At 46.9% G+C, this 57,671-nt stretch carries 49 protein-coding genes and 1 tRNA gene (2 of these 50 cut by a window edge); 26 read left to right on the top strand and 24 right to left on the bottom strand.

Annotated features, from left to right (window positions below):
• Together AYK67_RS05930 and AYK67_RS05925 are read left to right on the top strand one after the other, a co-directional pair.
• On the top strand, nucleotides 1-315 hold the 3' portion of the coding sequence (locus tag AYK67_RS05930) for a VOC family protein (protein WP_068083673.1). Its footprint begins 228 nt before the window's first position; 315 of the gene's 543 nt are visible here — the last part of the coding sequence; its start codon lies beyond the left edge, outside the window; it ends in the stop codon at nucleotides 313-315.
• A gap of 367 nt (nucleotides 316-682) precedes the next feature.
• Nucleotides 683-1,366, top strand: coding sequence for a GntR family transcriptional regulator (locus AYK67_RS05925; RefSeq protein ID WP_068083670.1), 684 nt, complete (start codon nucleotides 683-685; stop codon nucleotides 1,364-1,366).
• Nucleotides 1,367-1,427: 61 nt separating this feature from the next.
• Here the strand turns inward: AYK67_RS05925 and ubiV are convergent, their stop codons facing one another.
• From ubiV to ubiT, 3 genes are all read right to left on the bottom strand, one after another.
• On the bottom strand, nucleotides 1,428-2,324 hold the full coding sequence (ubiV, locus tag AYK67_RS05920; protein ID WP_068083668.1) for a ubiquinone anaerobic biosynthesis protein UbiV: 897 nt from the start codon (nucleotides 2,322-2,324) through the stop codon (nucleotides 1,428-1,430).
• 2 nt (nucleotides 2,325-2,326) lie between these two features.
• Nucleotides 2,327-3,313: a ubiquinone anaerobic biosynthesis protein UbiU gene (gene ubiU / locus AYK67_RS05915; protein ID WP_173645104.1), complete on the bottom strand. Its 987-nt coding sequence runs from the start codon at nucleotides 3,311-3,313 to the stop codon at nucleotides 2,327-2,329.
• Between the two features lie 78 nt (nucleotides 3,314-3,391).
• Complete coding sequence (gene ubiT, locus AYK67_RS05910) at nucleotides 3,392-3,925, bottom strand: ubiquinone anaerobic biosynthesis accessory factor UbiT (protein WP_068083804.1); 534 nt, start codon at nucleotides 3,923-3,925, stop codon at nucleotides 3,392-3,394.
• Between the two features lie 204 nt (nucleotides 3,926-4,129).
• Here ubiT and AYK67_RS05905 point away from each other — a divergent pair, with 204 nt between their 5' ends.
• Complete coding sequence (locus AYK67_RS05905) at nucleotides 4,130-5,629, top strand: UbiD family decarboxylase (RefSeq protein ID WP_068083663.1); 1,500 nt, start codon at nucleotides 4,130-4,132, stop codon at nucleotides 5,627-5,629.
• A 76-nt stretch (nucleotides 5,630-5,705) separates the two neighbouring features.
• On the opposite strand, the gene AYK67_RS05900 is transcribed toward AYK67_RS05905, so the two are convergent.
• Together AYK67_RS05900 and AYK67_RS05895 are read right to left on the bottom strand one after the other, a co-directional pair.
• The gene (locus tag AYK67_RS05900) at nucleotides 5,706-7,349 is read right to left on the bottom strand and encodes a DUF6119 family protein (protein WP_068083660.1); all 1,644 of its coding nucleotides are present in this window, start codon (nucleotides 7,347-7,349) and stop codon (nucleotides 5,706-5,708) included.
• Nucleotides 7,350-7,441: 92 nt separating this feature from the next.
• Entirely contained in the window at nucleotides 7,442-8,218 is a 777-nt protein-coding gene (locus AYK67_RS05895; RefSeq protein ID WP_082735664.1) for a DUF4344 domain-containing metallopeptidase, read from the bottom strand.
• 216 nt (nucleotides 8,219-8,434) lie between these two features.
• Here AYK67_RS05895 and AYK67_RS05890 point away from each other — a divergent pair, with 216 nt between their 5' ends.
• Entirely contained in the window at nucleotides 8,435-9,103 is a 669-nt protein-coding gene (locus AYK67_RS05890; protein ID WP_082735663.1) for a UbiX family flavin prenyltransferase, read from the top strand.
• A 94-nt stretch (nucleotides 9,104-9,197) separates the two neighbouring features.
• A complete protein-coding gene (gene ggt / locus AYK67_RS05885) occupies nucleotides 9,198-10,961 on the top strand; it encodes a gamma-glutamyltransferase (RefSeq protein ID WP_206597503.1) in 1,764 nt (587 codons plus the stop codon).
• 108 nt (nucleotides 10,962-11,069) lie between these two features.
• Here ggt and AYK67_RS17215 read toward each other — a convergent pair whose 3' ends face one another.
• The 3 genes from AYK67_RS17215 to AYK67_RS05870 all read right to left on the bottom strand — a co-directional run bounded on the left by AYK67_RS17215 (nucleotide 11,070) and on the right by AYK67_RS05870 (nucleotide 13,435).
• Nucleotides 11,070-11,312: a hypothetical protein gene (locus tag AYK67_RS17215; protein ID WP_162265084.1), complete on the bottom strand. Its 243-nt coding sequence runs from the start codon at nucleotides 11,310-11,312 to the stop codon at nucleotides 11,070-11,072.
• Between the two features lie 157 nt (nucleotides 11,313-11,469).
• The gene (locus AYK67_RS05875) at nucleotides 11,470-11,985 is read right to left on the bottom strand and encodes a glycine cleavage system transcriptional repressor (RefSeq protein ID WP_068083650.1); all 516 of its coding nucleotides are present in this window, start codon (nucleotides 11,983-11,985) and stop codon (nucleotides 11,470-11,472) included.
• Between the two features lie 169 nt (nucleotides 11,986-12,154).
• Entirely contained in the window at nucleotides 12,155-13,435 is a 1,281-nt protein-coding gene (locus AYK67_RS05870; RefSeq protein WP_068083648.1) for an Nramp family divalent metal transporter, read from the bottom strand.
• Nucleotides 13,436-13,833: 398 nt separating this feature from the next.
• Between AYK67_RS05870 and AYK67_RS05865 the strand changes: the two genes are divergently transcribed.
• Genes AYK67_RS05865 through cobM form a run of 7 tightly spaced genes read left to right on the top strand, consistent with a single transcriptional unit; the run spans nucleotide 13,834 to nucleotide 20,488 of the window.
• Nucleotides 13,834-14,085, top strand: a complete 252-nt coding sequence (locus AYK67_RS05865; RefSeq protein WP_068083646.1) for a DUF6732 family protein — start codon at nucleotides 13,834-13,836, stop codon at nucleotides 14,083-14,085.
• On the top strand, nucleotides 14,085-15,272 hold the full coding sequence (locus tag AYK67_RS05860) for a sirohydrochlorin chelatase (protein ID WP_068083641.1): 1,188 nt from the start codon (nucleotides 14,085-14,087) through the stop codon (nucleotides 15,270-15,272). The genes AYK67_RS05865 and AYK67_RS05860 overlap by 1 nt, the downstream gene beginning before the upstream one ends.
• Nucleotides 15,273-15,274: 2 nt before the next feature.
• Nucleotides 15,275-15,928, top strand: a complete 654-nt coding sequence (locus tag AYK67_RS05855; RefSeq protein WP_208976227.1) for a precorrin-8X methylmutase — start codon at nucleotides 15,275-15,277, stop codon at nucleotides 15,926-15,928.
• A 6-nt stretch (nucleotides 15,929-15,934) separates the two neighbouring features.
• Complete coding sequence (locus AYK67_RS05850; protein WP_068083636.1) at nucleotides 15,935-17,152, top strand: bifunctional cobalt-precorrin-7 (C(5))-methyltransferase/cobalt-precorrin-6B (C(15))-methyltransferase; 1,218 nt, start codon at nucleotides 15,935-15,937, stop codon at nucleotides 17,150-17,152.
• Nucleotides 17,149-17,874 carry a precorrin-2 C(20)-methyltransferase gene (gene cobI / locus AYK67_RS05845; RefSeq protein ID WP_173645102.1) on the top strand — a complete coding sequence of 242 codons (726 nt, stop codon included), beginning with the start codon at nucleotides 17,149-17,151 and terminating at the stop codon, nucleotides 17,872-17,874. Before AYK67_RS05850 ends, cobI begins: the two co-directional genes overlap by 4 nt.
• Complete coding sequence (gene cobJ / locus AYK67_RS05840) at nucleotides 17,844-19,721, top strand: precorrin-3B C(17)-methyltransferase (RefSeq protein ID WP_068083628.1); 1,878 nt, start codon at nucleotides 17,844-17,846, stop codon at nucleotides 19,719-19,721. The genes cobI and cobJ overlap by 31 nt, the downstream gene beginning before the upstream one ends.
• Nucleotides 19,721-20,488, top strand: a complete 768-nt coding sequence (gene cobM / locus AYK67_RS05835; RefSeq protein WP_068083622.1) for a precorrin-4 C(11)-methyltransferase — start codon at nucleotides 19,721-19,723, stop codon at nucleotides 20,486-20,488. The genes cobJ and cobM overlap by 1 nt, the downstream gene beginning before the upstream one ends.
• A 38-nt stretch (nucleotides 20,489-20,526) precedes the next feature.
• On the opposite strand, the gene AYK67_RS05830 is transcribed toward cobM, so the two are convergent.
• Together AYK67_RS05830 and cobA are read right to left on the bottom strand one after the other, a co-directional pair.
• Nucleotides 20,527-21,870 carry a cobyrinic acid a,c-diamide synthase CobB gene (locus AYK67_RS05830; protein ID WP_068083621.1) on the bottom strand — a complete coding sequence of 448 codons (1,344 nt, stop codon included), beginning with the start codon at nucleotides 21,868-21,870 and terminating at the stop codon, nucleotides 20,527-20,529.
• On the bottom strand, nucleotides 21,870-22,727 hold the full coding sequence (cobA, locus tag AYK67_RS05825) for a uroporphyrinogen-III C-methyltransferase (protein ID WP_068083619.1): 858 nt from the start codon (nucleotides 22,725-22,727) through the stop codon (nucleotides 21,870-21,872). The genes AYK67_RS05830 and cobA overlap by 1 nt, the downstream gene beginning before the upstream one ends.
• 137 nt (nucleotides 22,728-22,864) lie before the next feature.
• On the opposite strand from cobA, the gene AYK67_RS05820 reads away from it, so the two are divergent.
• On the top strand, nucleotides 22,865-24,016 hold the full coding sequence (locus tag AYK67_RS05820) for a cobalt-precorrin-5B (C(1))-methyltransferase (RefSeq protein ID WP_068083799.1): 1,152 nt from the start codon (nucleotides 22,865-22,867) through the stop codon (nucleotides 24,014-24,016).
• A complete protein-coding gene (locus AYK67_RS05815) occupies nucleotides 24,013-24,792 on the top strand; it encodes a cobalt-precorrin-6A reductase (RefSeq protein WP_068083617.1) in 780 nt (259 codons plus the stop codon). Before AYK67_RS05820 ends, AYK67_RS05815 begins: the two co-directional genes overlap by 4 nt.
• 36 nt (nucleotides 24,793-24,828) lie before the next feature.
• On the opposite strand, the gene AYK67_RS05810 is transcribed toward AYK67_RS05815, so the two are convergent.
• Complete coding sequence (locus tag AYK67_RS05810) at nucleotides 24,829-25,365, bottom strand: cytochrome b (protein ID WP_068083614.1); 537 nt, start codon at nucleotides 25,363-25,365, stop codon at nucleotides 24,829-24,831.
• A 145-nt stretch (nucleotides 25,366-25,510) separates the two neighbouring features.
• Here AYK67_RS05810 and AYK67_RS05805 point away from each other — a divergent pair, with 145 nt between their 5' ends.
• Nucleotides 25,511-26,314 (top strand): RibD family protein, encoded by an 804-nt coding sequence (locus AYK67_RS05805; protein WP_206597501.1) that lies wholly within the window; start codon nucleotides 25,511-25,513, stop codon nucleotides 26,312-26,314.
• Nucleotides 26,315-26,333: 19 nt separating this feature from the next.
• Here the strand turns inward: AYK67_RS05805 and AYK67_RS05800 are convergent, their stop codons facing one another.
• The 4 genes from AYK67_RS05800 to AYK67_RS05785 are packed head-to-tail and all read right to left on the bottom strand — an operon-like array spanning nucleotide 26,334 to nucleotide 29,756.
• On the bottom strand, nucleotides 26,334-27,152 hold the full coding sequence (locus AYK67_RS05800) for a hypothetical protein (RefSeq protein ID WP_068083610.1): 819 nt from the start codon (nucleotides 27,150-27,152) through the stop codon (nucleotides 26,334-26,336).
• Nucleotides 27,149-28,336: a glycosyltransferase family 4 protein gene (locus AYK67_RS05795; protein ID WP_206597499.1), complete on the bottom strand. Its 1,188-nt coding sequence runs from the start codon at nucleotides 28,334-28,336 to the stop codon at nucleotides 27,149-27,151. The genes AYK67_RS05800 and AYK67_RS05795 overlap by 4 nt, the downstream gene beginning before the upstream one ends.
• A gap of 12 nt (nucleotides 28,337-28,348) precedes the next feature.
• Nucleotides 28,349-28,753, bottom strand: a complete 405-nt coding sequence (locus tag AYK67_RS05790) for a 6-pyruvoyl trahydropterin synthase family protein (protein WP_068083605.1) — start codon at nucleotides 28,751-28,753, stop codon at nucleotides 28,349-28,351.
• 25 nt (nucleotides 28,754-28,778) lie between these two features.
• Complete coding sequence (locus tag AYK67_RS05785) at nucleotides 28,779-29,756, bottom strand: zinc-dependent alcohol dehydrogenase (protein ID WP_068083601.1); 978 nt, start codon at nucleotides 29,754-29,756, stop codon at nucleotides 28,779-28,781.
• A gap of 105 nt (nucleotides 29,757-29,861) precedes the next feature.
• On the opposite strand from AYK67_RS05785, the gene mdoH reads away from it, so the two are divergent.
• Entirely contained in the window at nucleotides 29,862-31,838 is a 1,977-nt protein-coding gene (gene mdoH / locus AYK67_RS05780) for a glucans biosynthesis glucosyltransferase MdoH (protein WP_068083599.1), read from the top strand.
• A 23-nt stretch (nucleotides 31,839-31,861) separates the two neighbouring features.
• Here the strand turns inward: mdoH and AYK67_RS05775 are convergent, their stop codons facing one another.
• From AYK67_RS05775 to AYK67_RS05765, 3 genes are all read right to left on the bottom strand, one after another.
• On the bottom strand, nucleotides 31,862-33,028 hold the full coding sequence (locus AYK67_RS05775; protein ID WP_068083597.1) for an OpgC family protein: 1,167 nt from the start codon (nucleotides 33,026-33,028) through the stop codon (nucleotides 31,862-31,864).
• Nucleotides 33,025-34,476 (bottom strand): tetratricopeptide repeat protein, encoded by a 1,452-nt coding sequence (locus AYK67_RS05770; RefSeq protein WP_068083594.1) that lies wholly within the window; start codon nucleotides 34,474-34,476, stop codon nucleotides 33,025-33,027. The genes AYK67_RS05775 and AYK67_RS05770 overlap by 4 nt, the downstream gene beginning before the upstream one ends.
• Before the next feature lie 180 nt (nucleotides 34,477-34,656).
• Nucleotides 34,657-35,451 carry a potassium channel family protein gene (locus AYK67_RS05765; RefSeq protein ID WP_068083591.1) on the bottom strand — a complete coding sequence of 265 codons (795 nt, stop codon included), beginning with the start codon at nucleotides 35,449-35,451 and terminating at the stop codon, nucleotides 34,657-34,659.
• 98 nt (nucleotides 35,452-35,549) lie between these two features.
• Between AYK67_RS05765 and AYK67_RS05760 the strand changes: the two genes are divergently transcribed.
• The 5 genes from AYK67_RS05760 to AYK67_RS05740 all read left to right on the top strand — a co-directional run bounded on the left by AYK67_RS05760 (nucleotide 35,550) and on the right by AYK67_RS05740 (nucleotide 45,107).
• A complete protein-coding gene (locus AYK67_RS05760; RefSeq protein ID WP_068083589.1) occupies nucleotides 35,550-36,185 on the top strand; it encodes a DapH/DapD/GlmU-related protein in 636 nt (211 codons plus the stop codon).
• A 213-nt stretch (nucleotides 36,186-36,398) separates the two neighbouring features.
• Nucleotides 36,399-37,550: an efflux RND transporter periplasmic adaptor subunit gene (locus tag AYK67_RS05755; RefSeq protein ID WP_068083588.1), complete on the top strand. Its 1,152-nt coding sequence runs from the start codon at nucleotides 36,399-36,401 to the stop codon at nucleotides 37,548-37,550.
• 3 nt (nucleotides 37,551-37,553) lie between these two features.
• The gene (locus tag AYK67_RS05750; RefSeq protein WP_068083586.1) at nucleotides 37,554-40,691 is read left to right on the top strand and encodes an efflux RND transporter permease subunit; all 3,138 of its coding nucleotides are present in this window, start codon (nucleotides 37,554-37,556) and stop codon (nucleotides 40,689-40,691) included.
• Nucleotides 40,692-40,909: 218 nt separating this feature from the next.
• Nucleotides 40,910-41,908: a hypothetical protein gene (locus tag AYK67_RS05745; RefSeq protein ID WP_068083583.1), complete on the top strand. Its 999-nt coding sequence runs from the start codon at nucleotides 40,910-40,912 to the stop codon at nucleotides 41,906-41,908.
• Nucleotides 41,909-42,230: 322 nt separating this feature from the next.
• Nucleotides 42,231-45,107 (top strand): EAL domain-containing protein, encoded by a 2,877-nt coding sequence (locus AYK67_RS05740; protein ID WP_068083581.1) that lies wholly within the window; start codon nucleotides 42,231-42,233, stop codon nucleotides 45,105-45,107.
• A 47-nt stretch (nucleotides 45,108-45,154) separates the two neighbouring features.
• Here AYK67_RS05740 and AYK67_RS05735 read toward each other — a convergent pair whose 3' ends face one another.
• Nucleotides 45,155-46,126, bottom strand: a complete 972-nt coding sequence (locus AYK67_RS05735) for a 2Fe-2S iron-sulfur cluster-binding protein (protein WP_068083579.1) — start codon at nucleotides 46,124-46,126, stop codon at nucleotides 45,155-45,157.
• 234 nt (nucleotides 46,127-46,360) lie between these two features.
• Nucleotides 46,361-47,581 carry a mannonate dehydratase gene (gene uxuA / locus AYK67_RS05730; protein ID WP_068083577.1) on the bottom strand — a complete coding sequence of 407 codons (1,221 nt, stop codon included), beginning with the start codon at nucleotides 47,579-47,581 and terminating at the stop codon, nucleotides 46,361-46,363.
• Between the two features lie 183 nt (nucleotides 47,582-47,764).
• Here uxuA and AYK67_RS05725 point away from each other — a divergent pair, with 183 nt between their 5' ends.
• Nucleotides 47,765-48,475: a GntR family transcriptional regulator gene (locus AYK67_RS05725; protein ID WP_206597498.1), complete on the top strand. Its 711-nt coding sequence runs from the start codon at nucleotides 47,765-47,767 to the stop codon at nucleotides 48,473-48,475.
• Nucleotides 48,476-48,585: 110 nt separating this feature from the next.
• On the opposite strand, the gene AYK67_RS05720 is transcribed toward AYK67_RS05725, so the two are convergent.
• Nucleotides 48,586-49,401: a class I SAM-dependent methyltransferase gene (locus AYK67_RS05720; protein WP_068083571.1), complete on the bottom strand. Its 816-nt coding sequence runs from the start codon at nucleotides 49,399-49,401 to the stop codon at nucleotides 48,586-48,588.
• A 164-nt stretch (nucleotides 49,402-49,565) separates the two neighbouring features.
• Nucleotides 49,566-50,084, bottom strand: a complete 519-nt coding sequence (locus AYK67_RS05715; protein ID WP_068083569.1) for a hypothetical protein — start codon at nucleotides 50,082-50,084, stop codon at nucleotides 49,566-49,568.
• Nucleotides 50,085-50,404: 320 nt separating this feature from the next.
• Between AYK67_RS05715 and AYK67_RS05710 the strand changes: the two genes are divergently transcribed.
• A complete protein-coding gene (locus tag AYK67_RS05710) occupies nucleotides 50,405-52,408 on the top strand; it encodes a bifunctional metallophosphatase/5'-nucleotidase (RefSeq protein ID WP_156453063.1) in 2,004 nt (667 codons plus the stop codon).
• Between the two features lie 86 nt (nucleotides 52,409-52,494).
• Here the strand turns inward: AYK67_RS05710 and AYK67_RS05705 are convergent, their stop codons facing one another.
• Together AYK67_RS05705 and AYK67_RS05700 are read right to left on the bottom strand one after the other, a co-directional pair.
• A complete protein-coding gene (locus AYK67_RS05705) occupies nucleotides 52,495-54,177 on the bottom strand; it encodes a methyl-accepting chemotaxis protein (RefSeq protein WP_068083563.1) in 1,683 nt (560 codons plus the stop codon).
• A gap of 683 nt (nucleotides 54,178-54,860) precedes the next feature.
• Nucleotides 54,861-54,950 (bottom strand) — tRNA-Ser (locus AYK67_RS05700).
• 290 nt (nucleotides 54,951-55,240) lie between these two features.
• On the opposite strand from AYK67_RS05700, the gene AYK67_RS05695 reads away from it, so the two are divergent.
• From AYK67_RS05695 to pabB, 3 genes are all read left to right on the top strand, one after another.
• A complete protein-coding gene (locus AYK67_RS05695; protein WP_208976223.1) occupies nucleotides 55,241-55,558 on the top strand; it encodes a hypothetical protein in 318 nt (105 codons plus the stop codon).
• A gap of 429 nt (nucleotides 55,559-55,987) precedes the next feature.
• Nucleotides 55,988-56,464: a MarR family winged helix-turn-helix transcriptional regulator gene (locus tag AYK67_RS05690; RefSeq protein WP_068083560.1), complete on the top strand. Its 477-nt coding sequence runs from the start codon at nucleotides 55,988-55,990 to the stop codon at nucleotides 56,462-56,464.
• Nucleotides 56,465-56,652: 188 nt separating this feature from the next.
• Nucleotides 56,653-57,671, top strand: partial view of an aminodeoxychorismate synthase component I gene (gene pabB / locus AYK67_RS05685; RefSeq protein ID WP_068083559.1) — the 5' portion only. The gene runs 781 nt beyond the window's last position; the window shows 1,019 of its 1,800 coding nt (coding positions 1-1,019); its start codon is at nucleotides 56,653-56,655; its stop codon lies off the right edge, out of view.

Genomic DNA, 57,671 nt, shown 5'->3' with positions numbered 1-57,671 from the left:
CCCAACACGCCAGTATGGGTACAACATATCGCCTTCAAGGTGAAAGACCGTGCCACGCTGGTTGCCTTCAAAGAGCAGCTGGAAGCAAACGGCATTGATGTACTCGGTGTGACCGACCATTCAATCTTCCACTCGATCTATTTCTTTGATCCGAATGGACACCGTATCGAGCTAGCATGCCCTGATCCTGCTGAAGAGGAAAAGTTGCAACGTCTGGACGCTGTGAAATGGGATATGCTGGAAGAATGGAGCCGCACGAAAAAAGCGCCCAAGCATGCGGACTGGTTGCACGCCAAGGAGTTTGGTAACAGCTAGTTTCCTTCACCTTGCGGTTGGTTATGTAAAGTAACCGGAAATTTTCGCGGCAATTACGATAATATGAATTATCTATTATTGCCGCGATTACCATTAACATGTTTATTAGTATTTTTAAGTTTATCTAAAAATGAATATTCCTATAAGAACTTGTAGTATTTTGTAATAAAAGGTAATTGCTTAAAATGCAGTTGACCCTAGGGCATGTTACGAAGTACTTAAATTTCCCAGCTGTTTCAGTTAGTTAAGATTATCTCAAGGTATTCGCCAGCTCAATGATTGGCAATATATGCAAACTCGACTCATAGCTTCAGATGAGATAGATTAAACGTATTACTTTATTTCTAGTCCCGATAAAGCTGAAAAAATGAATAAGAGTGACAGATCTAACACTGCGATAGCCTATCGTCGCCTTAAAGAAGCAATACAAAACAACCAGATGCGCCCCGGAACACAGCTGTTGGAGCGTGAAGCTGCCGAAACATTAAACATGAGCCGTACCCCCGTACGGGAAGCCATGCTTTTGTTGCAACGTGATGGGTTGGTCAGGGTGCGGCCGCGCCAGGGTATGCTGGTACTGCCGATTACCACAAAAGATATTATTGATATCTACGAAATATTGCAGTCCCTGGAGCCGATTGCTCTTAAAGGAATTCTGGCAAGAGGATTACAAGAAGAAGAGGTATCACGTCTACAAGAACTCATGGACCTTATGGATGTGGCAATTGAAATGAACCGGATGACGGTTTGGGCCGGCGCCGACAGAAGCTTTCATGAGTACTTATTAACATTGAGCGAAAATAAACAACTGTATGGCTGTTTAATTAGGCTGTGGGATCAAAGCCATCGGGCCCGTCTATTACAAGCGCAAGAATGTGGCAAATCGCCAGAAGATAACCTAATACATCGAAAAGTGTTGGCAGCAGTGCTCGAAGGCAATGAGCCCAAGGCAATGGAGTTGTACCAACAAAAACACCAAAAAGCCCGTGATACGCTATTGGAGTTTGTTTCGGCCCGTAAACTGGAATTTCCTGAGGGCCTTGAAAACTAGTTATAAGCCGCAGTCGCTCAGCATTTGATTGCATGCAGTTAACAACTGCGGCTTGTGCTTATTAGTCCGCGGCCCACACATGCCCCGGCTTACCGGCAATGTAACCATTGGCCAGTGCGCCGGGTAGAGGCATCGCTTTCAACCGTGCTTCCAATTCACTACTGTCAATCTCGCCGTCGAGCAAAGCGCGGTAATCACGCGCCACCTGCACCATATCAATATCATGCGGTGAAAGCCGTAGGCGGCCAATGCCTTGCGCGTGCCATTCTTCGGCCGAAAGGGTCAGGGCCTGCACACTGTGCGAGAGTGTTTGAATGCCATTGGCGGCGAGGAATTGCTGGTTGTCCAGTGTATCCACGTCCATGCCATCCAAGTCCTTGTCGCAAACGAACTGGCAACTGTCCTTGTGCAGCTTATGGGCGCGGGCATGGTAACAACGGCCGGAAACCGCCAGCGGCAAGCGACCAAAGGCAAACATCTCCATTGTTAAATCAGGGCAGGCCTTGGCAATGGTAGCAACGGATGCCAAGGGCAGCTCCACGGGTGGGCACAGGGTTTCCATACCGCGTTCGATTAGGGCTTGTGCCGCGCCTTCATTGTAAACGTTGAAGAACGGGCCAACAGCAAACGGTTTGCCAGCCCGCTGGGCGAGGGCGGCCATGTCGTTCACTTCCACCAGCATATCCAGCTCGCACAAATCGTGGATAGAAACGCGGTCGCGTTTGGTCACGGGCAGGGCAATGGTCGAAAACACCACCTGCTTGCCGCCGCGCTCAAGGCGTTCAATCACCTGCGGCCAAGCCTTGTCGTTAAACGGCATGCGTTTGCCGCAAATCACCTCGCCAATATATACCCGCTCAACAGGGGCTTCATCGGCAATACGGGCGTAAAAATCGTGCAAATAGTCTACCGACCAGTTGAAGAACGAAGGGCCGAGTGCCAGCTCAATTTTTTGCATTATTATCTCCAGATCTTCTTGTAGGCACCGGTGGTTTCGCGCCCGCCCTCGGTCATGGCGTTCAGCATAGCCGAAACTTCGGCTTCGGCATTACCGCCCGCGTCCAGCACATCCACCGCCTGACGAAATGCTTTGACGACCTGCGAGATATAGGCCTTGCCCCGTTGGCGGCCTTCAATCTTCAAGGCAGTCACACCGGCAGCGCGCAGCCGTGGCAGCAGGGCGGCAGCGTTCAGGCTCACCGGATCTTCAAAGAGATAGGAAGTTTCGTCATTGGCATTAAAGCGGCCCTTACACAGGGTCGGGTAACCGGCATTCTCGCCCGCCTCAAAACCATCAATGGTAAAACCGCCCAAGCGGGCATACAGCTTGTCGCCTTCTTCATCGTAGGAAACATCGCCGGGGGGCGAGCACACGCCGGTCAGGTTGGGGGATTTACCGGTGGCATAGGATGAAAGCGCACAGCGCCCTTCGGTCATCACACAAAGACCGCCGAATACGAACACCTCGGTTTCAACCGAGATTTCCTTGTTGAGCTTTTCAATCTCTTCAACCGACATCACACGGGGCAGCACCACGCGCTGCACACCAAAGGTTTGCGCGTAAAAGTTGATCGCCTCGGGGGTGGCCGCCGCTGCCTGAACCGACAGATGCAAGCGCACTTGCGGGTGGTTCTTGTGGGCGTAATCCAGTACGGCAAGGTCGGCGGCAATAATCGCATCAGCCCCGCAGGCGGCAATATCGTCTACCGCTTTGGTCCAGATACCCACATCACCGGCTCTGGCAAAGGTGTTGACGGCAACCAGCACATTGGTGCCCCGCTGGTGGGCATAGCGCACGCCATCGCGCAGTTCTTTGACCGAAAAGTTCAGGCCGGGGAAGTTGCGGGCATTGGTTTCATTGCGAAACCCGCAATAGACCGAGTGGGCCCCGGCATCCACGGCAGCTTTTAAGGCGGCAGGTGTTCCCGCCGGGCAAACAAGCTCCATCGATTGCGGGATATTGGTTAAATTGGAAGCCATGATACGTCCATTAGTTGGGAACTAAACTTTGAATAAGCGCGCAAACTATCCCGCTTGCGGGGCGTCCAGCACCTTTCGCAAATTGGCAAGGGTGCTATTGGCGCAGCGGTCCACCACATCGCGCAGCTGGCCGTTAAGGCCAATCAGTTCGGCGGGGGTTAAATCTGCTTCTTCCATGGTGTTGCGCAGGGCCAGCACGGCGTCTGTATCGCCCTCGATCACCAAATCGCGCGAGAAGAACATGGCATCGCCATCATAAGTGCCATCAATCAACCCCAGCAGCACAATCAGAGGGCCGGTTATTTTGGCATCCCCCTGCGGGGCCTTGGCCTTTGGCAGCATTTCAACAAAGGCATGTTCGCCATTGGGCACCAGCTTGAAAACATAGGGAAGGTCAACCGGGTCAACAATAAACTGGGCGCGTTTGTAAGCGCCGAGCCGCTCGAACAAGTCCGGGCGCTGGGTTGAAAGTCGACGTACCGCATGGGTTAAGAACATGCCAAGGGGAGGTGGCGGCAAAAAACGCATTGCAGTTTGTAAAACTGGCGGAAACTGCCCTCGTTCCGGTTTAAGTGCCATTTCTTGTGCCTCCTTCGCTTCGTAACTACTGGTGTTAGCAGCAGTTGCAATGACAACATTGATGAATATCAACGACGCGGCCGCAATCACCCGTCAATGAAAAGAAAATGAACAACGCAATTGTTTTTGCTCTATGCGCTGTTCATAAATAAAACCGCTGTCGTCGTTAGGTTAGCCTCTAATGCAAAAGTAGAAAGGCACGTTATGTTTGCCCGTTCCCAGCCGCGCTTTCCAACGCTTGCTGCTTTCACGCAGCATCTGGCACAACGCGATATGCTGCAAAGTGTTGCGGCGCCGGTATCCACCCATTTAGAGGCGACAGAAATTCACCGACAGGTTATTGCCCGCCAAGGCCCGGCACTACTCTTTGAAAATCCGCAGAACCAAGGGGGGATGAGCGCCTCTATGCCGCTGCTGACCAATGTTTTTGGCAGTAAAGAGCGTGTGGCGCTGGGCATGGGCTGCAAACCGGAAGACTTTAAAAAGCTGGGCGAGTTGATGGCGTTTTTACGCTCTCCCAAACCACCCAAGGGCCTGCGCGGAGTTATTGAGGCATGGCCGCTGGCAAAAGCGGCGCTGGCATCGCGTCCACGCGTTGCCGCTAAAAACACCTTGCAGCACTGGCCGCTTGATCTTTCACAGCTACCCATTCAAACTTGCTGGCCGGGCGATGTTGCCCCGCTCATTACATGGGGCATTGTTATCACCCGCCCGCCGGGGCCGGATGACCCGCGCAACTACAACCTCGGCATTTACCGTTTGCAGGTTACCGGTAAGGACACCGCTATTTTGCGTTGGCTTTCCATGCGCGGCGGCGCGGCCCATCACCGCCTTTGGGCGCAAAGGGGCGAGCGCATGCCGGTTGCAGTGGTGATAGGGGCCGATCCCGCGACCATTTTGTCCGCCGTTATTCCCACCCCCTCCGATGTTAGCGAGCTGATGATCGCTGGTATTTTGGGTGGCACCCGCCCGCGGCTCATGCCTTGCCAGACCTTGCCGCTAAAAGTGCCCGCAAGCGCGGAAATTGTGCTGGAAGGTTACGCCGAACCGCATGAAACCGCCGAGGAAGGCCCTTACGGCGACCACACCGGTTACTATAACGGTATCGAGCCGTATCCCGTGTGCCGCCTGACCCGTATTACAGCCAAGAAGGACCCCGTTTACATGAGCACGTTTACCGGCCGCGCCCCAGATGAACCCGCTGTCCTTTCTGAATCCATGAACGATGTTTTCCTGCCCCTGCTCAAGCAGCAAGTGCCGGAGGTGGAAGACTTGTGGTTGCCGCCAGAGGCGTGCTCCTACCGCATTGCCGTCTTGAAAATTAAAAAAAGCTATGCGGGGCAGGCCCGCCGCGCCATGCTGGCCATGTGGTCGCTGCTGCCACAATTCACCATGACCAAGCTGATTATTACGGTTGATGAAGATATCGATTGCCGCTCGTGGTCGGATGTTATGTGGGCGGTGGCCACCCGCATGGACCCCGCCCGCGATATGGTGATACTGGAAAAAACCAGTGTCGATAGCCTCGATTTTTCATCTCCGGTAGAGGGGCTGGGTGGCAAGCTGGGCATGGATGCCACGAAGAAGATAGGGGCAGAAACAACCCGCGACTGGCCCGAGGTGCTGCGCATGCCCGAAGAGCTGGTGAAATCGGTGGAAGGCCGCTGGGACGAACTCTTCCCCCACGGGCTTAAGGGCGGTTAGGGCACTAATGATTTTGTGATGAGTTGATACACCAATGAGCGGCCAACTTGGGTTGTTCATTGGTGGAGCAGTAATTTCAGGCAACAAGTTCAAGCTGGCTGATTGGGGCAGTTATTGTGTTGATATACCCGAACTCACACTTATATCCCATGCTTGTAATGCTAGTTGCGGCGTCCTTGAAACTGACTTTGCTAAAAAAAGGAATATCTTCATTTTGAGTTTTTCCGAGAATTAAAGCAAAAGTGACTATGAAGTTTTGAGGGTTGTAATTATCTAGAAAGCTAACGTTTATAGAATCTTCATTCAGGTAGCCTTGGAATTTTTTTCGTTCTACTGGTTCGGTTTGTATTATTTGGGCACTGAAAGCACCCTGCCTCATGAGATGGCTGATTGCCGAAGAGCTTTTTCCCGGTTTTACATGGATGAAACGCTTGTTATTTGAATCAAATATATCGCAAATTTCGTTCCCAGCACTAGTTATTGTTTTGTGTTTAGCCTTGGGATGCCCAAGGTCAAATAGATGATAGCAGTCTGAGTTAGTACATGCGGTAAAATTATAGTTTGCTTCTCTGTCATAATTTTGACTAGCGTCAGGAAGATTAATATCACTATTTACGTGTGACTGGAAAAAACTAGTTATTTCGTCATAAAACGTTTGATTAACCTGATACCATTCTCCATCAGAAAGGATATATTTCTTTCCGTTCATGATTGTCTCCCATGCTATACAGCGCGAAAGAGGCCAACCAAACCGGTCATCCCCGTCTTCGTTACGGAGGTAAACTTTACATTTTTTTCTCAGCTGTTCCTGATCCATAATGTCAATAAAGGCTTTTCCAAAGTCAGAATAGAAATCTGGCATTTCAGGAAACGGGTAAGCAATTTTATTTCTCTTTTTATTACCTTTAAAAACGAAACCTTCATAAGAAAATATGTTGCTGACGAATTCTGGGGTTGAGAAATACATGTGATCGAAGTTCTCTGACTTAATTGATTTTAGTAATTCGTCAAATAAGCTATCGATTATCATTGGATCACTAGTGATTGACATGTTGTCGATCCAAGGGAACTTCTCTTTATAATCTTCTTTTTTTGAGTACTCTAAAAGGTCAGTACACAAAGCTTTTAGCTCAATAAGTGTCTCGACATTCTTGGTAGGACGGACACTATCTTTTCCTTCTACTCTCTTCCCGAGAGAGTGATTGTTGGGTAGATCTCCTGCTAGCCCTCTAAGGATGTCTTTGTGTTGGTTAATTCCCATTTCGTTGGGGGTGGATTTTTTTGGTGCCTGTTTAAGAGTCTTTTGTGAAGAGGCTTCAGGGGTTGTGAGGTTTATTTGCTTTAAGTCGTTTTGCGGAATGCAGTTAATTGCGACCTTTAACCCGAAGTTATATTCTATTTTTGTTGTGTCAATCAGGTGTGACCCCATGCCAAATGGGATTGCAAAAAAACGATCATTAGTCTTAATCACGATTACAGCATATGAAGAAGAGTTGAATATTCTAAGTGTATCAACCACGAACTCCGCTTGAATAAAAGGCAGCCATTTTGGGGGTCTTTTGGCGCTGTCTTTATAGAATAGCGCGCCGTTGATTTCTGTGTCGTCCTTGGTGTCTATGTGCTGGGTTTGAAGTTTGTCCGGATTCTTAAAAATATCTTTTAAATCTGATACGTGTTCTTTGATTAGGTAGACAGTAGGTTTAATAGTGCTTTTGGACATCGCTACCTCAAAAAGTAGAAATTTAATTTAATACTAAATAGTAATTGGTAGTAGTCAATTATTATTAAGTTGATATGATGTTAAAAGATAACCTACCTTAGTTCCTCAGCTTGCCTGTTAAAACGTTCAACGTAATTATCGCAAAGTAATATGCGGCGCTCCTGTCGGTTCCAACTCGCGCCCTTATCGCAATGGTCAAAGTTTATGGTTACTTTTTCGGGCCAGTTAAACTGCCGTACTACATCGGCAAACCACGCAATAAGCTGGGTTTTCTGCATAGCGCTTTTGTAAGGGCCTTCACCAAAAATCACTTCCACATTGGGCGATTTATCGTCATCTTGCAAAAGCGTCAGTGGCAAAAGCTGTTGCCAGCCTGCTATCTGGTCGCGGGCTGTGTCAGCGCATGCCGCCAAATCATGCTTGGAGAAGCCGAACTCTTCAATGTATTGCTGCCACTCGGCAGAGTCCGCGCCATAAAACAGGCAGGCGGTTTGGTAGGCCCGCCGAATATCCACCATGTGTTCCCCTTTAAAGTCATAGGGTTTGGTGCCGCGTTGGCGGTCCTCCAACATCCACGAATGCACCCGCGCAACTATTATTTGCGGTGCTTCATCGCGCATATTTTGGGTAATATAGGTGGTGGCAAAGCTGTCGGCCATCGCCTCTTCATTGGCCGTTTTGGGGAGGTTAAACTCACGCATCACAGCATGCCCCAGCTCGTGCAGTAGCACATGCTTCAAAACATTTTGGGTAAATGGGCGGATTGTCATTTCTTTTGCAGCTGCAGAACTGACGAAAATGCCCATAACCCAAAGCAGGCTTAAGCCAATCCGATGGCCCCTATTAAGAAAGCGTATAAAAAACATCATGTTAACACCTAATCAAAAGAAATTAGCGCAAAAACGTATAACAATGCATAATCTAAACATTATTTTATTAAATCTTTAAATAATACTTTAGAGTAATCCAAAATTTATTGCCACTCAAATCATTACTTGCATCTTGGGCGCACGAAAAATTTTGCATCTCTTTTTCATAGTTACATAGTATAAAGCGCTAAGGTTGATACTCAAGGAGCGCGGTTCATGGCAAAAAACAACAATCAAAGCGGGCAACAAGGCGCAGCCTCATCAAACGAGCTGCAACAATCGGGAAATTTGCCGGCCACACGCCCGCTCTATGCGCCGCCACTGCCGGTACTGGTGGGGGTTACCGGCGCATCGGGTGCCTGCCTTGCGCTAAAAACGCTGGAAATCCTTTCCGAACTGCGGGTTGAGGCCCACTTGGTGCTCTCCTCCGGTGCCCATGCCAGCGTCACCCACGAGCTGGGCACCCATGGGGTGGCTATGCTTTCCGAGCTGGCAAGCCACACCTACGAGGGGCAGGATATGCTCGCCCCCATTGCCTCCGGTTCTTTCCAAACCAGCGGCATGATTGTGACCCCCTGTTCCATGCGCTCGCTCTCGGCCATTGCCTATTCCTTATCCGATAACCTGCTCACTCGCGCGGCAGATGTGACACTGAAAGAGCGCCGCAAGCTGGTGATTGCCCCGCGCGAGGCACCACTACACGAAGGTCATATCGAGGCCATGCTGAAAGTCACCCGCATGGGTGGTATTGTTTGTCCGCCGGTGCCACCTTTTTATGCGGGCCTTGCCAATCTTGATCAAATGATCACCGAGGTCGCCGCTCGGGGCATCAACTCCTTGGGTATTGACCCCAAACATACCCTAACCCGCTGGCAAGGAGGGTAACTGTTGGCGGGTTGATCCTAATTACCTAGCGTTAATAGCTTGTGCCCTAGGTAAAATCACGTCATGCTTTGCTCCAGATGTGAAGGGGGATGGCATGAGCATGAGAAAAACCAGCAAAATCCTGCTGGCACTGACATTATCAGCCCTGTTTTGTACTGCTGTCAGTGCACAGCAAAAAACCGATTCTATCGCACCAGAGGCCGCAACAGCACGCGCCACTGCCAAACTGGTAACTGCTAAAAACTATATGGTTGCTGCCGCCAACCCGCTTGCAGCCAAGGCAGGCTATGACATGCTGGCCAAAGGCGGGAATGCGATAGACGCCATGGTGGCAGTACAAACCGTATTGGGTTTGGTCGAGCCGCAATCCTCCGGTTTGGGCGGTGGTGCGTTCCTTGTTTACTTTGATGCTGGAAAACAAAAACTCAGCACCTATGATGGCCGCGAAACCGCGCCAATGGCTGCCACACCGCAACTGTTTCAAGATGCAAACGGCAAACCGCTAAAGTTTTACGATGCCGTTGTTGGTGGCCGTTCGGTTGGCACGCCGGGTACGCCGCGCCTCCTCTATGATACCCATGCCAAAAAGGGTAAGCTCCCATGGGCAGAGGTTTTGGCTCCGGCCATCAAACTGGCAACTGAAGGTTTTAAAGTCTCAAACCGCCTGCATATGCTGATTGAAAAAGATCAAGAGCGCCTCTCGCGCTTTAAAGCAACGGCCGACTACTTCTTGCCAAATGGTACGCCACTACAAGTCGGTGCCACCCTTAAAAATCCGGCATATGCCCATGTGTTGACCCGTCTTGCCGCAGAAGGCCCCAGTGCATTCTATCGGGGCGAAATTGCCAGTGACATTGTCAAAACCGTACAAACCGCAGCAGGGAACCCCGGCGTGTTGGCGCTGGAAGATTTGCAAGGCTACACCATCAAACAGCGCCCTGCCGTTTGTACTGCCTACCGCGCCTATGAAATTTGCGGCATGGGGCCACCATCATCGGGTGCGCTGACAGTGGGGCAAATACTTGGTCAGCTAGAACCCTATGACTTGGCCGCTTTAGGCCCGCAAAACCCCGAGAGCTGGCGGCTGATTGGCGATGCCTCCCGCCTTGCCTTTGCCGATCGGGGCCGCTACATGGCCGATAGCGATTTCGTGCCCATGCCCACCAAAGGCTTGGTCAACAAAGACTATTTGCAACAACGTGCCAAATTGCTTACAGGTCCCAAGGCATTGGATAGCGCACAGGTTACCGCAGGTACGCCGCCATGGGATCATGCATCCTTACAAGCGGATGACGAGAGCATTGAGTTGCCATCCACCAGCCATTTCTCGATAGTGGACACCCAAGGCAACGCCGTTTCCATGACCACCACCATTGAAAACGGTTTTGGCTCGCGGCTGATGACCAACGGGTTTTTGCTCAATAACGAGCTGACCGACTTTTCGTTCCGCACGCACAAAAATGGTGTGCCCATTGCCAACCGGGTCGAGCCGAGCAAACGGCCACGTTCTTCCATGGCACCTACAATCGTTTTGCAAAATGGCAAGCCGGTAATTGTTGTTGGTTCGCCCGGTGGTAGCCGCATCATTGGGTATGTGGCGCAAAGCCTGATTGCCATGATCGATTGGCAAATGGATGTGCAAGCAGCCATCAACATGCCGCATGCGGTCAATCGCTTTGGTACTTATGATCTGGAAAAAGGCACAGATGCAGAGAAGCTGCAAGCGCCGCTCGAGGCTATGGGCTTCAAGGTCAACCTGCGCGATCTCAATTCAGGGCTGCATGGTATCGTCATTGGCAATGATGGCCTGCAAGGCGGGGCAGACCCGCGCCGCGAAGGTGTTGTGGTAGGTAATTGAAAGCAAAACGCAATAATATAGGGGCCAATTGTAGGGGCCAAAAAATAAAGAGGGAAGGCGCACACCTTCCCTGTTAAGTAGCATAGTCACAACTCAGCCCTAAGCCAATTACCAGGTAATCAACGCTAACCCTGTTAGTGTGCCACCCAGAGATTTTGTCGGCAATCTGGTGTCCTGTGGTAACTGCCCCTTTGTTCTTGATGCAGCAACAGCCTGCCTCACAGATGCGCTGCAAAATCTTTTAGAATTGAAAGCGGCGAGTATCAGCACCACAAAACAAGCGATTAACGCCAGCATGATACTACAGCGATTGGACAGCCCTTGGCATGAGGGGCGCTTATTGTTACGCATCACAACTCCATAATTGCGATAGATTATTATTCCTCTCAACCATTAGTTAAAATTATCGATTTCCGCAACATGAAATTACCGAATATCGATAACTAATTTACGTATCTCGTGATATATAAATAATGATGCGTAATAAGAGTAACTTGCGTGGTTACTCTTATTTCTGTGTTTCAATTTCAATCATCAAATCGCCGGTAATCACTTCAAGGGCTTCAATCAACTGCTCGCTCGTTAAGCCATGTGGCAATATGATGTCGGCTTTGGCCTTGAACATCAGTTCTCCGCTCATCGAGCCCGGTTCAACCAATGTATCCAAGCTGTCAATACTAACCCGAAGAGCGCCTAAAATGGCCGAAACTCGTGAAATCATACCCGGTTGGTCTTGGCCAATGAGAGAGAGCTTTGCCATTGTGCCACTTGGGGCAACATTGGCACCATTTATATGTAGGCCAACCGAAATGCCTTTTGCTTCCAGATCAAGCAATGCATCACAAAGTTTACGCTCGTTTTCAGCCGAAACAGAAATACGCACCACACCAGCAAACTGTCCGCCCAACCGTGTCATGGCACTGTCAATCCAGTTGCCATTATGGGCTGCAACCACAGCCGAGAGTTCGCCAACAAGGCCCGGACGGTCTTCTGAAACAGCAGTTAATACGATTTCTTTTTTCATGGCTTTCTCCCTGCTGCTATTACATATGTGTAGGTATAGTAAGTAAGCTACTACAATGTATCGGTTCCCATTAAATGTGAAGTGAATAAAGTGCCATAATAGCTTTTATCTTATCAAAATGCTTTGGCTGCTATGATTAGGGGTGTGTTAACGCATCGTCTTCTTTTATTTAAAGTAAACCAATAGGCATATCCAAAAACTGTAAAACCAAAACAAGGTTCAAACCAACAACAGTAATGGTCCCTAGCTCCGCCAAGACCGCCCAATATGATTTTAAGGCAAACATACCCATAATGTCGTGGCGACGGGATAAAACAATGAGCGCCAGCATGGGTACAGGCAGTGCGATGGATAGGAAAACCTGCGATAAAACCAGTGCATCGGTGGCATTATAACCAGCTAGAATAACAATGAAGGCTGGTATCATCGTGACCAGTCTTCGTACCCAGATAGGGATATGAAACCGCAGGAAACCTTGTAAAATCATTTGTCCAGCCATGGTTCCAACGACTGAAGACGATATTCCGGAGGTGATAAGCGAAACCAGAAATACCGAAGCTGCAGCACCACCTAAAAGCGGTGTTAGCAAGTGGTAGGCGCTTTCTATTTCAGCTACTTCACTGTAGCCTTTATTAAAGGCAGAAGCAGCCATCATGACCATTGCCATATTAACTAGGCCTGCAATGGCCAGCGCAACAATGACTTCAATATTCGAAAACTTGAGCACTTTACGGCACTCACCTTCATTTTGGATAGGTGCCCGGTTTTGTGTTAGGCCAGAATGCAAATATAAAGCATGTGGCATTACAGTTGCCCCAATAATGCCAACTGCAATTGTTAATGCTGCGGTGTCTGCAATCCTTGGAGATGTAATCTGGTTGGCAGCGCTTTGCCAATCAATTGGCGCAATAAAGGTTTCTATTAAATAACAACAACTAATGATGGCAATCATAGCGCCAATAATCAATTCCATCGGGCGGAACCCCCTGCGCTCGAAAAGCAAAATTCCATAGGTAATGATGGCGGTAATCACCATACCCCACAACAAGGGAAGCCCGAGTAAGAGTGCAAGGCCAATTGCTCCACCCAAAAACTCGGCTAAATCCGTGGCCATTGCAGCAATTTCGCTAATCACCCACATAACCAATACAGTGGGAAGCGAAAAGTGATCCCGTGCTAATTCGGCGAGATTCTTCCCCGTCACAATGCCCAATCGGGCAGAAAGGGCCTGAAACAGCATGGCGATGAGATTGGCGAGCAATACAACCCATAGCAGGCTATACCCGTATCCTGCACCGGCTTGGATGTTTGTTGCATAATTTCCGGGGTCGACATAAGCAATTGAGGCAATAACTGCTGGCCCAACAAAGAGTAACTTGCTGGTAAATCCACGGCGTTGCCCTGCAAGCACTGCACCTATTTCACGCCGGGTACTTTCAGTTGAGATCATTATTGCTTACCAATTGCTTTCGTATCAGCCTGTGGCTAGAGGCGGGATATCATCATAGGAAATACGCGTTACGTATGCTAGCAGCATATGGCAATTTATGCAATTGAGAATTAGTTGCATTTAAATCTCAAAATATATAACAGGTGAAAACAATTTGTGTTTTACAACTTGCTATCCGTCTTGGTGTGCACTAGCGTGCCCCCATTATTCGACGGCGTCCCGTGATGGACTGAAAGTAATTCTGAAGGCGGTTGACCCAAATCGGGAACTAATGTCAGAGCTGTCCCCAAAGGGTAAAGCAAAATGCTGTTTTCCCGGCGGCCTTTCTAAATATCACCCAAGGCGTCTCTAATAGCCAATCTCTGTCATTTAAGTACAGGGCAGCAACTGGAGATGAAATGAAAAATTTAAGCAGGTACTTTTTAGCCTCACTGTCTACACTACTGATTTCTACAAGTGCCCATGCCCATGGCGGCCACTTAGGCGAGCTGGCCGGTCACAGCCACTGGGTTGCAGCTGCCGCTGTTACTGCCGCAGCTGTTGTTGCTGCACTGGTCATTCGTGATAAAAAGAAACAAAAATCACAGGAAACAACGGTTGAAGATGAAACCGAAACAGCATCCGCTGAAGGCGAGGCAGAGGCTGTATAATGATTCCTTCACATACTGATAAAAACGAAAAAATCGGCATCATGGTGTGCGGTCATGGCAGCCGTAACAAAGGGGCAGTGGGCGAATTTGCGCGCCTTTCCGAAGGTATGCGCGCCCGTTACCCGCATTTGCCGGTAGACTATGGCTATCTGGAATTCGCCAATCCGGTCATTCACTCGGGGCTGGATAATTTGATCGCCCAAGGATGCACACGTATTCTCGCCGTGCCGGGCATGTTGTTTGCAGCAGGTCACGCTAAAAACGATATCCCTTCGGTGTTGAACACCTATCAGGCCAAACACCCTGAAGTGACAATCGAATATGGCCGCGAGCTGGCTGTTGATACCCGCATGGTGCGTGCCGCCAGCGAGCGCATTCAACAAGCTATTGATGCCGCGCCGGGCAAAGTTGCGAATGAAGAAACGTTGCTGATGGTGGTGGGGCGCGGCGCTTCCGACCCGGACGCCAACTCTAACGTTGCTAAAATTACCCGTCTTATTTGGGAGGGTATGGGTTTTGGTTGGGCCGAAACCTCCTATTCGGGTGTCACTTTCCCGCTTGTGAAACCGGGCTTAGAGCACGCCAGCAAGCTGGGTTACAAACGCATTATTGTCTTCCCGTACTTCCTGTTTACCGGTGTACTGGTGCAGCGGATTTACAATTTCGCTGACGAAGTTGCTGCTGCCAATCCTGACATCGAGTTCTTAAAGGCAGGCTACCTCAACGATCACCCCTTGGTGCTTGATACCATGGCCGAGCGCTTGGAAGAAATCCTCGGTGGTGCGAACAACATGAACTGCCAGCTGTGCAAATACCGCGAGCAGGTTTTGGGTTTTGAGGCAGAAATCGGCGCGTCCCAAGAAAGCCACCACCACCATGTGGAGGGGCTGGGCGATGAAGCCGAGTGCAAACTGTGCGATACCACCTGCACCGGCGCTTGTGATAAAGCGGCACTGGGAGAGGATGTCAGCGGCCACCACCACGATCATCACCACCACGATCATCACCACCATGGCCATAGCCATGACCACAGCCATGCGCATGCGCATGAGCACCACCACCACAATCACGGCCATTCGCACGATCATAGTCATGACCACGGGCACGATCACGGGCATCACCATGCCCCGTACCCGCATGCCGATCACCCGTTAGGGCCGCGCTCTATGGTGAAGGAAGGTAAGTGAGTTTGAACCCCACAACCTATGACTACATTCGTGATCCGAAAAAGATCTACGAAAGGTCATTTGAAATTGTGCGCAGCGAGGCGAAGCTGGATCATCTCCCGGCTGCGCTGCATCCTGTTGCCATTCGCCTCATCCATGCATGTGGTATGGTTGACTTGCCACAGGATCTGGATGCCAGCGAAGGTGTGGTCGAAAAAGCCCATGCTGCCTTGCAAAATGGTGCGCCCATCCTGACCGATGTGGAGATGGTCGCCCATGGCATCATCAAGCGCTATTTACCGGCACAAAATGAGGTGATTTGCACCCTAAATGAACCGGAAGTGATACGTTTTTCGCACGATTTAGGTAACACCCGTTCAGCTGCGGCCATAACCCTTTGGAAACCTTATCTTAATGGCGCTGTTGTCGCTATTGGTAACGCGCCAACCGCGCTGTTCTATTTGCTCGAGTGTATTGCCGCCGGGTGGGGATTACCGGCTGCGGTACTCGGTTTTCCCGTTGGCTTTGTTGGTGCGGCAGAATCCAAGCAGGCATTGAGTGAAAACGATCTGGGCATTCCTTATCTAACTGTTCATGGGCGGCGTGGCGGCTCGGCTCTTGCGGCGGCGGCTGTTAATGCGGTTGCAGCCGGTTTGCCAGAAGAAACAAAAGGATAGCCGGTCATGACCACACAGAAAAATGTGCCATGGCTCACCATTATCGGTATGGGCGAAGATGGCCCCAAGGGTTTATCCCCGCTGGCGCAAGAGGCCATAGCTTCTGCCAAGCATATCATGGCAGGCAAGCGCCATTTAGAGCTCTTGGGCGAAACCCATGCACAAACCATGGTTTGGCCAAAGCCGTTTTCTCAAGGAATAGAGCAACTTAAGCAGCTGCGCAGTCAAGAGTGCGTCGTCATTGCCAGCGGCGATCCCTACTGGTTCGGGGTTGGTGCCACTTTGGCCGATCACTTTGAAAAGGGTGAGGTTACGTGCCTACCGCACCCTTCTTCCTTTTCGCTTGCGGCGGCGCAGATGCACTGGAAAATCCAAGAAGTTCAATGCATTAGCTTGCATGGCCGACCTTTGGACCAGTTGCGTGCCTGCCTTTTCCATCAAGCGCGCCTTTTGCTGCTCACCTCTAACGGTGATAGCCCTACTGAAATTGCCGATATCCTCACTGATGAAGGATATGGTGCCTCAACCCTAACGGTTCTGGAGCATTTGGGCGGGGATAAACAGGCGGTGCATAGCTCGACGGCGGAGACTTATCAGGGGCCGGCCCGCGCTCTCAATGTGGTGGCGGTTGAAGCCATTGCCAATAGTTATACCCCCCACTACGGGCGGTTGCCGGGGCTTCCGGATAGCGCTTTTCATCATGATGGTAAGCTGACCAAGCAAGAGGTGCGGGCGGTAACATTAGCGCAATTACGCCCTGTTCCCGGTGAGTTACTTTGGGATATCGGCACCGGTTGCGGTTCTATTGCTATCGAATGGCTCCGCGCTGCACCCCATACCAAAGCCATTGCATTTGAACCCGATAATACCCGCCGCGCCCGCGCCCGTGGCAATGCCGCCGGTCTTGGTGTGCCGCATTTGCAATTGCAGGGGGATAAAGCACCTGAATGCCTTGAGGGGCTTGCCGCGCCTGACGCCATCTTTATTGGTGGTGGATTGACGGCTCCCAAAATGATCGAGAGCTGCGTTAACCTATTGAAAAAAAACGGTCGTTTGGTTGCCAATGCGGTAACAACCGAGGGGGAAATGGAGCTGCTTAAGGCCCATAAGGCCCATGGCGGCGAGTTGCGGCGCATTGCAGTTTCCCGCGCACAAACCATTGGAACCCTTACAGGTTTTCGCCCTTTAATGACAGTGACACAATGGAATTGGACAAAAAAATGACAGGAACCCTTTATGGGGTCGGCCTCGGGCCGGGCGATCCTGAATTAATTACACTAAAAGCCCATCGGCTTATCTCAAAGGCCAAGGTTATTGCCTATCCGGCAGCCGAAGGTATCCCCAGTTTCGCCCGTGAAATTGTGGCGCAGTATCTGCCTGAAAATGCTATAGAAATCGCTATGGAAATGCCCATGCGCACCGATCGTTTCCCCGCCAAGGAAGTGTATGATCGTGCGGCCAGTAGCATTACAGAGCAGCTCAATAACGGTCATGATGTTGTGGTGTTGTGTGAGGGCGACCCGTTTCTCTATGGCTCTTTCATGTATCTTTATGAACGTTTGAGCGGCAATTTTCGCTGCGAGGTGGTTCCGGGGGTTTCTTCTGTTCCAGCGTGTGCTGCTGCATTGGGGCGCCCATTGGCTGCGCGTAATGATGTCTTGACGATTATCCCCGGTCCGCTCAACAATGAACGCATTCAACCGCTGATCGAGAATGCAGAGGCCGTGGCAATAATGAAAGTGGGCCGACATGTGAACCGGATAAAAACCCTGTTAGAAAACATGGGTCTACTGGAACATGCAGGCTATGTAGAGCGTGCCACACGCCCGGATATGAAGGTGATGCCGTTAGCTCATCTCAACTCGGATAGCGCCCCATATTTTTCAATGATACTCGTATATAGGGGAGAGGAGCCATGGACGCTGCCCCAGCACTTATCGTCATAAATCCTTCAGCACTACAAACAGCTAAGCAAATAAACGGGCTTGTTAAGAACGGTTTGATTCACGGTTTTAGCCGACATTCGGCAAGTCCACAGGTGGAATACAACGTTACGTTTAGTGATGCCTCAAGTCATTTGCGCGGCTTGTTTCAGGCGGGCACACCTATTATCGGCGTTTGTGCTTCGGGCATTTTAATCCGTGCTTTAGCACCGGTTTTGGGGGATAAACATAGCGAACCGCCAGTAATTGCGGTTTCCGATGATGGTAAGTCAGTTGTCCCCCTATTGGGCGGTCATCGTGGTGCCAATGAGCTTGCATGCAAAATTGCCGAGGGTTTGCAATCTCATGCCGCTATCACCACAAGCGGGGATAACGTTTTTGGCATTGCACTGGATGATCCGGCAGATGGTTACACTTTGGCCAACCCGAAAGATGCCAAAGGGATTATGGCCAATATGCTTTGCGGCGAGCCAGTACAAATCATTGGAGAGGCACCTTGGCTACAAGCGGCCAACCTGCCTCTTGCTGCCGATGCCAAACAGCAGATCATCATCACCACTAGTCCCGAAAAACCTAGTGAAAACAAACTGGTGTTCCATCCACAAACCCATGTGGTCGGCCTTGGTTGTGCCCGTGGCTGTGCTTTGGAAGAGCTGGAACAGCTGGTACTTGACCAGCTGGAAACGGCGGGCATTGCCATGGGGGCGGTGGCGGCCTTCGCCAGTATTGATGTAAAAGCCGATGAGCAAGCCATGTTGCAACTGGCCAGCAAATACAACAGGCCATTCCGTGTCTTTTCGCCTCAAGAGCTGGAAGCCCAAGCAGAGCGCTTACGCAATCCGTCTTCAGTGGTGTTCGCTGAGGTCGGCTGTCATGGCGTGAGCGAAGGTGCCGCCCTTGCTGCAACGGGCGCTAATGGTAAACTACTGGTTGAAAAGCAAAAAACAGCGAATGCGACCATGGCGGTTGCCTGTGCGCCAGCCCCTGTTCAAGCTGAAAATGTTGGTCGTGCCCCCGGTCGTTTACACGTTATTGGCATTGGTCCGGGCCGTGATGATTGGCGCACACCACAAGCTTCTAAATGGTTGGGCGAGGCCGACGAAGTTGTTGGTTACAGCTTGTATCTTGATCTGGTTGCACCGCTCATAAACGGTAAGCACCGCCATGCATTCCCGTTGGGTGCAGAAGAAGAGCGGGTGCGTTTTGCCTTGGAACGGGCGGGCACAGGTAAGAATGTCGCGCTGGTTTGCTCAGGCGATTCAGGTATTTACGCCATGGGTGCGTTGGTATTCGAGCTGTTGGACCGTGCAGAGGATCAAGGCGGTGTTTCCGCTCAGGCCCGCCGGGTTGAAGTTGCTTCCACGCCGGGGGTTTCGGCTATGGTTGCACTTTCCAACCGTATTGGTGCACCACTGGGGCACGATTTTTGCGCCATCTCTTTGTCCGACTTGCTAACACCTTGGGAAACAATCCAAAAACGTGTTATTGGTGCAGCACAAGGCGATTTTGTCATCGGTTTTTATAATCCGGTTTCCATGCGCCGCCGTACTCAGCTGGCATGGGCCCGCGATACCTTGTTGCAACACCGCCCAGCCACAACGCCGGTGGTTTTGGGGAGCAATATTGGCCGCCCAGAGGAAAAACTCACCATTACCACACTGGAAAAACTTGAAGTAGATCAGGTGGATATGCTGACAACCGTTCTCGTTGGCTGCTCGCAAACCAAAGCGGGTGCGCAAAATGCAGCGCGGCCGTTTGTGTATACCCCACGTGGATACGCGAAGAGAATTGATGCCCCTAAAGAAGTGAATGCATCACGCTTAGAGGATAAACAGGGGGAAACCGTTTAATGACAGTACATTTTATTGGTGCAGGCCCTGGTGATTCAGACCTTATTACCGTTCGCGGCTTGAAATTGATCGAAAAATGCCCGGTTTGCCTGTTTGCAGGCTCTCTGGTGCCCGAGGCAATTGTTAAGGCGGTGCCAGAAGGCGCGCGGGTTGTCGACACAGCCCCCATGCATCTTGATGAAATTATTAATGAAATCAAGATAGCGCATGACGCGGGTAAGGACGTGGCCCGTGTTCATTCCGGCGATCCTTCTATCTATGGTGCCACAGCTGAGCAAATGCGCCGTCTTGATGAGCTGGATATCCCCTATGATGTTACCCCCGGTGTTCCGGCATTCGCAGCAGCGGCGGCGGCATTAAAAACCGAATTGACCATTCCCGAAATTGCCCAGACCATTATTGTTACCCGAACAACAATGAAATCCTCACAAATGCCGGAGGGGGAGGATTTAGAAACTCTAGGGCGCTCGGGGGCGACACTGGCAATTCACCTAAGTGTTCGTAATTTAGGGGAAATTAACCGCCAACTCGCGCCTCTTTACGGCGAGGATTGCCCGGTGATTGTTGCTTATCGGGTTGGCTGGCCGGATGAGGCCTTTATTCATGGCACACTGGCAACTATCCAAAAACAGGTGAAAGAGGCGAAAATTACCCGCACAGCCCTGATCTTTGTTGGGCATGCGCTCAAGGCTGGTAAAGAGTTTCGCGATAGCGCGCTTTATGATGCCAACCACGTGCATGTTCTGCGCCCGAAGAAAAAAGCTTAAATATTATAGGTGCCTGTTATAATTGGTATTTCAGGCACTTACTCATCAACCTTACTCTGGCAGATAATATGGGCAAACGATCCTGCAACACGGCCTTTTTGCAGGCCCATGGCCTCCAGTGGTATGCCAAGTGCATCTACTGCGTTGAATAATGGCTGTGCTGCCCCTTGCTCAATAATGGAAGCATAGTGGAACTCATGGGCGACCAAGGTATGTTGCCAAGGCAGAACTGGCGCGGTTTTCTGCCGGTCTGTTAATTGTAACTGCCTGTATCCTAAATGTAATTTTCGTTTTTCAAAGCTGGTTGTAAGTGGCAACAAGCCCAACATGGGGTGGGTGACACCTGCTTTATCAATCAGTTGCTCGCCAAGGCACATGAAGCCGCCACACTCGCCATAAATCAAGGTACCTTGCTGTGCTGCACTCTGCATGGCCGCTTTAAAGTTCAACGCCCTTGAGAGTCGCTGCGCATAGAGCTCGGGGTAACCACCGGGCAAAAATATTGCAGTTGCATTTTGAGAGGGGGCTTCATCATTTAACGGCGAAAAATATGTTATTTCAACGCCCTGCCGTTTCCATTCCGCAATATGCTGTGGGTAGGAAAATGCAAAGGCCACATCTTTGGCAATGGCGATTTTTTGGCTCAGTGGTGCCAGAAGCTGCTTTGAATTTTCGCTGAGTTTGGCAGCAATAGGAGCTTGCAGCGGACGCGCCAAGGCCCGTAGTGCAGCCAGATCAATTTGCTTTTGTGCTATCTTTCCCGCCCGTGTTAAAAAGCTTTCCAGCTCAGGCATTTCGCTGGCCTGTACCAAACCAAGATGGCGCTCTGGTAATTCCAATTCGACCTCACGGTAGACAGCGCCTAATACCGGTAGCCCGAGCGGTGCGATTGCTTGGCGCAGCATTTTTTCGTGCCGCAGTGAACCGACACGGTTCAAGATTATCCCCGCGATACGGGGAGTTTTGCGAAAACTGGCAAAACCATGTACCACGGCGGCAACAGATTGCGCTTGCTTTTGGCAATCAACTATAAGAACTACAGGAAAACCAAGTGTTTCGGCAAGATCTGCTGCAGAGCCTTGCCCATTTGCAGCACCATCAAACAGGCCCATGGCCCCTTCAACAATCAACAATTCGCTATCTTGTGAAACGGTTTGCGCCACCCCCAAGAGTTGGGCGGCACTCATGGCATAGGCATCAAGGTTAAAGCAGGGCCGTCCACTGGCTGCGCGGTGGAAGGCAGGGTCGATATAATCGGGGCCAGATTTTGCAGAACTAACTGATATTCCTGCTATTTTTAGCGCTCGTAACAGCGCTAATGTAATGGTGGTTTTACCGGTGGCCGAGGAGGGCGCTGCAATAACCAGCCCGTTTACCGACATTATTGTGCGGCCTCCAGTGCAAGACCTTCCAGCGGATGCGCTTGTAGCTTTTTGCCATGCATAGCGCCCAGCCAATCGAGCCCATGGCGCAAGTGCACAACATCTCCCAAAACAACGATAGCAGGTGGTGCAATACCGGCTTTTTCGGTATCCTCGACACAATTACCAAGAGTAGTTTGCAAGACCTTTTGGTTTGGAAGAGAGGCATTGCAAACAAAAGCCATGGCTTCAGTTTTACTTCGTCCACCAGCTATAAGTTTATCGCGAATACTTTTCAGGTGTTTCATCGCCATATACATAATCAGTACAGGTGAGCCTTGTGCCAATGCTTGCCAATTGAGTGCATCTGGCGTTACACCGTTTTGATCGTGCCCAGTTAGGAAAGTAACAGCCTGATTAATACCACGATGAGTGGAAGGGATGCCAGCATAGCCAAGCCCGCCAATACCGGCGGTTATACCGGGGATAACCCGAAAAGGTATGCCAGCCTCAACGAGTGCCAATGCTTCTTCCCCACCGCGGCCGAATACGAATGGGTCTCCGCCTTTGAGGCGCAAAACCCGTTTGCCTTGTTTGGCAAGTTCGATAAGCCGTAGCGAGATGGAACGCTGTTTGGGTGAGGGCTTGCCGCCACGCTTTCCGGCATATTCCAGTTGGGCACTTGCTTTCGCCCAGCCAAGAATCCGTTTGTCGACCAAGGCGTCATAAACAATAATATCAGCATGTTGCAGGCCATTTAAGGCGTGAACAGACAACAGGCCCGGGTCTCCGGGGCCAGCACCAGCCAGCCAAACCCAGCCACACTCGAATTGGGGCAAACTATAGTTTGCCAAGGGCAACGCTTCTTTTAATTCCATCTCCGCGAATGTACAGGCAATTTAAAACAAGGCAAGTGTGCATTAATGTCGTCCCGATGAAATTCGCTATAATAGTGAATATAGTCAGCTGGTTTGAAACAGCTTGGTTTTGCAATAGTTTGCGCTATAGTCCGCTCATGAGCGAAACGGCAAATTCCACAAATGGGAAAAAACAGGCCACTAAAGCAGCATTACGTACCGGCTGGACAACAGGCGCGTGTGCAGCCGCGGCGGCTAAAGCAGCCTATGCCAGGCTTTTAACAGGGCAATTCCCCGACCCCGTGTCGATTACACTACCACGCGGGGATACGCCGGCATTTGCTTTGGCTTATGAGGCGGTTGCAGAGGGCAACAACCCTTGCTGGGCTGAGGCGGCTATTGTTAAAGATGCGGGTGATGACCCCGATGTTACCCATGGCGCGCTCATTCAAACCCGTATTGAACGGGGTGCCGAAGGGTGCGGATTGGTATTCGTGGCAGGCGAAGGGGTTGGTACTGTCACTAGAGCAGGTTTGCCAGTTGAAGTGGGGGAACCGGCGATCAACCCGGTACCAAGGCGAATAATTGAGAAAGCGCTTACCGAAGTTGCAAAGGCCCACAATCAACGGCTTGATGTTATTGCCACCATTTCAATAGCAGGCGGTGCAGAGCTTGCGCTCAAGACAATGAATCCCCGCCTAGGGATAATTGGTGGGCTTTCGGTTTTGGGAACCACCGGTATTGTGCGTCCGTTTTCATGTGCTTCGTGGATAGCATCAATCCACCGTGGAGTGGATGTGGCCCGAGCCGCCGGTTTAAACCATGTTGCCGCAGCAACAGGTGCAACATCTGAAGACTGTTTAAGAGAACAATACCCCCAATTACCAGAGTATGCCTACTTAGATATGGGGGATTTTGCTGGCGGTTTGCTTAAATATTTGCGTGCTCATCCGGTACCAAAGCTCACGGTAGCCGGTGGTATCGCCAAGCTGACCAAGCTGGCGCAAGGGGCAATGGATTTGCATTCGGCCCGCTCGACGCTGGATTTTGTCTGGCTAGGCAAACTGTTGTCTCAGTGTGATGCCCCGCTAGAGCTGCAAGAGCTTTGCCAAAATGCCAATACAATGAAGCAATTAAGCGATATGGCGTTATCCTGTGACTTCCCGCTGGCGGCAATCATTGCACAAAAAGCTCAAGCGAGTGCACTGGACATCTTACGAGGTGCACCTGTTGCTGTAGAGGTGATCGTGGTGGATAGGGCAGGCCAACAATTGGCGCAGGTCCCCTTTGCTCAAAAGGCGAAAACATGACGACAGCCCCTAACTCTCGGCCAAAGCTCTTGATATTAGCGGGTACACGCGATGCGCGGATAATTATTAAAAAACTACAACAGACATGCCGCTTTGATATAATTGCATCTCTTGCCGGTGTAACAACCTTACCAAAAGAGCTGGGTGTGACCACACGCACTGGCGGCTTTGGTGGTACGCAAGGTTTACAGCAGTATCTAAAGGCTCATGATATAAGCTATGTAGTTGATGCAACACACCCTTTTGCCGCACAAATAAGTAACAATGCGCTGCAAGCATGCCAACAAACCCCTTGTCATTACCTACGTTATGAGCGCCCACCATGGAAATCACAAACCGGCGATCAATGGCTTCAATTTACCAGTCTTCAAGAAGCCGTCGCTGCCATAGCTCCCAACAGCCGTATATTCGCCGCTATCGGCCGTAAGCAAATCATAGCACTGAAATCAAGGACTGATGTTGTTTGGCATATGCGCATGGTGGAACCACCAGAAGCGAACAGCCTTCCTGAACAAAGTATACTCATTCTTTCCAAACCAAATGAGAGCATTGCTCAGGAGATAAGTTATTTAAAACAGCATGATATTGAAGGAGTGCTTTGTAAAAATAGTGGTGGTACTGCAGGATACGCAAAAATTGAGGCCGCACGAAAGTTGGGCCTGCCGGTTCATATGCTTGCAAGGCCCCCCAAACATATGCCCATAACGGTGCCAGCCTATATTCATCAGTTCTCAGAGTATGACCAGCTTGTTGACACCGTTGTTAACCTAGTGTGATTAATCTGGACTAGAAGCAATACCTACCAACTCTGTTTAATTAGAAGTCATGCGTTGAAAAACACCATCCTTAGCAATTAGCCAATGATAAAGCCCACCTAAAATATGAAGGGAGATTGCTATAACAAGTACCCACCCTAGGATTGAGTGAACCTGAAACAATTGCTTGGCTAAAGCTTCGTTTTTTTCAATAAAATTTGGTATGGTGAATAAACTGAAAAAAGGTACTGGGGCACCAAATGACGCCGTTGCAAACCAGCCGATAAGTGGTTGAACGATCAGACAAATATATAGCAAAATATGAATACCGCGTGACAGGTTCACTTGCCATTTAGGTACAGATGCTGGCAATGCAGGTGCTGGGTGCCCGAGGCGATAAGCCAAGCGAAAGAGCAACACAACAAGCACCAATAAACCGATAGACTTATGCCAGTTATAGCCTATACCCTGTATTTGCCCCTTGGGTAAATCACCCAGAAAAAAGCCGAGCGGCAAAACAACCAGGACCAATATAAAAGTTATCCAGTGATAGGCACGGGCAGGGCGCGAATACTTTACGGTTTCAGCTTGCATGCTCTCTCTCCTAGCAGGCAACGAAGCAGAATATGCTTTGAGCCTATGAGATGAATGCAACCCATGCAATTCTCAGGATATCAGAGTTACTTTTTTAGTGGAATTTCGCTTCAATACGGCAACTTAAATACGTAAAGGTTGTCTCGTGCAAAAGTCGTTAGCTACCCAGCCCAGAAAATCCAACCCGGTACTTGAGGCTGATTTTCAATCTCCTGTAATTACAGATGAAGTGTGGCAGAATGTCTTGAAAGCAAAAATGGAAAAAAAGCCGCCCCCAGCTGCTGGTTATGCCCAGTGTTTTGCAGGGGTTTGTCAGGCCAGATCCGCATATTTTATTGGACAACTGGGCCAGTCACTGGACGGATTAATAGCGACCGATACAGGCGATTCCTATTACATAAACGCTCAAGAAGGACTTGCGCATTTACACCGTTTGCGTGCACTTGTGGATGCGGTTGTCATTGGTGTGGGGACAGCTATAAAAGACAATCCGCAACTGACGGTTCGTCATGTACAAGGTAATAGTCCCGCCAGAATTATTGTCGACCCCTCTGGTCGTTTGCCCCTTCGTAGCACATGTCTGCAAGATGACGGTTGTCGCAAAATTGTTTTAACTTCCGAGGGGCTAGTGCCCCAATACCCCGACTTTGTTGAACACAGGATATTGCCGCTTAATGATAAGGGCCGCATTTGTTGTGCAGCTATCAAAGCAAGTTTGCAAGATTTTCAAACGGTACTTATTGAAGGGGGAGCTTGGACACTTTCAAACTTCTATCAAACAGGGTTGTTAAACCAACTCCATCTAATTATAGCACCGTTGATTATTGGCTCTGGCAAAAAGGGTATTGCTTTGCCTCCAACGGATAGTCTTTCAAGAGCGCGGCGTCCCCAAACAAATTGGTACTCACTGGGGACGGATTTATTAGCCGATTTACACTTAAACTCCTGAATCCTCATTCGCTTCGGTTTTAATTGGGGTTAATGAGAATATCGCAATGGCCCAGCATTATTTTAGATTCCTGTTTTGATAGGGCTGCCAATCGAAAAGCACGCCAGACTTCCAAGGTGGATTCTCCCAACCCCATTTGCAGCGCTGCACTATACCAACCCTGTATCAATTCCTGTTGGAGTTGATTGTCGTGATAATCTAGCAACCAGTCAGATTGACCTGTGAGTACAGTAAAGCCGACTTTGTTGAAGCACTCAATCATAAAGGCCGCTGCCTCGCACCCTAAAGCGGGGCCAAAACCTTTGTTTTTTTGCTGGTGTTGGCGTACTGCAAACATGACTTGAGTATCGAATGCATGCGGCGGGGAAAGCTCATAGCGGCCATCAATTGTAAGAGAGAAAAGGGCGGTTGAGCCAACACCTAACAAGTATGTGGCAAGGAGCTCAATCCAACTCTCGCTCACAAGGTCAAAAAAAGCAGAGCTGGTTACAGCTGGCACCAAACTATGTGTTTGGAAGAATTCGGGTATGTTTAAATCGCAAATAATGGGGCTGATAGAAAGCGCCTCTCTTTGAGCGATTTCTTTGCTAACTGCCAAGAGCTTGGGATCATTATCATAAAAGCACCAGGATAGCTGTTCTTGACACTGAACAAGGTGGGGTAATAGCGCTTTAAGGCTCGCGCCACTCCCAGCAGCCAGGTCGTGGATTCTAACCGTGCTTTGTGTCTCGCAAAAACGCAGAATGTGCCGGCTAAAGAGCTTATCGAGCCGTTTGTTTCGAGCTTTCTTGTCTGCTGGAAATCGTAATCGTAACCACTCCTCGCTGAACGAGCTCATGGCTTTAACCTCTCTACAAATAGTTTTAAGTGGTGCGACATCAAAGCGGTAACTTTTTCCCAGCTAGGCTTTTTCTGGCATTCTCGGTGCCCTGCCTGGCTCATTGCTGAAAGAAGTGAGGGGGTAGCGGCTAAAGATTCAATTGATTGCCGTAGTTGTTGGCTATTTCCTGCGCGAAATAATAGTGTGGCTTCGCGGGGTAATTGTGCGGCAACACTACCTTCATATGTCGCTATAACAGGCAGCCCGTAGGATAGAGCTTCCCAAAAGGCCATGCCGTAGCCCTCGTAGTGGCTGGGCAGGATAAATAAATCGGCACTTTCATAGAAAGATTTAAGCCGCGCCTCGCCCACCTTTCCATGCAAGTGAACGTAGTTTTGTAATCCCAACTCTTCAACAACCTCATGCATTTTTTGCGCATAGGAGGGCTGAAAATTCAAATCACCTATTATGTCAAGGCGCCAGCTTTTTTGGTTTTCAAATACGTCAGGTAATCCTGCAACGGCCTTGATGAGGCTGAGTTGATCTTTGCGGGCAACAACAGAGCCAACACACAAAAGACGCATAGGAACACTGGCTGAAGTTTGTCTCGTTCTCAGATGGTCAAAATGAGACGGATTTTTTGCAAAGGCAGGTAAATCAAGACCAGGCTCAATCACCACAATTTTATCATAGGGATAAGAAAAGTTCTTAACGACAGTTTTTCGTGTTTCATCGCTGGTTGTTATCAGAAATTGCGCATGTTGCAGGGCTAGTTTTTCTGCAGAGTGAAGGGCTTTTTGCTCTTTTTCTCCGAGTCCGGCCTCTAAAAATAAGGGGTGATGAACTAGAGTAATGAAGTTAAGCCGTTTTGCATGTATTGAAATGACTTCAGGTAATGCTCCATAGGCAAGGCCGTCTACCAAAACGAGGGCATTGTCAGGAAGGTCTGTTAGCTTTGCATTGGCTTTGTGCCTTGTTTGAGCACTGCAAAGAGGGAATGCCCCGGTGAGCGGAATGTGGTAAACATTCCACCCTAATTGTCTAAGTCCCTTCAGAATATGACGATCATATGCATAACCGCCACTTGCGGCTTCTAAATCGCCAGGGATAACGAAATAGATATTTGTAGTCTCGTTTAGAGAGTGCGGACTGGATTGACCACTTTGTGCATGTTTTTGTTTTTTTGTGCTTATTGTGCCCATATCAGTCACGACTTACTCGTGAAGTGCAGCTTCGTAGCCGCCACGTGCTGTTGGGGTTTCTTCAACTAAAATGCGTAGCCGATCTAATTCTGTAGAAAGGCGATCTAACCCGCCCCCTAAAATCTCGGATTTAATCTGATCATGCAAATAGAGACTGATACCCTCGACACTGGCATTTTGTTGTTGAAAGGCGGGGAGTTCATGTAGCAGTTGGTAGTTCAGCGGCAAAAGAATCTGCCTTACGATTTCGGAGAGTTTGCCAAGGTCTGCAACAACTCCATGAGGTCCCAAGGTTTTGGCAAATACGGCAACATCAACGATCAATGTTGAACCGTGTATCATATTTGCAGGCCCAAAAACGTCACCGTGTAGTTTACGTGCAATCATAATATGATCACGCACCTCGATATGGAACATTAAAAAATCCTATATATTTTTTCTGTTAACTGTAGTTTATCGTCTGACAAAGGGTGTCTGTCTTGCCTTCAAGTATTGGGGGCAACAACTTAGGGGCTTTAAAAAAGTCTATGGGTGGCGCAAGAAGACAATCGAGTATGGGGTTATTAAGTAGCTCTAGAGATTTAGATAATCGTTGTGCGTGGGTTAGCCTCGCCCGTTGCCGCTGGCTCACCTGCCCAACTTGACTGCTCAGTAAACGAAGTCTTTTACGATGAAAGCTCCCCCCTAAATTCAATTGGAGAGTTTGATCTCCAAACCAAGACAATTCAACAACTTCGCTCTCAAACCCTGCGCAGTTAATGGCAGTTTGCAAGCCTTGATGACTGGCACTACAATGAAAAACCACATCTTGTTCCTCGGGGGCCATTGCTGGTAAGCAAAAAATGCCTCCCATTGTTTCAGCCAGTGTTTTGCGCTTCGGGTTGATGTCGACAAGATGAACTTTTGTTGCGGGTAATTGAGCCAGCAAATAAGCAACCAAACAGCCAACAGTCCCACCACCCACGATAGTTATGGACTGCGCAAGACTAGCTGAGCTATCCCATATTGCATTTAAAGCTGTTTCCATATTGGCGGCCAGGCAGGCGCGAATAGATGGGATGTCATGCGGAATAGGGATCAGCATATCCTGTGAAATGTACTGGAAGTCCTGATGCGGTGCGAGGCTAAAGAAACGCTGCCCTTTATCCCCGTACTGAAAGTCCTCAACCGCTTCACCAACAAAGCAGTATCCGTATTTAACAGGGAACGAGAACTCCCCCTGCTGCATAGGCGCACGCATGTGCTTATATTCTTGCTCAGGTACACCGCCGCGATAAACAAGGGCTTCAGAGCCGCGGCTTATGCCAGAGAATAGCCCTTTTAGTAAAACGTGGTTACTAGAGGGTTTTGATAGGTTTTCTTTAAATATATCAATAGTATATGGTGCTTTATACCAGAGAGAATGCGCAAGTTTTTTCATCAAACCGCCCTGTTTTTCGGGGTGGGGCGCTTATTAGTATGCGATGAAACGCAACCCTAAGGAATTCATGAAAACTTGGAGAAAAACAAAAGGGCTACGAAACCCATGCGTGAGTACTCTCGTAAACTGCCAAAAACACAGGCAGAAAACCAGGCTTCACAGTCCCATGCTCACAAGAGCTCAAAGGAAACAGTACTCAGTTCTGTGGTTGTTCATGGCAACAAGTGCCATCATACCGCCACGCTGAGTAATAATGGTGCCACGCTTGAGTGGCAGGAGCTTTATAAATCTCCCGAGTATGTAAAAAATCTGAAAACTCAAACCCGGCGTAGGTTGGTTTTTCTAACGCTCACTTCGCTTAGTTTGGTATTCCTAGTTGCTTTTATGGGTATGACGCTGTTTTCAAGCGGTTTCCTCTTATCTAAACTTGCTCTATTCATTTGTTTTTGCATCTCGTTACCTTGGTTGGTATTTGGTTTTTGGAATACATTCTTAGGATTTTTACTTCTCAGATTACCTCAAAAAAAGCTGGAAAAGATTGTCTACACCGGCGCTTCATGTTCAACCATAAAAGTGGCAGGTGAAGGCTTAGAAAAAGAAAAACACCAAACCCTTTTGGTATCTTGCATTCGTAATGAAGACTGCAATTCAGTTGCTGCCAAGCTGGATGCAATGCTTGAGGATTTGCACCGACAAAAACAGCTTAGTAAAATTGCATTAGCAATTCTTAGTGATTCAAGTGAGCCAGTTATTATTGAAAATGAAGCCGTGATGCTGCAAGAGCTTAAGGGCAAATGGCAATCTCAACTGCCAATTACATATCGAAGGCGAACTGAGAATACCGGCTTTAAGGCGGGAAATATCGCGCAATTTGTCAAGCAATATGGTCATTTGTATACTTACATGATCCCACTTGATGCTGATAGTTATATGTCCGCATCATCTATTTGTAGTCTCATAGAAAAAATGGATGCAGATCCTAAACTGGGCATTCTACAAGGCTTGGTTATTGCAAGACCTGCACCAACCGCATTTGCAAGGATTTTTCAATGGTCCATGCGAATTGGCATGCGGCTTCATACTATAGGAGCCGCTTGGTGGTTGGGCGATAACGGGCCATATTGGGGGCACAATGCCATTATTCGCATTAAGCCGTTTACAAAATACTGTTTACTCTCTCCGGTTAACGTTCGTGGTCCGCTGGGCGGGGCCATCCTTAGCCATGATTTGCTTGAGGCAAAGTTGATGCATGCTGCCGGTTATGATGTGCGTGTGTGGCCATTTGAGACCACCAGCTATGAAGAAAACCCGGTCAACCTTTCTGAGTTTCTCAAGCGGGATTTACGCTGGTGTCATGGGAACCTGCAATACTTTCTTCTGTTGGGCGAAAGCAAGTTGAATGCGCTAAGCCGACTACAGCTTGTAATGGCTATTCTAATGTACGTCAGCTCTCCCGCTTGGCTCGGGTTTGTGGCTATCGCTACAATAACAGGAATATGGCAAATACATACGAAGTCAGGAGGGGTGACTTATTTTGATCCACAATTGGGGCCAAAACTGCTGATTATTATGATGTGTGTTGTTATGAGCCCTAAGCTTTTGGGCCTCATTGATTGTTTGCTCACTAAGCAGCGACGTAATCAGATGGGAGGAATGTTGGCACTACTCTATTCTGCTGTTAGTGAATTGCTCCTCTCTGTTCTCATATCTCCTATTCTGGCTTTTTCTCACACGAAATTTATGATTGGCTTGTTTACAATTGGCAAAAAGAAGTGGGCAAGGCAGCATAGAGGCAACCATCAAATGACTTGGGGGCAGTCTTACCGACTTATGAAGTTGCACACACTGTGGGGAGTGCTTGGGCTGGTGGTCATGATAGCCTATGGCTTTTCCAGCCTCTGGTTACTCTCATTTGTTGTCATTGGTCCACTTATAGCTATTCCTTATGCTGTTTATTCATCGGGGCCGCTATTGAGTGCCAAGACACGTAATCTAAAATTATGGTGTATTCCGGAAGAAAGCGATCCGGGTGAGACATTGTCACACTTACGTGCGCGAGAAAACAGAGGCAAAGCAGAATGATAACACGTTGCACGGTCTGTGTTTTATAGAATACGTCTTAAGTACCCCCGATAATTCTGGCTAATAATCGTAATCGTATAAAGAACAAGAAAGCCGATTAAAGTAAAACCACAGTCAACAAGAAGGCTACCACGTCCCAAACTATGGTCGCGCACAATTGCCAGTAGCTGGCAAATTAAAAGGCTTGCTATAAAAACAGCAAGCGAATTGCGCCCCAATGCAACGATGAAGATTTGTAAATATGAAAATGGCGCACGCCAATGCAATCTAGCGCCCTCAGGGCCGGAAAAATATACAGCAATCATGGCGAGGCAGTAAAAGTGCAGTAAGCGCAGTGGGCCTAAAGCAGTTTTTTGAGACAATTGCCGCAAAAACTCGGCCAACCCATGAAAACTGGGAATACTTTGATTGATTGAATAATGCGCAAAGGGGATAAGTATAAGCAAAACAATGCTATAAGCCCATATCAATGCCCGATGATATAAGAATGGTGAAATTTTAATCCAGCCACTACTCAGTGCAAAACCAACGAAGAACAGTATTTGCCAACCAAAGGGGTTGAAAAACCAAGTTCGATTTGACCAAGGTTCAGCCGAGAGCTCCAAAACACTGAATTGGGAAACTGCCCAGACAGAGAGACAAAACAACATTGCCACAGTTGCTCCAAAATAGCGCTCAACGGCAATAACAAGCGGTATCGCAGCTAGAATAATCAGATATAGGGGCAGAATGTCGAAGTAATTTGGAACGTATCCCAAATATAGCAGGGCTGGAAGATTGTATGTGGGTTCCTTAAAAAAAGGATAGAGATTTAAATCATCTACATAATCGCGATTAAAGGAAAAGTTCGTAGTCAGGTAAATCAGAATACTTGCGATAACGATAAACTGACAAATATGTGCCCAATAGACTTGCCAGATACGAAAGCTAATCTTTTGTGTTCCTTGTATATATCCTTTTTTCTGATAGACTTTTCCAAATGCCAGTCCTGAAGCCATGCCGGAGCAAAAAACAAATATTTCTGTAGCATCAGAATAGCCAAAACGGGCAGGTATCCAGAGCGTCAACTGATTATCGGGAAAGTGCGCAATAAATATAATTGCCATGGCAAGCCCACGGAAAAAATCTAGCCGAATATCGCGCAGATCATCAAATAGAGGTTTGCTTGGCCTTGCTGCGTCAGCTTTCAAATACCCACTCCAAACGAGTGGCCATAACTACGAGTTCGCATCTTGGAGCTGTATAATGGAGATGCTAATTGCTCGGTCATTCGCTCACAAGCGGTAAGGCGGGTGCGTCCAAAGTGGTCGTCTCCCCCGCGATAGCGCCGTCTGTCCTCAAGTAAGCTGCGGCATTCGGTAATAAGTCCAGCTCGCAACGCTGATTCTATAATTATGCGTTCAAAAATATCGCGTTGTGCATGGCTGCCACCAATACGAATTAGGTTTGGTCTGGCTTGGGCCATATAATGATAAGCGGAAAGATAGTTGCCATGGCTGAAGTGGGCGAGTCCGTAAGCCTCTGGCAGGGCACTAAGTTTCGCTGTTGCGCCTAATTCGTCACTTGTATTGTGCGCAAATTGGCTGAGGCAGGTTTGTAACTGCTCAACACATGTTTGCTCCCCGCCAGCCAGTAGACTTGTGAGGTAGTGTAGGCTGGCAAACATGTTTGACATGTCGTTTAAACGATGCTCGCTAATTTCCGTCAGTTCCTGCCAACGCGCGCCAACATCAATACCTTCCAGCTCTAAGCGAAGCAGCAGTGAAGCGGCGTTGGAAATATCGCGAAAATCATCTGTATGCTCTGCACGTACTTTTGTGTCATATAAATCAAGCACTTCAACATATTGCCCTTGGTCCAGATGCATTAATGCCAAATGCCACCATAAGTGATAGGAAAAGTTATTGCAGTTCGCAAACAGCTCTCGCCTGTTCTTTAGCCACAAAATACCCTCTTTGCTTTGGCCGCACATATCATAGCAATGCGCTACAGCATGCAAAGCCCAAGCATCTTTTGGGTTTCGTTCCAGTGCTGCCAATCCGGTTGAACGGGCCCGCACATAATCTCCGGTTTCCTCTAGCGAGAATGCAAAACAACCCAAAACATACCCATGGGTTGCTAAATCAATATTCTGTTTTGGCGCTATTACTTCGCAGGCCTGCCGCATTCGTGAGGAGTGGCCAAGAATAAAGCGCATTGCTTGGCCAATTTTAAACATCAAAGCATCATCGGGATAATTGGAATTACAAGCCTCAAGGCAAGCGGCAGCGGCACTCGGGCGTCCTTCAAGCCACATCTCAAGCGCATCAACATATACCAGCTCACGTTTACTTTGCTTGATAGCTCGAGCAATTTCTTTTGCTTTGCGAAGTGACTTATGTGCTTCTAGCACTAATTCTCGTTTGGCAAGCAATAGCAGCATTAAGCCGCGCACCGCGTGGGCCAATGCAAAGTTTTCGTCTTGTGAGAGCGTTGCCTGAAGGTAGTCGGGCGTTTTGCTTCCGTGTTGCAGAAATGCGAGTACACATTTATTCCAGCTTACCAGTGCATCTTGCGAGTGGATCGTTAAGGGTAGGGCGAATTGGTCGCAATGCATTGTGGTTGTCCCATGAACAGTGGCAAGTTGAGCAAATAGCATGTCGCAGTTGCTGCTATTCCCAATCAGACTGCTATGGAGCAAAATGGGCGATGAATAGGTTACTTTTCGCTAGTTCATCGCCACAAGTGATCGCCGTGTCTGCGCTTTCTAAATGAGCGCTGGTGAACTGGTCATACCAGCCTGACGAAGATATATTAGATGGCTTGAGTTTCTAAAAGATTACTGCCAATCACCTTCGCTGGGAATTTTGAGTGTATTTCCGCAGTGCTTGCAGTGAACAGCGTCTGGATCATGTCGGTTCAAACCGCAGGTCGGGCAGGGGTAACGTACTTTTGCAGGACGGAATATGGTTTGTACCAGCCGTAGAAATAAGGCCACACCAAATATCATAATGATGATTGTAATGCCGCGACCTAGAGTATCGCTCATTGTAATATCGCCATAGCCGGTGGTTGTCAGCGTGGTGACAGTAAAATAGAGCGCATCCATAAATGAATTGATAGCCGGGTTTAAATGGGCCTCAAGAACATAAACAATAGCGCTAATGACAAAGATAAAAACAAATAGGTTCAGTGCAGAATGGATGATTTCTTCATTTTTGGCGAACCATTTGGACGCGTTTCTAAGGTCTTTCAGGACGTGATAGGATCGCAGTAAGCGCAGCATGCGAACCACACGCAAGAAGCCCAGATTTTCGATAAATGCAGCTGCAAAAAGCGAGAGGATAACCAGTAGGTCCGCGAGTGCAGTTGCCTCGAAACAACTTTTAACCGGTCGGGCAGAAATATATATTCTAAAGAAATAATCGGTGAGCAGAACAAAGCCGATTATGTAGTCGATCTGATGTAAGTCGAGGGCAGTATGGCTTAAATCTAGCGTGGCAGTAATTAAGAAATAACCAATCGTGATGATATCAAAGGTAAACAATCCCCAGCGCCAAAATAGGCTTAGTTTACCATCACCAAAATATAGCTTACGTAGTAAGATCCGAAATTTATTTTGCTGTTTATGCATGCAGATACCAAAAGAGAACAAAACTCTCCTTAAAATAATAGTCTCTTATATTAAGCGCAACCTTGCGGTGATATTGCTTTAGATTGGGAATTGTTGTTATGCAAAAAGAACATGTACATGCGTCGACAAGTGGTTTGGGAGAAAAGCCGAAAATCCATGGGAATGCATTGGTAATTGGCTGTGAACTTGGATTGTGGACATCGGTTGGAGAAAATACCTCTTTGGAAGAGGTGGAGATGGGCGACTACTCGTACATTTGTGCACGCGGCCAGGCCATATGGGCAACAATAGGGAAATTTTGCTCAATAGCCAGTGACTGTCGTATTAACCCTGGCAACCATCCGGTTTGGCGTGCCAGCCAACATCATTGGACTTATCGTTCCCAAAGTTACAACTTGGGGTCTGATGATGATGATTTCTTCAATCACCGCCGCCAACATTGGGTTACAATTGGCCATGATGTTTGGATTGGCCATGGTGTGACCATACTTGCAGGTGTTAATGTTGGTACGGGCGCAGTTATTGGTGCAGGTGCCGTTGTGAGTAAAGATGTACGACCCTATGAGATAGTAGCGGGAGTACCGGCACGGTCAATTAAATCAAGGTTTACCTCCCAACAGGCGGAAGAGCTGATGGAAATTGCCTATTGGGATTGGCCCAGAGATAAATTAAAGGCGAGTCTAAAAGATATTAGAGCGCTATCAATCGATGCCTTTATTGAGAAATACAAGTAATTATCACTGCTTATATATTGTTAACATGTGAAATAAATAAAGCCTGTGATTGCAATCACAGGCTTTTGGGTTTGCATCATGCATAATCTCGGCAATGAATTTTAGCTGGTAAACTGGCTACAATGAAAAACCGAAGACTATATCTTAATGAAATAGTTGTGAATATTGCTTAACTTTGCGATAGGTTGAGTTGTTTGCGCATGAGTGGACCCCATGAAAATAAGAAAAAGAGTGCGTCAAGCCTTGTGTTTGCGTAACGTAAAGCATACTAGCCAAAGAATAATTGCAATTTCCGCCCTTGGACTACTTTTTTCAACTGGTGCATACGCACAGCCATCGCCAGAAGGGGCACCGGCTCCAGCAGTCATTGTTGAAAAAGCAAAGATGCAACAGGTGGATGCGTCTTTAGTTTACGCTGGTCGCACAGAATCAATTAGCAATGTTGCCCTAATTGCCCGTGTCGGCGGGTTTTTGGGTAAATTCCTATTCAAAGAAGGCCAGTCGGTTAATGAAGGGCAAACGCTGTTCGAAATCGAACGGAAACCCTATGTTTTTGCCGTAGATCAAGCCGAAGCAAACATGGAGTTCGCGCAGGCACAGGTTGATTTGGCGAAAGTGGATTTTGACCGAAAAAAACAACTTGTCGACAAAGATACAATCTCGGTATCAGAGCTTGATACAGCGAAAGCCAACTTGAAGCAGGCCAATGCTTCCTTGGAGCAACGAAAAGCCGAGCTGGAACTTGCTAAGCTGAATTTATCATACACCGAAATCAAAGCGCCTGTGACGGGTGTTATCAGCAAAGCCAACTACCAAGAAGGTGCCTATGTGACAGCGGCAAGCGGTACATTAGCGACTGTAACATCTCTCGATCCCATCAGGGTTGCGTTTCCTATACCTCAAGCAACAATTATGAAAAGTAAAATGTTACATGTTGATGCGTCTCAGTTGAGCGTCAAGCTACGCTTAACAGATGGATCATTTTATAACAAAGAAGGCACATTGGACTTTTTGGACGCGCAAGCCAATCCAGGAACGGATACGGTCACAGCACGTGTGGTCTTTCCAAATCCAGGCAATGTTCTCTTCGATAAACAATTGGTTGATATTGTCATAAGTGAAAAGAACCAAAAGCCGGTTCTAACCGTTCCGCAAAATGCTTTGCTGCTGGACCAAGAAGGTGCCTACCTGCTTACTGTTGATAAAGAGAACAAAGTCCAGCAAAAGCGTATCGAAATTGCTTCACAAAGAGATGGCCTGGTCATCGTGAAAAAGGGTCTGACTGAAGGTGAGCTGGTAATCACCTCTGGTATTCAAAAAGTAAGACCCGGTGTAACTGTCAAAGCGCAATTAGCAGGGCAATAACCCATGATCTATGATGTTTTTATCCGTAGGCCAAGGCTGGCGCTCGTTGTCTCAATTGTCATTGTTTTGGTTGGTATAATTGCGATTAAGGTTATTCCTGTATCGCAGTACCCAACAATTGCCCCACCAACAGTGCAGGTAACGGCTGCCTATATTGGTGCTGATGCCAAAACACTAGAAGAAAGTGTGGCCCAGCCCATTGAAGGGTCGGTCAATGGTGTGGATGGCATGCGTTATATGAAGTCCACCTCATCAAGTGACGGCACTTACGCGCTTACCATCTATTTTGAGTTGGGGGTTAACCCTGATATTGCTGCTGTTAATGTGCAAAACCGCGTGAGCGCAATTGAATCAAAGCTACCGCGTGAAGTGCGTGATCTTGGCGTGAGTGTGCAAAAGCGGGCAGGCGATATGCTCATGGGCTTTGCGTTCTTTTCGCCCAAGGCAACACATGACGGACTGTTTATCTCTAACTACGTATCGATAAACATCATTGACGAGCTGAAGCGTATCAATGGTGTGGGTGATGCTATGGTCATGGGGGCACGTGAGTACTCCATGCGCATATGGGTAGATACTGATAAGCTACGCACGCTCAATATGACAACGGAAGATGTCATCAGAGCGGTGCAAAGCCAAAACAAACAAGCAGCTGTTGGCCGTGTTGGCGCTGCACCTGTAAATAATGACCAAAAGCTCCAGTTTACTGTGACAGCAAAAGGGCGTTTGCTGAGTCCAGAAGAGTTCAGCAACATCATATTGCGTGCGAATAAAGATGGTTCATATGTTCGCCTTTCTGATGTGGCACGGGTTGAGCTGAACTCTGCGTCATTTGATGCCGAGGCTAAGTTTAACCAGCAAGAATCTGCTATGGTGGGTATTTTCCTAACCCCCGGGGCAAATGCTGTAGCAGTTGCTGAAGCTGTGAATTACCGCATTGAAACACTCAAAGAGCGGTTCCCGGATGATTTTGAAGTAACTTCTATGTTTGATACCTCGTTGTTTGTAAACGAGATGATCAAGAAGGTGCTGCATACACTCTTAGAGGGTTTTGTACTTGTAACTGTTGTTGTCTACGTGTTCTTAGGACGCATGCGGGCAACAGTTATTCCCTTGGTAGCGGTGCCTGTTGCCATTATCGGTGCTGTTGCTGTCTCATACATTCTCGGATACACGGCAAATACTGTTTCATTGCTCGCATTGGTGCTTGCCATTGGTATTGTGGTGGATGATGCCATTATCGTGGTTGAGAATGTGGAGCGAATAATGCACGAGGAGCCGGACTTAAGTCCGGCAAAAGCAACCAGTAAAGCAGTTTCAGAAATTGCCGGGCCTGTGCTCGCGATCACTTTCGTGCTGTTATCTGTATTTGTCCCTGTTGCTTTCCTGCCCGGTTCTACCGGGGTATTGTTCCGTGAATTCGCGATTACAATATCAGCGGCGATGGTTCTTTCGGCTGTAAACGCTTTAACATTGTCGCCTGCCTTGTGTGCTATCTTGATGCGCCCTGGCGAGCTTTCCGGTCCTATGGCGAAAGTCACCCGCTGGATTGATAATCTAGGGCATGGCTACGCCAATATCATTAAGCGTATTGTGCATCTATCGGCGCTTTCTATACCCGTGGTAGTAGGTTGTGTTCTTTTGGCGATGTTTATTACCAGCAAAACACCTGATGGCTTTGTTCCGGCCGAGGACAAAGGCTACGCAATGGTGTTGGTGAACTTGCCGCCAGGGGCCTCGCTCAACCGAACGGAAGCTGCACTAAAAAAGGCCGATGATATAATTCATAGGGATCCAGCGGTAAAAGATACGACCATTGTGTCAGGCTTTAACTTGCTGGCAGGTGGTACGACATCTAATGCCGGTGTTATTTTTGTGAAGCTTAAGGATTATGAGGAGCGCACATCACGCGATTTATCGTCGTTTGCGTTTGTCTTTCGCATGTATAGGGCCTTGGCTGCGCTGCCGGATGCCGTTTATTTTCCTGTGAACCCTCCGGCTATTGATGGTTTAGGCTCTGTTGGCGGTTTTGAATATGTTATGGAAGCGCTTGAGGGGCAGGATCCGACAGAACTTGCTGCCATCAGTAATGCCTTGATTGTGGCAGCAAATCAGTCCGAAGATATTTCTGGCTTCTTTACCACATTCGAAGCTGCAACACCGCAAGTTCATGTGGACCTTGATCGTGATAAGGCTCAGGTTCTTGGTCTTGATATTGCAAGCGTATATAACGCTTTGCAAGCCACGTTGGGTGGCTACTACATCAACGACTTTAACTTGCTGGGCCGGACATGGTCTGTGCGCTTGCAAGCCGAAAAGCAATACCGCTCTGAGCTTTCGGATATCGGCAAGATCAATGTACGCACCAAAGACGGTGAAATGGTTGAGCTCTCTTCCGTTATTGATACCAGCTTAACCCGTGGGGCGAACTCGATAACCCGTTACAACAACTATCGGGCTGTGAGTTTTAACGGGAATGCCGCACCGGGTGCCGGTCTTGGTCAAGCCATGACCTCCATGGAGGCAATTTCAAAAACAGCATTACCAGATGGTTATGCCTTTGAATGGACCGGACTTGCACTGGAGCAGCAACAATCAGCGGGTCAAACGGTTATTGTGTTAAGCTTGGCCTTTTTGTTTGCATATCTGTTCCTTGTTGCGCTCTATGAGAGTTGGAACACTCCCATACCTGTTTTGCTGTCAGTTGCTCCGGCCATTACCGGTGCGTTGGCCAGTCTTTGGATCTTTGGTCTGGCGTTTGACGTTTATGCGCAAATTGGTCTGGTTATCTTGATTGCGCTTGCCGGTAAGAACGCTATTTTGATGAATGAGTTCTCGCTAGAAAAAAGAACCCATGGTTATGGTCTGGTGGAATCGGCAATCGAAGGTGCGCGTTTACGTTTTCGCCCGGTGATGATGACCTCGCTTGCGTTTTCGGCAGGGCTCGTACCGCTCGTAATCTCGAAAGGCCCGGGAGCGGGTGCTATGGTGGCGGTTGGTGTGCCCGTACTTTCGGGCATGGTGACATCATTTACCGTTGGCATTTTCCTTATCCCGACCCTTTATACGGCATTCCAGTGGATGCGTGAAAAAGCAGGTTGGACACCAGAGAAGGAAAACGCAGCCCGCGCTGGGTTGTAAGTAAAACGCTTCATAATTAAAGCAGTGCAAATGCCGCAGGTTGAATGACCTGCGGCTTTTTCTATTAATTAACAAGCCCCAAATAGAAAAGAGGTATTTTACTAAAATTTAAACAGTAATAATTGATTGGAACTATCTCGGAGTTTCGAAAAAAAAAGCATTGTGAAAACATAGACTAATAGATTGCTTTACTCAGCGTTATTGGTTAGTGGAATTCCGTGAAACATGAGCACTACATACAAAAAGCCCTAAGACGCAAAATTTATCAGCGCTGGCCCAAGCTACGCAACGAGGCTGCCTGTGCCTATGTATCTGTGAATGGTATTGCTCAAAGCTGCCCAAATCAGTCGGGTGTTTATCCTGCACGTTTAATGGAGTCTAATCTAGCAGGTATCAATGACTTGCCGGCTGGAGCGCCAATATTTATTAGAACCGATATGCTTGAGGGTTTCTATAATAAGTACCTACCAATGCTTACGAAGCCCTTTTCATTAATAACTGGCGGTAGCACAAAAAGTATCTCGGAATACGAGTTTTCTTCACAATTTCTCAAGTCACTTCTTGATACGCCATTACTCGTTCGCTGGTTTGCACAAAATCTGGATTTTGAACACCCAAAAGTGACTGGGCTGCCTGTTGGTCTTAAATACGATAGCTGTTATTGGTCTTTTTTTGAAACTCCAAAGGAGCTGGAACAAGAGATCATTGCATTGCGATGTACCGCGCCTGCGCTAGAACAAAGAAAACCTGTAGCGCTTGTGAATTGGCGTCACGTTGATGAAGTGATGAACTTCGAGCTGTTAAAGCCGCATATCAACAGCAGTTCCGTTGAGCTCTATCAACAATCTCCCATTTATCAAGAGACACTCCAATATCGATCAAACTACTTGTTTTCGCTTTGTATCACACCAAGCGGCAAGGATGATCCGGCTCTATGGGAGTCGATTTCATTAGGGGTCATCCCCATTGTTTTAACGTCTCCTCTAGATAGTTTGTACGAAGGGCTACCCGTAATTATTGTGAAAAACCTTGCGCAGATTACGCCGGTTTTTTTGGCGAAGAAACGTCAAGAGTATCTGCAAAAGCAATTTGATTTCAATAAAATCTACCTCAGGTACTGGCAGGATATTATATCGGGCATGCAACCGAATTTAATCCCGCCAATGACCCTTCAAGAGTTTTTGGCCTTCGATATGCGCCAAACTCAGTCAATATAACCAAGCAGCAAAAAAAGAGGGCAGCCGAAATTGCCCCAGTTGAGGATGGAAGAAAGCCCTAAATAGCAAGGTACTCTTGCCGAAGCGCTGCATTATCGAGTACTTCCTGTGCTGTTCCATCAAAAACCACTTTCCTTTGAACTTCGCGCCTTAATTGCGACTTGAGAAAGGCTATTTCATCTTCACGCAACAGATGCAACAGGGTCGTTATATCTTGGTAATTATTGAAGTATTCACGGGCTATTAATTATAGATATTAGCCAACTACTAGTAAATGTTAGATATGCTGCGAAAATCTGCCCTACAAATCTGGAGATAATTATTGAGCAATAAAGGACCGACGATAGCTCAAAAACTAATTGTCTCTGCTGTCATACTGGTGACACTAACTTTTATTGGGTTAACATCTCTTGTTATTTTTCAACTAGAGTTAACTTTTAAAAAACAAACTGATAAATTTGAAGTTCTAGCTGAAAAGCAATTTAACCGTGTAATGCGTAGCGATCTGCAACACTTGTCTACAAGTATAACTAAGGAAATGGACGATATTGCTAATCGTGTTGCCAGTATTGCAAGGCAACCGAGCTTTCTAGAAGCAATGCATAATGAGAATTACACAGTTATCTCAAAAGAGTTACAGCAATATAACAATACAATGGGGATGGACGGGCTAATACTGTTCAACGTAAACAGTAAAATTTTAGGGTCTTCAAACCCCGAATTAGAACCAAATGTGTTGAGAGGATATCTTGAGCAACAAGGGTTCACAAGTTTACTAAAAGGGATATTACGTCAAAGGCTCAAACCCAACGCGCTTGAGTTTTATGGCATCATACCGGCAAAAGAATTGGGTTCTATCATTGGCAAAGAAATTATGGGCTCAGCCGCCGAAGTAACCATAGCCCCGATTTTTAATGACAATGGCCAATTGGATGCAATACTGGTGGCGCAAAAATGGATGCGGTACCATGATCGTATTTTGGAAAGCTTTAAGAGTATAACGAATATAAATATTATTGTTTTCTACAGGGGTGAAGTTGTTTCAACGACTGTCGATGATCTGGATCAAGCGTCGATTAGTGACATTAATGAATTTAGTTATGGTGATCTGAAAAAGCTTAAAGGAAACTATGTTCTTTGCGACTCAGGTCCCAGAGATTTACGTATTTGTGCTGTTAATTCAGCCGTGATTTTCCAAGAAGTTATTGCAATTATTTCTTCACTAGGTGAAGAAGCGAAAATATATACGCTTACAAGAATTGTAGGTTTTGCTGTTTTTTGCATTATTGTGGTTATCTTTGTTGCACTAGCAATTTCAGTAAATATTACATCACCTCTAAAAGAAATCACCAAAGCTCTTTCTGCTGTTACAGAGCGTAATTATAATGGAGAAATTCAAGGGGGCGAACGATCAGATGAGGTCGGGGACATTGCAAGAGCAGCTGTTCTGATGCAAAAATCAGTAAAGGAACGAGAGGACTTAAGAGTAAATATAGAAAAACAGCAGGAAAAACTACTTGTTCAGGAGAAAGAGCTTAGAGTTCAAAACACGCAATTCGAAGCGGCTATTAACAGTATGATTCAAGGGTTGTGTTTGTTTGACGCCAACCGCAATCTCATTAGAACGAACAATAGATTCATCAGCATGTTTAGCCTGCGTGCGTCAAGTGTATTTCCAGGGAAAAGCTGGGAAAGCCTGTTCAAGATAATGCTGTCAACAACCGATAAGGATGTGATGACAGGCGATGAATCTGGCTCCGAATTTCTATCCATCAATAATATTGTGCATGTATTTTCTTTAAATAGCGGCCGATCAATTGAGATGTCAGTTTCACCGGTTCACGGTGGAGGTTGGGTATGTACATTTGAGGATATCACGGACCGAAAGCGTGTTAGTGATCACCTTTCTTATCTGGCTACACATGATGCGCTAACGCAGCTGCCTAACAGGTTGCTTATGCAAAGGCACTTAAGCGAGAAGCTTGCCCATTTGCGCCGGACAAAACAGACTTTCGGCATTTTATGGATGGATCTCGATCAGTTTAAAACTGTAAATGATAGTCTGGGTCATGCCACTGGTGATAAACTACTTTGCCATGTGGGGAAGGTGTTGCGCGAAAATCTTCGCGAAAATGAAATGGTTGTGCGCTTGGGGGGGGATGAGTTTGCTGTTATCACAGCAGAAAATGCAACGCATAAGTCATTGGAACAACAAGCGAAAAGAATTATCGCATTACTCTCGCGCCCCTGTTATTTGGATGGGCATGAAATAACCGTTGGTGTAAGTATCGGTATACTCTTGGTTATGGATGAAACCGTACCTGTTGACCAATTGCTAAAGCAAGCGGACTTGGCTCTTTATCAAGCTAAAGAGGAAGGGCGTAACACCTACTGCTTTTTTCAAGAGCGCCTTGCCAAACGGATTCAAATGCAACAGCGGTTCTCCTCGGAATTGCGCTGGGCGCTGGAGCGAGATGAATTTATACTCCACTACCAGCCGCAGGTAGATTTAAGTACCAGTAAGTTGATCGGCTTTGAAGCACTTGTACGTTGGCAGCACCCCAAACACGGCTTGCTCTCTCCAGCTCATTTTATTTCAATCGCCGAAGAAACGGGATTAATGCAGGAAATTGGGCGCGTCGTGCTGGAAAAAGCATGCCATGAAGCTGCAAGGTGGCCTTTAGAGTTGAAAGTTGCTGTTAATCTATCACCCAAACAGGTTGAAGATGGCAGCCTGGTGAAGGACTTGCGCCAGCTACTGCTAGAAACTGGTCTCGCTTCACACCAGCTGGAGTTAGAAATAACAGAAACAACCGTTTTAAGTAATGATGACCATGTGATCGAGGTGATTAAATCTCTTCGTGAAATGGGAGTAAGCATTGCTATGGATGACTTCGGGACTGGTTATTCCTCCTTAAGTTTTCTAAGGCGATATACATTTGATACCATGAAAATAGACCGTAGTTTTGTGGCGGCAATTTCTTCAAGTAAAGATAACAGAAATATAGTTGAGGCAATTGTAAAGCTATCGCAAATGCTTGGCTTGAAAGTTATTGCCGAAGGCGTTGAGAGTGAAAAACAAGCCAGAATTCTTAAAAAAATGAATTGCGAATACGCTCAGGGTTTTTATTTTGCCAAGCCTTTGGCCCCTGAGTTTATACCGGATATGATAGGCCAAAAGTTGCCCTTAGCTAATTAATTGGCATGCCTACTTTCCGCACCATAAAACTAGAGCATCTAATGCTGCTAGTATTCATGTGCAACGAGTGTATTCAAACAAAGGTTTTCGATTTTTTCTCCTAAAGGGAGTAAATGCAAACAAGGTTTCTGACTATCAGTTGCCTGCTTGATATTTTGCATGAAATCAGCATTTCCGCTAGCGTGAATGACGTCAAACTCATTTAAGTCAGGTAGGGTTTGTAAAAGGTTTTGTTGAAACTGGGGCTCGGATTGGCCTGCTAGATCGACAAAACGAAAATCCAGCTTATGACTTTGCATCCAATTAACAGCCTCAAGAAATGAAGGTGTGTTATAGCTTTCATCCAAAACAAGTATTTTTTCGCGATTGGCCAAGCCAAAAGTTGCGCTCACTGCAATGGCCCAAAACGAGGCAAAGCCCGTTGGTCCAGCAATACAAACTAGCCGTTCTTCTTCGCGTCGTAAAAATGATGTGCCATAAGGGCCTTTTATACGGCAAGCTTTGCCATTTCTGAGTTTGTCCTGCTGAATTTCTGCAAACATTGTAGGATTTGCTTGTTTTTCTATAATAAAGCATAGGCTGCTGAATTCAGTTCGCCCACCCAATGAAAAGCAAGGGTAAACATTTGCAGCTGTTGTGCCTCGCGATTCCAGTTGGAAATATTGGCCTGGAATCCAGCTAATTGGTTTTTCAAAGGTTACAGTTAGTTGCTTGACTACTTCACCAATACGGTCAATTCTCTCAATATGCCCACGCAAATTACTTGGTTTGGGTGAGGGGTCAAACGAAATATCAGCATTGCCAGCAATTGTAGACTGACAGGGAATAATCCGACGTCGTAAATTTGTGCCATGGTCATTCACAGAACCACTATTGAGCTGAACCCGGCATCCCTCGCAATAACCGGAAAGGCAATGATGGGGAAACGAAACCCCATGTCGTGAGATGACATCACTAAGTCTTTCACCCAGGCGGGCATCGTAATCACGTCCGTTAATCGTGAGCTGAAACTCTGTCATTTTAAACGCTTTCAAATATTATACTGTAATAAACATGAGCTGGCAGCACAGTAAGATAAGCAGTTTAAATGAAGTGTAAAGTTAAAAGTAAACGTAATTTTATTTTTATGTAAAATTTATTCGTATTTTAAGGTTAGAGATTCTAGTAGCGTATGTTGAATACATGTTTATATTGGTAGATACCGCGCACTCCTTACAGTTAAAACCTAAGAATGCGCGGTATCGCGGGGGAGGTTAGCTTACTTCGTGTTGTAGTGCGGCAATGATACCGTTCATCTCTGCAAGGCCCTTCATACGGCCAATGGTTGGATAACCTGGCTGGGTGCCACGGCCTACGTCATCTAGAATATCTAGCCCGTGATCGGGGCGGAATGGCAACTCCCAATCGACTTGCCCGGCATCTTTTCGTCGCTTTTCCTCGCGCAATGCCGCCTTAATCACCGCAACCAAATCTACATTGCCAATGAGATGCTCGGACTCGTAGAAGTTATCGAGGCGGGGGCTATCTTTCACCAGTTCGGGGCGTTCGCTGACCACATTACGAATATGCATAAAGTGAACACGATCACCCATGCGATCCAGCATGCCCGGCAAATCATTATCCAGTCGCACACCGAGGGAACCTGTACATAATGATAGTCCATTGGCAGGGCTATCGACTGCATCGAGCAACTGCTTAAATTGCGCTTCGGTAGAAGAAATGCGCGGCAAACCCAGCAGCGGGAATGGCGGATCATCGGGGTGGCAGCCCATTTTCATGCCAAGCGTTTCGGCAACGGGAATTACTTCGCTTAAGAAATCAATGAAATGTTGGCGTAGCCGCTCTTCATCAATATCGTCATAAAGCGACAATGCCTCACGTACATGAGAAAGCTCTTGCTTTTCAGCACCCGGCAGGCCGCACATAATGGCGTTGCCTAGTTTCTCCTTAAAGGTGTCATCCATGGCAGCAAAGCGCTTGGCAGTCTCAATGCGAACGTCCTCGCTATAGTCAGCCTCGGCCCCTTGGCGTTGCAGCAGGTGTAAATCGTAGGCAGCAAAATCGTAAATATCGAAGCGCATACAGGTGGCACCATTGGGTAAGCGATGGTGCAGGTTGGTGCGTGTCCAGTCCAGTATTGGCATGAAGTTGTAGCATACGGTTTTAACACCGCTGGCGGCTAGATTTCGCAGGCTTTGCTTATAGTTCTCGATATGAGCCCGCCACTCGCCCTTTTGCTGCTTAATGTCTTCTGAAACAGGCAGACTTTCAATGATCTCCCATTCCAGCCCGGTTGGTGTGCCATCGGGCAGGAAGCGCACTTCATTGTGCCGCTTGGCAATTTCTTCAGGTGTTACAAGCACACCATCGGGAATGTGATGCAGTGCAGTTACAATGCCCTTAGCCTCTACATGTCGGATATCGGCCATTGTGCACAGGTCCTTCGGACCAAACCATCTCCATGTCGCGCGCATTCGTTTTTCTTTCAGTTCTGTTGGTAGCTGATCATGGTTTGCAGCGCATAAAACTTGGTATAACTTTTCACTATGATGGGATTTGTTATGGTGTGCTGTACCTATCCCCAATATTTTCTGTTTACCAGTCTCTATGTGCTGTTGTTGCTTGTTATCTAACTAGAATGGTAGTATATTGTCAATATGAGTAAAAAAGCGAATTTCACAAAAACAATAGAAACCTTCGAGCAAATGAATGAAGGCACTGTAGCAACACGCGTTTTTAAAGCTCTAAAGCGTTCTATTGTTCAATTAGATTTAGAACCAGGCAATGCTCTGTCAGAGGCTGACTTAGCTAAATCGCTTGGGGTTTCACGCCAACCAGTGCGTGAGGCTTTTATCAAACTCGCCGACGTTGGCTTGGTAGAAATAAAACCCCAGCGGGGTACTTTTGTATTGCTTATTTCCTATCGGGAAGTAACGAATGCTCAGTTTTTACGTGAAGCCATTGAAGTGGCTATGATCCGTAAAGCAACTGAAATGCAACCCAAAGGCCTAGTTGAGGAACTCTATCGTTTGCTGGACCTACAAGAGCTTGCCCATAAACACCATAACAATGCAGAGTTCTTAAAACTTGACGAGGCATACCACAGCACCATTGCAGAAAGCGTCGATTGTGAAATGGGTTGGCGCTTGGTGGTTGATATGAAAGCGCAGCTGGATAGAGTACGCTATTTGAGTTTAGATAGTGCAACACCGGTTACGACATTAATTGCGCAACATAGGGAAATTGCGCAAGCGATAGCTTCGGGCAGTACATCTGCTGCGCAAGAGCATATGGAGCAGCACTTGCGGCAGATTTTGACCTCTCTACCAAATATTCGTGAGCAAAACTCTAAGCTATTTACAGCCTAAAAAGAGTAGCTAGCAATGAACTTGTGGCGTAACTTTGACTGTAATCAGGGTTACAGAAGATACGCCATAAGTAAAGATCCAAATATTATCGGTTATGCGTAGAAGTATTGCTAAGATTTTGACTGGGCAACTATTAAGTAGCCTGGCACTGGCTGGCCCTGTTCATAACGCACGATGATGTCTTCAAAGCACAGCGCCTGAAAGCCATTATCTTCTAGTAGCTTTTTGAGATAATCCTTGCTGTGTGCGAAGCGTTGGAACGCACCAACCATGTAGTCCTTCCCATTCAATATCTCTTGACCCAGAGTTTCGCTGGAGAAAGCAAAAACACCATTATCTGTTATATGCTTATTCACGTGCGAGAAGAATGTTTCCAGTGCCCCCACATAGGGTAAAACGTCAGTGGCGCATATAATATCCCATTGGGGTGCAGTAGTTGCTTGCAAGAAGTGGACAACTTCGCTCACATATAAGGTGTCATATACTTCTTTCTCGTCAGCAATTTCGATCATACCTTCAGATAGATCAACACCAACACGCGTTTCGCATAAGTCTTCAAGTGCCTCACCGGTCAGACCAGTGCCACAGCCCAAGTCTAAAAGGCGTTTAAATGGGCCTAAAGCAAGCTTCTCAATACGGTCTCGTACCAATAGTGGTACAGAATAACCTAACTGGTCAACGAGCACTAAATCAAACACTTCAGCGTGCTGATCAAATAGTGTGCTGACATAAGCGTCAGGTGCCTTGCTTGGTATTGAGCCTTGCCCCATGGAAGCAAGTCGTACCTTTGCGCCACCATGATCCGCAGGGTCTAATTCAAGTACCTTTTGATAAGCCACTGCCGCAGCTTCATGCTTACCTTGCTTTTCAAGCGCAAGCGCATTGTTGTAAGCCTCGGCTAAGGCTTCTTCGTCAACTTCACTCATAATAACTCAGCTCAATTGAATGGTATTGCCCTAAATGGCACGAAACTAGGCTTAATTACATATACCTAAGCAGTGGTGATTGGGGCTTTAAAACAGCTCATAGCATGCTTTGCAGCATTGGCAACAAAATTACGCTTTGCTGTTAGCCGGGAAAAGATATGGTATCATTGGGATCGAGGTGTTGGAGCACCTGTTGAACTGGCTTGGCGGATAAAAATATAACGCTCAACGACAGCAAAAGGGCCCGCCTCAACGCGTGTTAATTCCAAGGCCTCATTGTTTAAAATCTGCCCCTGCAAAACTCCAGAATTAGGATGTTGGGCGAAATGAATACTTGCTAAATCCCAGCCAATGAGACCAATCAACTGCTCTTTTCCTCCAAGCGTATCAAACTGCCCGTTGTGATCAGGTCCTTTTCCTTCAACATGCTGCCAATGTAACTCAGCCTCTAACATTGCTTCGCTTTGTTTGGAGATGATGAGCACACTTGCTGAATTCTGATGGTTAATAGTGTCACGATGCCAAAAAATAGCATCCTTTCTTATTGCTTTCCATGTACCCAATAAGTTGGGGTAAGATTGCTTTTCATAGTTTAAATCAATTGCTTTTGCACTTTGGTATCGTGACGAAATACAAAGAAAGAGCAGGCAGCATATTAATAAACCAACACTTTTTAACCCCATATACCCCAGTGATGTGAGTGATTTGCAAACTGTTAAATATGACGAGTTTAGAAATGAGGTTGCGAACACGTAGAGACCCGAAGTTCTAAAAGTTAGTTGATCATGCTTATCCATAAACGAGGAAGAGCATATGTACTATTCTAGTAATTCACCCATTTTTATTGACTAACTAGTTGTTACTAAAATAAAAAATCATCACTGGTTATTTAGAATAATGTAAAGCTGCCGGTTGTTACAAAAAATTCATAGAATATTGGGTGTAGTGACATGTGAATGTAGCGAATAGATTTTACGGATTTCCTCCTAAAATGGAGAAAATCATGACAACTAAACTCACGCGGCGCAATTTTCTTGCTGCATCCGGCAGCCTTTCGCTCACAGCAGCACTGTTACCAACTATTGTTACACGTGCAAATGCAAAAGCAATGGCAGGCGAGTTGGCAATGGTGCCTGTAACACCCAACGCAAAAGGTGCCTTTGATAAACTGTATATGCTACATGGCGACCCACTTGCCGGTCCTATTAATACCATTGTAACCCAGCAAGGCAAGCCGGCCCCACAGCAATTAATGGCCGATGGTGAACAGCGCATACTGCGAATTATGCACTTTAATGACATGCATAATCACTTAACTGAGTTTCATAGTAAAAAGGGTGATACGCATCGGTTTTCGCAAATTGTGAAAATGGTTAAACAGGCCAAAGCCGAAGCCAAGCCGAATGAAATTGTTTTATTTGTTAGCGGTGGCGATGACCATACAGGTTCAATTTTTGATGAATTGATGGGCTGGAATCCCGAAGAGTTTGTTGTTGATGCGGGTTACAAAGCATATTCCGAAGCTGGTCTGGACATTAGTGTATTAGGCAACCATGAATTTGACCGTGGTGCGCGCCAGCTTAAACAGGGGCTGGAAAGGGATTGTAATTTCCCTGTTCTTTCAGCCAACGTTCATGGCTCAAAAGATCTCCATATGAATAAAGACTATGCGCCGGCTGCACTTGCAGAAGTTAATGGATTACGCATAGGCTTTATTGGCCTGACAACGGCAATTGACACGCGTGTTGGTCAAGAAAATGATCCTGACCTTGCTGTGGCCAGCCCGGTAACCGCGATTAAAAACATATACAGTGCCGTTGAAGCTGTAAGTGATGTTGTTGTCATTCTAAGCCACTGTGGCTACGGTAAAGGTAAGCATATTAGCGGCAAGGCAGCGACCGCGCGAATGATTGGTGAAGGTGATTTCGCTATAGCCGAAGCCGTGTCGCCAATGATAAATAAGCCTGTCGTACTTATTGGTGGCCATTCTCATACCCTGTTAAATGCTGAAGGTATTGATACTGCGAATATGGTTGGCGGGTTACTCCTAACCCAGGCAAAAGCACATGGCCGGTATTTGGGCGATATTTCCATGTCCATTGCTGCAAATAAAGGGCAGGAAGGCTGGTTTAATTCAGTTCAAACCCATGCCACGAAAAAACGCGACCAGCGTGTTGCGTCATCAGATCCCAAATTTTCAAAGCTTGAGCAGGAAGGTGATTACGACCAAGAATTTGAAACAAGTGTAATTGCGCCTATGGTTAGCGCGCTAGAGACAAAGCTCTCTGAAGTGATTGGACGCGTTACAGATGATACTCTCATCAATACAGAACGTACAGTGAATGATCGCTATATCGGGGAAAGCGCACTCGCCAACTTTATGAATGATACACTTGTTAAACGTTCAGCTACGTTCCCAAGTGGTAAAGTGGACTTTGCATTATTTAACGCAACAGGTCTTTCGAAAGGTGTTGGTGCTGGCGCACTCAGTTTCCGGCAGTGGTTTGATGTGATGCCATATGCGGATGCTGTTCATGTGGCGCGCATGAGCGGAGCGCAAATTCGTGATTTCCTCAACAGCAATGCAAAGCGCTTGTTACGCCCCGAAGAAGTTGCACAAACAGACCGTGGCGGCTTTGTTTCCCGTGGTTTCTTGCACTTCTCATCGGGTATTCGCTATGAACTTGTACTTGGTAATAGTGCCGCTGAAGCATATGCCAGAAATATAACCTTGAACGGCACGCCAATTGAGAGAGTACTCGATAAAGAGTTTACTATAGCGTTCAACACTTATATCTCGCTTGGCGGATTTGGCGAAGCTTGGAATGGTAAGCCAATTGGTGGTGGGGTTGCCGGTGATATTGCATCAATGGACGTTCGTAACTTGGACTACGATAATACCGGCCTTGTGTATCGTAACGAAATCATCGCCGCCATTCGCGATATGAAAGACGTCTCACCGAAAACGGGCGTTATACTGGACAAGAGACTGAAGGTCGTTAAATAGTCATTAGCTAATAACAACAGTATGCGCAGCCCAAAAGAACCATGCTGCGCATACCTTTGTAAGAAACTGAAAAATAATAATTTTCTTTAGCTTTGAGTTACCTCACTAAGAAAATGTGCAATACTATTTTCCACTGTTGTGACGGTTTGGCTTAGCTTCATGGTGTTGCTGTCGGTTTCATGAGCCTGTGAGCGGGTAATGTTGGCAGCCTCGGATAATTTACCTACACTCTCTGTCATGCTCCGCGTTGCTTGCGATGCCTTTGCAATATTACCTGCAATTTCTTTTGTGGCCACATTTTGCTCTTCAATAGCGCTGGCTATTTGTGTTGAGGCTTGCGAGAGGCTCGATACCAATTGTGAAATAGAAGCCATTGCTGTTACAGTAGATTCTGTATCTTTTTGTATACTTGTTATTTGTTTTTCTATTTCATCTGTTGCTTTAGATGTCTGGTTCGCAAGTTGCTTTACTTCAGAGGCAACAACAGCAAATCCTTTCCCCGCATCCCCAGCACGAGCGGCTTCAATTGTGGCATTGAGGGCGAGTAAATTGGTTTGCTCTGCAACATCTTGAATAAGCACAACTACTTGAGAAATCGTTGTGGCCGATTCAACAAGTTTTTGTACTCTATTATTGGTTGTGTTGGCCTCCTCATGTGCCTGTAGAGCCATTTGTGTTGTTGTTTGAATTTGTCGGCTTACCTCCATCACAACTGATGAAAGCTCTTCTGCTGCTGCGGCAACAGCATCTACATTTCGGGCTGTATCTTGCGTTGCGCTGGCATTCACATTACCTTGCTGAGCTGCGTTCTCAGCGCTTTTGTCAAGTACAGTTGCATTCTGTTTTAGTTTCGAGGAAAATGTCTTCAAGCCGTCCAGGTCTTGTCCTATAGATCTTTCAAACTCGCTACAAATTTGAGCGAGTTTTTGCCCGCGTTCTATTTCTACCCGTTGGGCTTTTTGCCGATCAGCTTCTAGTTCCCGTCGTTCAATTTCGTTATTAATGAATACCTGCGCAGCTTGGGCCATTTGACCGATCTCGTCGTTACGCGCATCGTGAATGACTTTGACATCTATATTCCCAAGGGATAATTGGCTTAAAGTGTGTGTAACCGACTTAATAGGTTTAGAGATGGTCTGTATCATTAAATAAGAGATACAAGAGGCGATCACTAACCCAACAATAGTGACAATTAGAGTTAATCGGGCACTACTCATAAAGTCATCTTGGATATCGTCAACAAAGGCGCCTGTTCCGAACATCCATTGCCAAGGTTCAAACCCAGCTCCGAAACTTATTTTGTCGTACTGTTGTCGACTATTGCCACGTGGCCAAGTATAAGCAACTTCGCCACCTCCCTTTTGAGCAGCCTCAATAAGCAAACGAATGAATGGTATGCCATTATTGTCTTTAAGGTCGATGTAGTTTTTACCAATACGGTCCTTAAGAGGTAGAACCAAGTTTGTTCCTTGGTAATCATAGACAAATACATAACCACTTCCGTTATCATAACGGAGGATATCAATTGCAGCCTTAGCTTTTTTCTGGGCTTCATCCCGTTTCAGTACACCAGCCTTTTCGAGGTCGTAATAGTGCTGAATAATAGACTGGGCATTCTCAGTTAGATTTCGAATACTTTGTTTGCGTTCATTCATTGTGTTGCTGTACATGCGCAGTAAATACAATGTAGAGATCGTAATTATTACTGCAACAATGACACCGATAGGGATAAACATTTTAGTGGCTATGCTTAAATTTTTAATTTTCATTTGTTCGCCCTAAAATATGATAAGTTACTAGAAGAACTACAATTTTCACTTCATAAAACAAGGGTAATAATGAAACTTATTCAGCTAATATATTTTTATTTAGTGAGATGTAAAGTATATTATATTGAAAACGCGACGTTAATTCTGCATATAAAGAGATGCATTGCCTAGTATATTTAATGATAAAGTTGCTTTGTTGTGGACAAACGATATGCAATTGCCAGTACAAAAAAGGAGTTGCTATCAATAGTGGAGCGAGAAAAGTAGCCATGTAGTAAATGTAAATTTAAATATTAATAGTTTTGGGGTATTTGATTTACGCTATAATTTACAAACCCTATTATAATTAGTAGCGAGTGTATGGATCGAGTTTTGATGATTAAAAATTGCAGCTAACTGTCAAAATTGATGATTAAGCCTATAGCTTTATTGCAAAGAGATGCTCTGTCTTTCAAGTTTTGTAGAAGTCGGAAACCAGCAAGTTAATCTTTTTGAAATAGGGTGTTCCAACTGCTACCAATTTGGCGACAATAGCGATCATATTAATATTTACAAAAACTCTGATGGAAACCCTAGCAAGCAGTTTGTAATAGGATTATCAAGCTGTTAAGTATGATTTCAAATCTTACACCAATGATAATTAGCTACCAGCCAAGTTGATGCTTGATTAATTGGGGTAGTGATGGCGGAGAGACAGGGATTCGAACCCTGGAGACGGTTACCCGCCTACACGCGTTCCAGGCGTGCGCCTTCGACCACTCGGCCACCTCTCCGCTAGACCAGTTTGCGCCAGTCATTTCGTGAGGAGCTGTATATACAAATCATGGGGGGAGACGCAAGCGGTTTTTTATTATCAATTGCTATTTCCCCAGATTGGTAGATAACTGGCTGAATTTAAACCTTATATTGCTGTACATGAAAAAGAAATAATTCACATGCAACATGCAGTTTATGACGTGAAGTCAGTTTCACGCCTGTAAGTGGGTGAATAATTTTCTAAAAGCTATAATATATAGTATGAAAGCGTTTATCTTTAAGAAAATTCAAGGCTATGGAGAAAATAGTGTTTGGCTTCTTATCTCGTTTTTTAGGGCTTTGGTTCATTGCTGGGGCAATGGTGTCCCTCATTATGGATCTTACAAAAAGCATTGCAGCATCGACATGGCTTTCCGCATCAACAGGACAGTTGTGGTTCGAGTGGTCACCACAAACACTAAATGCAGCACAAGCTGCAATTCAGCGCCATGTATCGGTGGCACTATGGGACCCATTCTTGCAGTCATTGTTATTGATGCCGCCTTGGGTGCTATTAGGCCCATTAGGACTACTGTTATTATGGATGGGAGATAAAGGGCGAGGTGTCAGAACTCAGCTGCACTAATTGAGGGCGAATCGATTCTCTTATGCGATGAGGCTGCATGTATTAAAAATCGATCATTACAAATTTTCATTGCATGTTACACGGATGTGAAATTACTTACAAAAAATCTTTCAAAGTAATCTTAAAGAAAGTTAAACATTGTATTTATTGTGCATGCAGTGAAAAGTCTATGAGTGGCCGTATTTCCACATTATGGATATTTAAATTTTAGATATGTCTATTTGCATATTTATTGGTTTATCGTTATTCGAGGCGATAATCAAAAAAACTAACTAAATAATATACGATTTTAAACTTGTTTTTTGTTTTAGTTGTTGGGAATATGTTGAAGAGATTAAATTTTATATTACCTACATTTCGTATATTGTTAGAAGGGTGAGGGCAGTGCTCTCGAAAAATCATCCTAAAAATTTTAAGTTAGATATACAAATGAACGTAAAACACATTGCTAATCAACTTTCTGCAATATCAACTATTCTTGAAGATGAAAGTGCTGACCTATATGGAGATTTATCTCCTAGTGCTGTAGCCGCGCTTATTGCTATGAAACGTGCACCCGGAATTTCAATTGGTACCGTGGCTAAAGAGGTCCGCTTAAGCCACTCCGCTACAGTTCGCTTGATTGACAGGCTGGAAAAGGACTGGCTGGTGAGAAGGCTGCGTCGTCGTGGCCGTGAAGTTATGGTCGAACTGACAGTGCGCGGTCAGCGGCGGGCTGAAGAAGTATCTGAAGCACGTAATAAAAGTGCATCACAGTTGTTGGAAGGTCTGGACGATACTGGCCTTGAGCAAATGTCTGCATTATTCTCCCGCGTTTTGCAGCTGTCGCAAACGCCGACATGTACACGTTTTTGCGAGACAGACCCATTGAACCCTGTCGTAGAGCAAGAGCTTGAAACGGCCTAATGACATATCCTGTGAATTATTATGTTGGAAAGAGTAGTGAGAAACTCTTTTCAGCATGATTTTAGGGGCATATCCTCCTCAACGTGATCAACATATTTGTATAAGTGATAATTCTCATAGAATTACAATGATTTTCCCATAGTGCTTTGCTATTCAGTTTCTAAACGGAATGAAACTATGGCGTAATAATGCAGGCATTTCCTAAAGGCAGCATCTTACTTGTCTCTAACAAGCTCAACAAGCAATCCCGCCTCTATAAAAAACCTGCGGAATATCTTAGTTGTCAAAGCCTACAGGACGTACCAAGCTTTTTGGAGAGAATTGAAACATGCCGCCGGAAAGGCTTGCATCTTGCCGGCTATTTTTCCTATGAACTCGGGTACGCGTTTGAAGAGAAACTTCGCCATAAAAAGCTTAAGCAGCCATGTGGATTATTAGGTTGGTTTGCTGCCTTTGAAAGTCTACAGTTATTAAATGATCGCGAAACACAATCCTACATAGAACAAGCCAAAACGAGTGATGCTTCCCCGGATGTAAACTTTTGCGGTTTTGACATGAGTAAGAGCCAGTATGAGGCTGCTTTTCAAGCTGTGCGCGATTACATTGCTAAAGGGGATATCTATCAGGTAAATTTGGCTATGCGGGCCAAAATTGATTTGAACGGCTGCCCGATTGCATTGTTCCAGCAACTATTATTTTCCCAACCTGTTGATTACGCTGCCCTAATTAATACGGGAGAGAAGGTTATACTCTCTTTATCTCCCGAGTGTTTTTTGTCTGCAAATGAAGATAGCCTCACCACTAAGCCTATGAAGGGTACAATCAAGCGCGGCCGAACCCTTCAAGAAGACCTTGAACATAAGCAGAGTTTGCAAAGTGATGCAAAATCGCGTGCTGAAAACATCATGATACTTGATCTCATGCGCAATGATCTATCGCGTGTTTGTGTGCATGGAACTGTGAAAGCTTCGAATATTTGTCACGTGGAAACTTACCGTAGCCTCTTAACGATGACATCAACTGTAACAGGGCAATTACACGAGCATTCTGGTTTGAAAGAAGCAATTCGCGAGTTGTTTCCTTGTGGCTCTATTACTGGAGCGCCGAAGTTACGCGCTATGGAAATAATTGATGAGCTTGAGGCTTCCAGTCGAGGTATTTACACGGGCTCCATTGGGTATATTGAACCTAGTGGCGATTATAGATT

The organism is Polycladidibacter stylochi (assembly GCF_001562055.1).
Classification (GTDB): Bacteria; Pseudomonadota; Alphaproteobacteria; order Rhizobiales; family Stappiaceae; genus Pseudovibrio; species Pseudovibrio stylochi.
Note: the sequence above shows the minus strand (reverse complement) of the source record. Positions and strands in the feature narration are given on the sequence as shown.

What these genes read in the sequence shown, in the direction of transcription:
- AYK67_RS05705 (WP_068083563.1), bottom strand. Translation starts at nt 54,177, where the DNA reads ATGAAAATTAAAAATTTAAGCATAGCCACTAAAATGTTTATCCCTATC.
- AYK67_RS05790 (WP_068083605.1), bottom strand. Translation starts at nt 28,753, where the DNA reads ATGTTCCATATCGAGGTGCGTGATCATATTATGATTGCACGTAAACTA.
- cobM (WP_068083622.1), top strand. Translation starts at nt 19,721, where the DNA reads ATGACAGTACATTTTATTGGTGCAGGCCCTGGTGATTCAGACCTTATT.
- cobA (WP_068083619.1), bottom strand. Translation starts at nt 22,727, where the DNA reads ATGGAATTAAAAGAAGCGTTGCCCTTGGCAAACTATAGTTTGCCCCAA.
- AYK67_RS05865 (WP_068083646.1), top strand. Translation starts at nt 13,834, where the DNA reads ATGAAAAATTTAAGCAGGTACTTTTTAGCCTCACTGTCTACACTACTG.
- ggt (WP_206597503.1), top strand. Translation starts at nt 9,198, where the DNA reads ATGAGCATGAGAAAAACCAGCAAAATCCTGCTGGCACTGACATTATCA.
- AYK67_RS05690 (WP_068083560.1), top strand. Translation starts at nt 55,988, where the DNA reads ATGAACGTAAAACACATTGCTAATCAACTTTCTGCAATATCAACTATT.
- AYK67_RS05905 (WP_068083663.1), top strand. Translation starts at nt 4,130, where the DNA reads ATGTTTGCCCGTTCCCAGCCGCGCTTTCCAACGCTTGCTGCTTTCACG.
- AYK67_RS05770 (WP_068083594.1), bottom strand. Translation starts at nt 34,476, where the DNA reads ATGCTATTTGCTCAACTTGCCACTGTTCATGGGACAACCACAATGCAT.
- ubiU (WP_173645104.1), bottom strand. Translation starts at nt 3,313, where the DNA reads ATGGAGCTTGTTTGCCCGGCGGGAACACCTGCCGCCTTAAAAGCTGCC.
- AYK67_RS05750 (WP_068083586.1), top strand. Translation starts at nt 37,554, where the DNA reads ATGATCTATGATGTTTTTATCCGTAGGCCAAGGCTGGCGCTCGTTGTC.
- AYK67_RS05715 (WP_068083569.1), bottom strand. Translation starts at nt 50,084, where the DNA reads ATGGGGTTAAAAAGTGTTGGTTTATTAATATGCTGCCTGCTCTTTCTT.
- AYK67_RS17215 (WP_162265084.1), bottom strand. Translation starts at nt 11,312, where the DNA reads ATGCGTAACAATAAGCGCCCCTCATGCCAAGGGCTGTCCAATCGCTGT.
- AYK67_RS05870 (WP_068083648.1), bottom strand. Translation starts at nt 13,435, where the DNA reads ATGATCTCAACTGAAAGTACCCGGCGTGAAATAGGTGCAGTGCTTGCA.
- AYK67_RS05765 (WP_068083591.1), bottom strand. Translation starts at nt 35,451, where the DNA reads ATGCATAAACAGCAAAATAAATTTCGGATCTTACTACGTAAGCTATAT.
- cobI (WP_173645102.1), top strand. Translation starts at nt 17,149, where the DNA reads ATGACAGGAACCCTTTATGGGGTCGGCCTCGGGCCGGGCGATCCTGAA.
- AYK67_RS05720 (WP_068083571.1), bottom strand. Translation starts at nt 49,401, where the DNA reads ATGAGTGAAGTTGACGAAGAAGCCTTAGCCGAGGCTTACAACAATGCG.
- AYK67_RS05795 (WP_206597499.1), bottom strand. Translation starts at nt 28,336, where the DNA reads ATGGGCACAATAAGCACAAAAAAACAAAAACATGCACAAAGTGGTCAA.
- uxuA (WP_068083577.1), bottom strand. Translation starts at nt 47,581, where the DNA reads ATGCGCGCGACATGGAGATGGTTTGGTCCGAAGGACCTGTGCACAATG.
- AYK67_RS05760 (WP_068083589.1), top strand. Translation starts at nt 35,550, where the DNA reads ATGCAAAAAGAACATGTACATGCGTCGACAAGTGGTTTGGGAGAAAAG.
- AYK67_RS05810 (WP_068083614.1), bottom strand. Translation starts at nt 25,365, where the DNA reads ATGCAAGCTGAAACCGTAAAGTATTCGCGCCCTGCCCGTGCCTATCAC.
- AYK67_RS05830 (WP_068083621.1), bottom strand. Translation starts at nt 21,870, where the DNA reads ATGTCGGTAAACGGGCTGGTTATTGCAGCGCCCTCCTCGGCCACCGGT.
- mdoH (WP_068083599.1), top strand. Translation starts at nt 29,862, where the DNA reads ATGCGTGAGTACTCTCGTAAACTGCCAAAAACACAGGCAGAAAACCAG.
- AYK67_RS05735 (WP_068083579.1), bottom strand. Translation starts at nt 46,126, where the DNA reads ATGACAGAGTTTCAGCTCACGATTAACGGACGTGATTACGATGCCCGC.
- AYK67_RS05800 (WP_068083610.1), bottom strand. Translation starts at nt 27,152, where the DNA reads ATGAGCTCGTTCAGCGAGGAGTGGTTACGATTACGATTTCCAGCAGAC.
- AYK67_RS05785 (WP_068083601.1), bottom strand. Translation starts at nt 29,756, where the DNA reads ATGAAAAAACTTGCGCATTCTCTCTGGTATAAAGCACCATATACTATT.
- AYK67_RS05725 (WP_206597498.1), top strand. Translation starts at nt 47,765, where the DNA reads ATGAGTAAAAAAGCGAATTTCACAAAAACAATAGAAACCTTCGAGCAA.
- AYK67_RS05820 (WP_068083799.1), top strand. Translation starts at nt 22,865, where the DNA reads ATGAGCGAAACGGCAAATTCCACAAATGGGAAAAAACAGGCCACTAAA.
- AYK67_RS05850 (WP_068083636.1), top strand. Translation starts at nt 15,935, where the DNA reads ATGACCACACAGAAAAATGTGCCATGGCTCACCATTATCGGTATGGGC.
- ubiT (WP_068083804.1), bottom strand. Translation starts at nt 3,925, where the DNA reads ATGGCACTTAAACCGGAACGAGGGCAGTTTCCGCCAGTTTTACAAACT.
- cobJ (WP_068083628.1), top strand. Translation starts at nt 17,844, where the DNA reads ATGGACGCTGCCCCAGCACTTATCGTCATAAATCCTTCAGCACTACAA.
- AYK67_RS05875 (WP_068083650.1), bottom strand. Translation starts at nt 11,985, where the DNA reads ATGAAAAAAGAAATCGTATTAACTGCTGTTTCAGAAGACCGTCCGGGC.
- AYK67_RS05815 (WP_068083617.1), top strand. Translation starts at nt 24,013, where the DNA reads ATGACGACAGCCCCTAACTCTCGGCCAAAGCTCTTGATATTAGCGGGT.
- AYK67_RS05895 (WP_082735664.1), bottom strand. Translation starts at nt 8,218, where the DNA reads ATGATGTTTTTTATACGCTTTCTTAATAGGGGCCATCGGATTGGCTTA.
- AYK67_RS05890 (WP_082735663.1), top strand. Translation starts at nt 8,435, where the DNA reads ATGGCAAAAAACAACAATCAAAGCGGGCAACAAGGCGCAGCCTCATCA.
- ubiV (WP_068083668.1), bottom strand. Translation starts at nt 2,324, where the DNA reads ATGCAAAAAATTGAGCTGGCACTCGGCCCTTCGTTCTTCAACTGGTCG.
- AYK67_RS05710 (WP_156453063.1), top strand. Translation starts at nt 50,405, where the DNA reads ATGACAACTAAACTCACGCGGCGCAATTTTCTTGCTGCATCCGGCAGC.
- AYK67_RS05900 (WP_068083660.1), bottom strand. Translation starts at nt 7,349, where the DNA reads ATGTCCAAAAGCACTATTAAACCTACTGTCTACCTAATCAAAGAACAC.
- AYK67_RS05755 (WP_068083588.1), top strand. Translation starts at nt 36,399, where the DNA reads ATGAAAATAAGAAAAAGAGTGCGTCAAGCCTTGTGTTTGCGTAACGTA.
- AYK67_RS05860 (WP_068083641.1), top strand. Translation starts at nt 14,085, where the DNA reads ATGATTCCTTCACATACTGATAAAAACGAAAAAATCGGCATCATGGTG.
- AYK67_RS05925 (WP_068083670.1), top strand. Translation starts at nt 683, where the DNA reads ATGAATAAGAGTGACAGATCTAACACTGCGATAGCCTATCGTCGCCTT.